We start from the raw sequence: 41,426 nt of genomic DNA, 5'->3' as shown, positions 1-41,426 counted from the left end.
GCACCCCTTGGTGGCCCGCCGTCGTCCTCGTCGCATCAACCGCGGCGGCACGACGGCATCAGAGGCCGGATACATGACTGCTCCTGAACCGACTGGCTCAAACCGATGCTCACAAACCCTTGCGAAACGGGGGCCGTCCATACATGACGCGGAGTGTCGTCGATGGCGTCGGCCTATTCGTCATTGGCCGTGATGCGCGCCCCTCACACCCTCATCGGCATCAGCACGTAGAGCGCCGGCGCGCCCTCGCGGTCCTGGATCACCGTCGGCGAGCCCGGATCGGCGAGGCGGAACAGCGCGGTGTCGCCGTCGAGCTGGGCCGTGATGTCGAGGAGGTAGCGGGCGTTGAAGCCGATATCGAGCGGACCGGATTCGTAATCGACGTCGAGCTCCTCGGTCGCCGAGCCCGAATCCGGGTTGTTGACCGAGAGCGACAGGCGCCCGTCGGTCATGGCGAGCTTCACCGCCCGGCCGCGCTCGGAGGAGATGGTCGAGACGCGGTCGACAGCCTTGGCGAACTGGTCGCGCTCGACCGTCAGGCGCTTGTCGTTGCCGGTCGGGATGACGCGCTGGTAGTCCGGGAAGGTGCCGTCGATGAGCTTCGAGATCAGGGTGACGCCCGACGAGAAGCTGAAGCGGACCTTGGCCGAGGAAATCTCGACGCCGACGGTCTCGCCACCGTCCTCGACGAGCTTCTGGATCTCGGCCACGGCCTTGCGCGGCACGATGATGCCCGGCATGCCGCCGCTGCCCTCCGGCGCCTCCATCTGGACGCGGGCGAGGCGGTGGCCGTCGGTGGCGACCGCCCGCAGCTTGAGCGAGCCTTCCGCCTCGATGGTGTGGAAGAAGATGCCGTTGAGGTAGTAGCGCGTCTCCTCGGTGGAGATCGCGAACTGGGTCTTGTCGATCAGGCGCTTGAGGTCGACGGCCGGCAATTCGAAGCGGTGCGGCAGCTCGCCGGCGGCGAGATCGGGGAAATCGGCCTCGGGCAGGGCGCCGAGGGTGAAGCGCGAGCGGCCGGAGCGGATCAGCATCTGGCCGGTCTCGCCGCTGGTCTCGAGCGAGACCTGGGCGCCGTCGGGCAGCTTGCGCACGATGTCGTAGATGACGTGGGCCGGCACCGTGATGGCGCCGCCATCGACCACGTCGGCGGGGATCGTCTCGGTCACCTCGATGTCGAGGTCGGTGGCCTTGAGCTGGAGGCCGTCCGGCCCGGAGCGCAGCAGGACGTTCGACAGGATCGGGATCGTGTTGCGCCGCTCCACGACGCGGTGCACGTGGCCGAGCGACCGAAGAAGGGCCGCGCGCTCGACGGTGACTTTCATCAGGGTGATCCGTGTCTCGTACGGCCGGCCTCCCGCGAAGGCCGGCAAAGGCAAACGTTGCCCCGTGCACGCACGGGACCGGAACTTTGGCGAAGGCGCATCCCGAAGGCAAGCCGGGGCCCGTTGCCGGGCTCCGGCCTGCCTTCGGTCTCCCGTCCTCAATCCTGGAGCATGCGCTTCAGGAGCTCGACCTCGTCGCAGAGCGCCGTGTCCTCGCCGATCGCCTTCTCGATCTTGCGCACCGCGTGCAGCACCGTGGTGTGGTCGCGCCCGCCGAAGCGCCGGCCGATCTCCGGCAGGGAGCGGAGCGTCAGCACCTTCGAGAGGTACATGGCGATCTGGCGCGGCTTGACCACCGCGGCGGTGCGGCGCTCGGAGAGGATGTCGGAGCGCGAGACGTTGTAGCGGCTCGCCACCAGCTTCTGGATGTCCTCGATCTTGACCCGCTTCGGCTCGCGGTTCTTCACGAGGTCGCGGATCGCCGTCTCGGCGGTGTCGAGGGTGACGGGCGCCCCGGTCAGCGTTGCGTGGGCGAGCAGCCGGTTGACCGCGCCTTCGAGGTCGCGGCCGTTGGCGGTGATGGCCTTCGCGACGTACTCGGCCACCGCCGGGCCGACCTCGAAGGCCGGGTGCGAGGCCCGCACCGCCTCCAGGCGCGATTGCAGGATCGAGGCACGCAGGGCCTCGTCGAGGGTGCCGATCTCGACCACGAGGCCGCCGGCGAGGCGCGAGCGCACCCGCTCGTCGAGGGCCTCCAGCTCGGTCGGCGGCCGGTCGGCCGCCACCACCACCTGGCGCCCGGCATCGATGAGGGCGTTGAGGGTGTGGCCGAACTCGGCCTGGATCGAGCGGCCCTGGATGAACTGCACGTCGTCGAGGATCAGGACGTCGATCGCCCGCAGCTTCTCCTTGAAGGCCAGCGCGCTCTGGGTCTTCAGCGCGTTGACGAAGCCGTACATGAAGCGGTCGGCGGTGAGGTAGATCACCCGCCGTCCGGAATTCTTCACCGCGTGGCCGATGCCGTGGAGAAGGTGCGTCTTGCCCAAGCCGACGCCGGCATGGAAGTAGAGCGGGTTGTAGAGCGCCGGTCCGCCGTCGTGCCGGGCGACCCGCTCGGCGGCGGCATGCGCCAGCGCGTTCGAGCGGCCGACCACGAAGCTCTCGAAGGTCAGGCGTGCATCGAGGGGTGCGCCGCCGAGATCGCCCTCGGGGGCGCCCCCGCGGGTGGCGCGCTCGGGCTCCGGCGCCTCGGCGGCCGCGCTCGGACTTGCCACCGGGCGCGGGCTCGCGGCGGGCTTCGTCAGCGCCGCGGCGCCGGGACGGGCCGGCGCCATCGCGCCGCGCACCCCGACCTCCAGGCTCTCGATGCCGTCGGCCTCGCTGCGGAAGGTGGCGAGCACACGGTCGAGGTAGTGCGACTCGATCCAGCTCTTCAGGAACCGGGTCGGCACCGTCAGGCGGGCGACGCCGCCGGAGACCTCCTGCAATTCGAGCCGGGCGAACCAGCTCGCGAACACGTCCTCGCCGAGTTCCGCCCGCAGGCGGCGCTTCACCCGTTGCCAGGCTCCCGTGATTTCGCCCCGGCCGTCATCGCCGTTGCCGCCACGGCCGGAGCCGACTCCTTCCGCCAAGCTGCCGTCCACACGCATGACTGGTCCCTTCTCGGCCCGGTGGCGGCTGCCCGCTCCCGGCCCGTACGCAGATACGCTTGCCGCCATGACCCCGGACGAGGGGTTGGGCGGCCGGGTCGAAGGTCCGGGAAATCAACTCCTTCCCGGCCGTTTTCCCCGTGGTTCGTCCCGGTCTATCAACAACTGGTCTCGTTTCTCTTAAGGACCCCGGCTGTTTGAAATCCGCGAGGCGCCGCCGCAGGTTGGCGGCAGGCCGCGGCGTCTCCGCGGCGGATGCGCCGCGAAACCGAACCGGTTCGTCGATCGAGAGCGGGACGAGACCCGCGCGAGCGGCGGGGTGAGGAAAAGTATGGCCTCCGGGGGAAGCTTCGCAACAGGAACGATCGGCGGCAGGGTGAACCGATCGTTACGCCGTTCCCCCGCCCACGCCCGGTCCACAGCTTGTCCGGCGGCAAGGTCCTGGAATCGTGATCGTTTCGTTGGAGTGCGCGTTCAGCTGGTCAAAGACTGCTGTGGGTTCAACGGCTTGTCGAGAACGGGGAGGGCGCCGGGGACAGGCCGGTGGAAACCGCCGCCGTGTCGTCCGCGCACTTGACAGGGGCGCCGCCCGCTCCATGCCAGGGCAGCACCGTCAGCTCGGGCCAGAGGGCCCGCATCCGCGCGGCCTTGGCGTCGTAGGCCGGCGCGTTGGCCAGCACGGGATTGGGGCGCAGCACCAGGCCGAACAGGTCGGCGAGGCCGAAGGGCGCGGCGATCGAGAGGCCGTCATCCGCCTCCAGCCGCACCCCGACCGCGTGGACGATCGCCGCGTAGCGGGAGAGCGCCGCGTCGGCCGACGGCAGGGGAGGGTAGGGGGAACCGAAGCGGCCCTCGAACCAGAGATGGACCCGGGCCTGGTTGCGGATCTCGACCGGGCCGACGCAAGGCGTGAGGACGGGCGCGGCGCGGCGCAGGACCGCGTCCTCGGCCTCCCAGGACAGGTCGGCGTCGAAGTAGATCAGGTCGTAGTCGCGGATGCCGTGCCCGCGCGGCCGGCCGGTCAGGACGTTCCACACCGTCTGGTAGAGGCAGCCGGCGACGAGGCGCCATTGCGGCAGGGCGAGGCCGCGGGCGGCCTCGAGCAGCCGCATCAGGTCCGGATCGGCCCGGACGATCGCCGCGAGCCGCCGGTAATGCTCCGTTTCCGTGGCGCTCACGGGCAGGCGTCCTCGACCCGTCGGGCGTTCACGCGCCGGTATATTCTGCCCATCCGGCGCTCATGCGCCGGTGTACTCGGCCCAGGACATCGGCGTCTCGAACACCTTGACCGAGGACAGGAGCGGCAGGGCCGGCCGGGTCTTCTCCCAGATCCAGACCGCGATGTGCTCGGCGGTGGGGTTCTCGAGGCCCGGCACCTCGTTGAGGCAGTAATGGTCGAGGCGCTCGAGCACCGGGCCGAAGGCGCCCTCGACGTCGAAGAAATCCACCACCCAGCCGGTCTCCGGGTCGACCGGCCCGTCGAGGGTCAGTTCCACCCGGTAGGAATGACCGTGCATGCGGTGGCAGCGATGGGTCGGGGGCACGTTCGGCAGCCGGTGCGCCGCCTCGAACGTGAAGGCCTGGGTGATCTTCATCTGTGCATGGTTCTGGGAATTGCGGTCGGGCCGCCCCTTAGCACCGATGGCCCGGCGGGCGAACCCTCGTGCAACAGAACCGATCGATCGTCCGCGTCGATCGATCAGACCGCAAGGCGACAATTCTCCTCGTCATCCCGGGGCCGCGCGGCGGAACCCGGGATCCATAACCGCTGACGCTTCAGAAGAGGTCGGGACGCACACCTCTCCATCCGGCACCGTCAGCGGTTATGGATCCCGGGTTCTCGCCTCCGGCGAGCCCCGGGATGACTCGGAGGGTTTGAATTCGGTGCGCCGACCAGACGGTCTTTTCAGACTGGGTTGCGGATGTGAGGAGCCGAACAGAATGCCGGCCCTCACGGGATCCCGATCAGCTTGTGGGTCTGCAGGCTCAGGCGCCAGCGCGCGTCGCGCAGGCAATGCTCCACCGCGGCCTGCGTGTTGGCGACCCGGTCCGGCCCGTCCATCGGCTGCAGCCAGAGGTGCCGGAAGTCGAGTTCGGCGAGGGCGTCCGGGTCGAGGCCGGCCTGGGGGAAGACGAGCTTCAGCTCGTCGCCGCGGGTGAGGTGCAGGGGCGCGCCAGCCTTGGGGCTGACGCAGACCCAGTCGATCCCCGACGGCGCAGCTTGCGTGCCGTTGGTCTCCACCGCCGCCTCGAAGCCCCGGGCATGGACGGCGGCGAGCAGCGCCTCGTCGAGCTGCAACAGCGGCTCGCCGCCGGTGAACACCACGTAGCGCCGGCCGCGGGCCCCGTTCCAGGTCCGCTCGATCGCCCCGGCCAGCGCCTCCGCGTCGGAGAAGCGGCCGCCCCCGATGCCGTCGGTGCCGACGAAATCGGTGTCGCAGAAGCGGCAGACGGCCTCCGGCCGGTCGGCCTCGCGGCCGCTCCACAGGTTGCAGCCGGCGAAGCGGCAGAACACCGAGGCGCGCCCGGCCTGGGCGCCCTCGCCCTGGAGGGTGTGGAAGATCTCCTTGACGGCGTAGCTCATGATGTCGATCGTCGGGCGGTGCCGGTCATCGGCATCGCCCGCGTTGCTCCATGTCGTTTCGTGCGGTCGTCCTGCCGTGTCAGATGAGGGCTGCGCCTGCAAGGGCACAGGGCGCAACGCTGCCCGCTTCCCGATGCCGTCTCCAAAGCTGTGGGCGGTTCTGTGGACGGAGACGGGATGGCAGCGCCGCCATGCTCCCGCCACGGATGGTGCGTTGATGGGGGCGTCGCGCGGCGCTGTCAAAAGCTGTGCCGTTGCCCTACAATCACGGTCGGTCCGCCATGCGGTGCCCGGGGCGGCGTGACCGGACGGCCTCACAGCCGAGGCCGGACGGTCGCGAGAGGCGCTGCAGGGTGGCACCGGCACGACGGGAACCCATCGGAATGTTCACAGCTGCGCTGCTGCCGCGCCTCGCCGGACGCCTCCTCGGCCTCGGCGCTCTTCTGGCCGCCGGGACGGCGGGGGCGGTCACCGCGCCGATGCTGGTCGTCGACGTCGATTCCGGCAAGGTGATCTTCAGCCAGGGCGCCACCGATCCGTGGTACCCGGCCTCGATCACCAAGCTGATGACGACCTACGTCGCCCTCGACATGGTGCGCCAGGGCCGCGCCTCGATGGACCAGCTGCTCACCATCTCGGAGGCCGCCGCGGCCGAGCCGCCCTCGAAGATGGGCTTCAAGCCCGGCACCCAGCTCACCCTCGACAACGCCCTCAAGATCATCATGGTGAAGTCGGCCAACGACGTCGCCTGGGCGATCGGCGAGAATCTCGGCGGCTCGATCGAGGGCTTCGCCGATCGGATGAACGAGACCGCGCAGCGCCTCGGCATGCGCGACAGCCACTGGTACAACCCCAACGGCCTGCCCGACCCGCGGCAATGGACCTCGGCCCGCGACATGGCCGTCCTCGGCCGGGCGCTCCTGCGCGACTTCCCCGAGAACCGCGACCTGTTCTCGATCTCGGCGATCCAGTTCGGCCGCGCGGTGATGCCGAACCACAACGGCCTGCTCGGCCGCTACGCCGGCGTCGACGGGATGAAGACCGGCTTCATCTGCTCGGGCGGCTTCAACGTGGTGGCGAGCGCCAACCGCAACGGCCGGCGCATCCTCACGGTGGTGATGGGCCAGGCGAGCGCCCGCGAGCGCGACCTGAAGGCCGCCGACCTGTTCGATTACGGCTTCGGCCAGTCGACCTTCGGCTGGGGCGGCCAGACGCTCAACGAGATGCCGGTATCGAGCATCGCGAGCCCGCCGGACATGCGGCCCTACATCTGCGACAAGCGCCGGCCGATGCCGACCGATGCGGATTCCTCCGCCGTGACCGCCGGCGCCGCCGCCGGGGGCAACGCCGACAACGCCAACGCCCAGCTGATGGCGGTCGGCGCGCAGCCCTCCTCGGCCCTGGCCTTCGCCACCATGAACAGCGCGGCCCTGCGCAACCGCGCCCTGCCGCCCCGCGCCCCGTTGCAGCCGGTGCTGGTCTGGACCGGCCGCGACCCGGCCGAGAGCGCCATCGCGGCGACCGACGAGGCGGCGCCGGCCAAGCCGGTTACCCCGCGGGTGAAGGTCGCCAAGCCTGCGATCCAAAAGACCGCGCCGCACAAGCCAGCCCCGAGCCGCAGCATCGCGGCGACCGGCGCCACCGTGCCGCAGCCGAAGCTCCTCGCCCGCCAGAGGGGCGCGGCGCCGGCCTCGGCCTCGGCCTTCGCCTCCACCGGCCCGGCCACCTCGGTGATCGCCGAGCCGAAGCCCGCCCACAAGGCCGCTGCGAAACCCGCGGCGAAGCCGGCCGCCAAGGACGTCAAGCCTGCGGCGAAGCCCGAGGCCAAGGCGAAGGCCAAGCCGATCGTGAAGTCGGCCCGCAAGAAGGACGACTGAGCCGGTGGCCGCGCGCGCGGCACCGGTCTTCTGCTCCGACGGCGCCCTGGCCTATCGCCGCAGCCGGACCCGGTTCGTGCCCGGCGAGGGCCTCGTCCTCGACGAGGCCTACCGCCTGGCGCACCTGCCCCTGGTCGCGCCCGATCACCCGGCCGTAATCCCGGAGAGAGACGGCCGATACTACGCGCGCGGGCGCCATCCCCGGGTCGTCTCGCTGGTGCTGCCGGTGCCGCACGCGTCCCTCGCCGTCGCCCCGGCCCATGCCGCGCTGGAGCGCGAGCTGCGCGCCGCGCCCTTCGCCCACAAGATCGCCTGGGACGTGGCCGCGCGCCGTACGGAGCGCCTGCACGCGACCCTGTGCGGCTCGCTCGCCGTCGGTCCCACGGCGGAGCCGGTGCTCACGCCGGCGCAGCGGACGGCGCTCGCCGGCTTCGGTCCGGTCACGGTCGAGCTGCGCGGCCTGTTCTCCGGCAACGTCAATCTCGGCCGGCTGTACCTGCGAGCCTACCCTGAGTGCCGTAACGGGGTGGACCGGCTGGCGGAGATCCAGCGGATCATGGGCCGCCCGCCGAACGGTCTCTACGTCGTCGGCCTGCACGCCCTGACCGACGACCTCGACCCGCGAGAGGCCGCGAGCCTCGCCATGCTGATCGACCGCTGGTGGGACCGGCCGATCCTGCGCCTGACGCTCGACGCGCTGTGGCTGCTGTGGGCCACCGACGACCAGGTCCTCGACGGCGGGGTGCTGGAGCGGGTGCCGCTCACCGGTACCGCGGACCGGGATTGACGTTCCGCGGCCGGATGCGCAGTTCGCGGAGTCACAGTCCGACGAGACCACCCATGACCGACACCCCCGGCCGCCCGGCCCCGATCCCGCTCACGATCCTCACCGGCTTCCTCGGCGCCGGAAAGACCACCCTGCTCAACCGGCTGCTGCGCGCCCCGGAGCTCGCCGACACTGTGGTGATCGTCAACGAGTTCGGCGAGGTCGGGCTCGACCACCTGCTGATCGAGACCGTGGACGAGGGGATGATCCTGCTCGGGGCCGGCTGCCTGTGCTGCACCGTGCGGGGCGACCTGATCGCGACGCTGGAGGACCTGCTGCGCAAGCGCGACAACGGCCGCATCCAGCTTTTTCGCCGGGTGGTGATCGAGACCACCGGCCTCGCCGATCCGGCGCCGATCCTGCACGCGCTGCTCTACCACCCCTACGTGGCGATGCGGTACGCGCTCCAGGGCGTGGTCACGGTGGTGGATGCGGTCAACGGCGACGGTACCCTCGACGCCCATCCTGAGGCCCTGCGCCAGGCCGCGGTGGCGGACCGGCTGGTCGTGACCAAGTCCGACCTCGCGGGCGAAGAGGCCGACGCCCTGCGCGCGCGCTTGCGCCGGATCAATCCGGGCGCCACGATCCTGGCTCCGGACGCGCCGGCGGACGCGCTGCTCGGCGGATTGTTCGACCTCGACGGCAAGGTGGCCGACGTGCGGGCCTGGCTCGGGGCGGAGGACAGGCACCACGACCATCACCACCACCATGGTCACGATCATCACGGTCACGACCATCATCACGGCCACCACCACCACGACGTCAACCGGCACGACGCGGCGATCCGGGCCTTCCACCTGGTGAGCGACGAGCCGGTGCCGCGGGCGGCCTTCGAGATGTTCCTCGACCTGCTGCGCTCGGCCCACGGCCCCAAGCTCCTGCGCCTGAAGGGGCTGGTGGCGCTCGCCGACGATCCCGGCCGCCCGGTGGTGGTGCACGGGGTGCAGCACGTCGTCCACACGCCCGCCACCCTGCCGGCCTGGCCCGACGGCGACACCCGCTCGCGGCTGGTCCTGATCGTGCGCGACCTCGATCCCGCCTTCGTGCGCCGGCTCTGGGACGCCTTCCTGGGCCGGCCAAGCGTCGACGCGCCGGACGCCGCGGCGCTGACCGGCAACCCCCTGGCGATTCCGGGCGGCTGATCGCGGGGCCCGATCCCGCTCCGGGCCGGCACGGCACTTGAACCGTCCCGTCCGGCGCGGCCGTTGGGGCCGCGCCGCCGTCCCATTCCGGGACGGATGACCCGGAACGAGGCTGCGATGGGCACTTCCTTGACGCTGATCGAGGGCGGGCTGGCCGGTGCGGTGGGCCTGCGGGCGGAGCTGCGCCACCCCGCCTCGCTGCGCGAGCCGGAGGTCGAGGCGTGGCGCAGCCTGATGGCCCGGGCCGTAGAGCCGAGCGTCTACGCCGATCCGGACTTCACCCTGACGGTGGCGCAGCACCTCGCCGACGGCCAGACCCTGGCCCTGCTGATGGTGTGGCAGGACGGCCTGCGCGCCCCGGTCCTGCGCGGCGTGCTGCCGCTGCGGCTGCCGGCGCGCCAGGGCCTCGCCGGAAGCGCCCGGCTCTGGCGCCTGCCACTCGCCGGCACCGCCGAGGCGGCGGTCGATGCCGGCCACGCCGCCACGGTGCTCCGCGCCGCCCTCGACCACCTGCGGGGATCGCGACTGCGCCTCGTCGACCTGCACTGGCCGGACCTGCGGCCGGATTCGGGGCTGGCGGTTGCCCTCGGCGAGGCCGCGGGCGCCACCGGGCGGCGCCTCGCGATCGCCGACCAGGCCGAGGCGCCCGCGCCCGAGCCGGCTCCCCTGACCCTGCCGGCCGGCCGGACCTCGCTGGAGCGGGTGCGCGACCCGGCGCGCCTGCGCGACGCGGTCGAGCATTTCCTGGTGCTCGATGCGCGGCGCGGCGCCGGCAGCCTCCTCGCCGAGCCCGCGGCGGCGACGGCGTTCCGGGTGGTGACCCGGCGCTTCGCCCACCGCCGGCAGGCCTGCGTCGATCTGGTGCGGCGGGACGGGGAGGTGGTGGCGGCGGCCGTGCACCTCGCGACCGGGCGGCACGACACGATCTGGCGCCAGGCGGGCCTGTGCCTGGCGCAGGGCCCGGCGCCGGTGGCGTCGCCCGCCCGCGTCGAGGCCGTGGTGACGGTGGAGGCGCTGGCCGCCGCCCGGCCGAAGCCGACGGGCCTGCGCCGCCTGATGCGCCTGCGGGCCTGAGCCGGGGTTAAGGGCTACTCGTCCTCGCCGAAGCGGTTGGCGAGGAGGGCGGCGATCGCCTCCATGCAGGAATCCTGGTCCGGCCCGAGCGCCGTGACCCGGATGCTGGTGCCCTGCGCCGCCCCGAGGGTGAGCAGGCCCATGATCGAGCGCCCGCCCACCGTCTCGCCGCCCCGGCTCACCGTGACCTCCGAGCCGAATTTCTCGACCGTCTGCACGAACTTGGCGGAGGCCCGGGCGTGCAGGCCGCGGCGGTTGATGATCGGCAGGTCGCGGGCGCTGGCGCCCTCGGGGATCGGCGGCAGCTCGCCGTCCTCGTCGTCTGTGTCGGCAAAGGGCGTCATCGTGGGGGGCACCTGCTCGGACCCGGTTCGGACCTGCCTAGCGGTCGTCCGGCTCTCGCGCGCATCATCGGGAAACGGCCGGTTACGGTAACCGGACGTTTGCAGAAAGCTAGAGCATTTTCCGACGAAGTGGACACCGGTTCGTCGAAGAAAATGCGGCAGAATGAAAGACCTAGAGCGCCAATCGATCGCAACGCGATCGGACGGCGCTCTGGAACGGATGACGCGGGAATCGAGCGCTTCGTCGAGCGCTCGGACGCTCGCCCGGCCTACTTGCCGGCGAGCACCCGCGAGGCGACGTTGATGTACTTGCGCCCCGCCTCCTGGGCGTGAAGCACCGCCTCGCCCAGGGATTCTTCGTCGCGCACGCTGGCGAGCTTGATCAGCATCGGCAGGTTGATGCCGGCGACCACCTCGACCGAGCCGCCGTTCATGCAGGAGAGGGCGAGGTTCGAGGGCGTGCCCCCGAACATGTCGGTCAGCACGACGACGCCCTCCCCGGTATTCACCCGGCACACCGCCGACATGATGTCCTTGCGACGGACCTCCATGTCGTCCTCGGGGCCGATGGTGATGGTCTCGAGCTGATCCTGCGGCCCCACGACGTGCTCCAGCGCGGCCTTGAATTCCGTCGCGAGCAGGCCGTGGGTGACGAGCACCATTCCAATCATCGACACGAGTTCCGACGCCCCGTTGGAGCCGAGCCGCCATTTTGTGCAGCGCAAAGGCGAGCGCAAGAGCAATGCGGCGAAATCCGCATCAATCGGTCATCATCATGACACGGAGGCGGCGCCAACGCCACATCACCGTTGCGGCCCGGCTCGGGTCCGGCGACAGGACCATTCTCGGCAGGGCCGCCCCCTGGAGACGAATCGTCTCCGCCCCCTCCTCGGGCATCCGCGGGGCGGCCTCCTGGAGGTCGACGACGAGGCGCAGGACCGCGGAAGGCACCGTGGCCTCAACAGGTTGCAGGCCGAGGCCGCGGATCTCGATGAGGCCCGCGAGCGCCGGGTGCGGGGCGGCGACGAGGCGCCCGTGCCGCGGCGTCAGGGTCACGCGGTCGTCGCCGACCAGCGCCGTGAAGACGCCGGAGATAGCGCCGAGCCCCAGGAGGTCACGCACCAGGGTCGATTTGCCGCTCCCCGCCGCCCCCCGGATCAGGATCCCGTCCTCGCCCAGCACCACGCAGCTGGCGTGGACGGCACCCACTCAGCGGCTCTGGGCCGGGATGCGGACGATGAAGCGGGCGCCGAGCAGGGCCGGCTCGCCGTCCTCGCCGAGCGGCCCGAGGCGGTTCTCGGCCCGGATCGTGCCGCGATGGGCCTGGACGATCTGGCGCGAGATCGAGAGGCCGAGGCCCGAATTCTGGCCGAAACCCTGCTCCGGCCGGTCGGTGTAGAAGCGCTCGAAGATCCGCTCCAGGGCGTGGGGCGGGATGCCCGGACCGTCATCCTCCACGGTCAGCTCGACGGCGTTGCGCCGGCGCCGCAGCGCCACCCGGACGCTGGCGCCCTTCGGCGAGAACGAGCGGGCATTGTCGAGCAGGTTGTTGACCACCTGGCCGAGCCGGCTGTCGTGGCCGAGGATCGCGAACGGGTCGTCGAGGCCGGAAGGGGCCGGCTCGACCGTGAGGTCGATGGCGGCGTCGCCCCGGCGCCGGCGCTCGTTGGCGACCGACACCACCGTGGTGATCAGCTTCCTCAGGTCGACGCGGCCGGCCTCGGCCCGGGCGAGTTCCGCGTCGAGGCGCGAGGCGTCGGCGATGTCGCTGATCAGCCGGTCGAGGCGCTTCACGTCGTGCTGGATCACCTGCATCAGCCGACCGCGCGATTCGTCGGTCTTGGCGAGCGGCAGGGTCTCGACGGCGCTGCGCAGCGAGGTGAGCGGGTTCTTCAGCTCGTGCGAGACGTCCGCCGCGAAGTTCTCGATCGCGTCGAGGCGGCGGTAGAGCGCCTGGGTCATGTCGCGCAAAGCCCCCGAGAGGTGGCCGATCTCGTCGGTGCGCCGGGTGAAGTCGGGGATCTCCTGGCGCGACTTGATGCCGGTGCGCACCCGCTCGGCGGCCTCGGCGAGGCGCCCGACCGGGCCGACGATCTGGCCGGCGACCAGCATCGACAGCACCACCATCACGAGGGCCGCGATGATGAAGACCTGCAGGAGCGAGAAGCGCTCGGCGGCGATGATCTTGTCGATGTCGCCTTCCTGGGTCGAGAGCAGCAGGGCGCCCCGGACGGTGCGGCCGCGCTGGATCGGCACCGCCACCGACACGATGGTCTCGCCCGGGCCGTTGCGGCGCACCAGCGTGCCGCGGGCGCCGGCCAGCGCCCGCTGCACCTCCGGCAGGGTGCGCCCGTCGGCGGGGCCCGGCTCGTCGGCGGAGGAGGGGCGGCCGAGGCCCGGCACGTGGCTGCGCACGGCGTTCCAGGCCTGTTCGATCAGGTTCGGGCTGTCCTTGCGGGCCGGCGGCGGGTCGCGGCTGAGGTCGCCGCGGATGTAGAGGCCCCGGGAGTCGATCAGCATCGTGCCGTCGCGGTCGTAGACCCGGGCGCGGGTGCCGGTCGGGGTGATCAGGCGGCGCAGGAGCGGGGCGACCCGCTCCGGGTTGAGGGAGAATTCGAGGCCCGACGGCGCCTCGTCGCCGTAGGCCCCCGCCTCGCCGGCCTGGAGCTGGAGCAGGCGGTCGGGATCGATGGTGATCGCGTCGGTGTCGACGGTGGCCGAGGCCGCGATGGCGCCGGCGATGATGTCGCCCTGCGTGAGCAGGCTCTGCACCCGCGCCTCGATCAGGCCTTGCCGGAACTGGTTGAGGTAGAGGAAGCCGATCAGCAGCGCGATCAGCCCGGCGAGGTTCAGGACCACGATGCGCCGGGTCAGGCTCGAGGCGAAGCGCTGCGCGATCCACCGCCGGACCGTCCGCAGGCCGAACGGCTCGCGCGCGGCCTCGGCATCGGGGTCGATCTCGCTCGACGGCCTCGGACCCGAACCGCCGAGGAGGCGGCCCCGGGTCAATCCCTTGCTGGCGAGCAGGCGGCGCACGGCGCCGAGAGCCGATCCGTCGCTCACGCGGTCACATCTCTGCTGGTCAAGCGACTCACATTTCCTTGAAACGGTAGCCGACGCCGTACAGCGTCTCGATCATGTCGAAGCTGTTGTCGGTCACCTTGAACTTCTTGCGCAGGCGCTTGATGTGGCTGTCGATGGTGCGGTCGTCGACGTAGACCTGGTCGTCGTAGGCCGCGTCCATCAGGGCGTTGCGGCTCTTCACGACGCCGGGGCGCTGGGCGAGCGCCTGCAGGATCAGGAACTCGGTCACGGTCAGCGTCACCGGCTCGCCCTTCCAGGTGCAGGTGTGGCGCTCCGGATCCATCATCAGCTGGCCGCGCTCCAGCGAGCGGGCGGCGGCGGCCTCCGCCTCGCGGGCCGAGGCGCCGGGCCCGGCCTCCTTGGCGGCGAAGCGGCGCAGGACCGCCTTGACGCGCTCGACCAGCAGGCGCTGCGAGAACGGCTTCCGGATGAAGTCGTCGGCGCCCATCTTGAGGCCGAACAGCTCGTCGATCTCCTCGTCCTTCGAGGTCAGGAAGATCACCGGCAGGTCGGATTTCTGGCGCAGGCGGCGCAGCAGCTCCATCCCGTCCATGCGCGGCATCTTGATGTCGAAGATCGCGAGGTCGGGCGGCGAGTGCTTCAGCCCGTCGAGGGCGGAGGCTCCGTCGGTGTAGGTCTGGATCCGGTAGCCCTCGGTCTCCAGGGCGATCGACACGGAGGTCAGGATGTTGCGGTCGTCATCGACGAGGGCGATGGTCGGCATGGGCGTTCCCTGGGGCGCGGGCGTCGCCCGCAGGACATACCGGCCCTGCTGAACGCCACCCGACTGAAACCGGTTCCGGGGCAGATCTCGCGTGCCGCCGCCCCCGTCCGGAAAAAGGCTGGACAGTGGCGACGACGCCACGATTCGGACTCCCTTAAGGCCATCCCGCCGAAAAAGCGAGCACCCGTGGCGAGGCGGCCACAGGCGGGGCAGGCGGCCGGCCCCGCTCGCCGCGGCGTCGCGCGGCTCTGGCCCGGCTTGCCGCGGCGTCGCGCGGCCTGGACGGGCCCGTCCGCCGGCGCCAAGGTAGGGCACGAGGCAAGCGGGGCGAGAGGGACGGTATGGCGGAGGGAGAGAGGAAGCAGGCCGCGCCGCTGCCGGCCGCCGAGGCGCCGTTCGACGCGATCGGCCTCGCCAAGTCCCTGCTGCGGACAGTGCGCTCGGGCGCCCTCGCGACGCTGGAGCGGGACGGTGGCGCGCCCTTCGCGTCGCTCGTCACGGTGGCGACGGATGCCGACGGGACGCCGCTCCTGCTGCTCTCGCGCCTCTCGGCCCACACCCTCAACCTCGAGGCCGATCCGCGCTGCTCGCTGCTGCTGAGCCCGGGCGGCAAGGGCGATCCGCTCGCCCATCCGCGCCTGACCGTGACGGGTGCGGCGGAGCGGACGACCGAGACGCGGGTGCGGACGCGCTTCCTCGCCCGCCATCCGAAGGCCGCGCTCTACGCCGATTTCCCGGATTTCGCGTTCTTCCGCCTCGCGGTCCGGGCCGGCCACCTCAACGGCGGCTTCGCGCGTGCCGCGACGCTGACGGCAGGGGAACTCCTCACCGACCTCTCGGGGCTCGACGGGCTCGCCGAATCCGAGCCGGGCGCCGTCGCCCACATGAACGAGGACCATGCCGACGCCGTCGCGCTCTACGCCACGCGGCTCGCCGGAGAGGAGCCCGGACCGTGGCGCCTGACCGGCTTCGACCCGGAGGGGCTCGACCTGATGGCCGGCGACCGCACCGCCCGGGTCGTGTTTCCGGAGCGCCTGGCCGGCCCCGCCGCCCTGCGCCCCACCCTGGTGGCGATGGCGGCGCAGGCGCGCGCCGTCCCAGGTTCCTGACACAAAGTCGAGCCTGTCAGGGGCGCTCACGGCGAATTCGATTGAACCGTGAAGGTTCGCCACCTACTAAAGCAGCCCATCGAGGCCCCTTGATCGGCCTCGGCGCGGGGGCGCGCGACCTGCTAGGACAGGCACGGTCGCCGCACCGGACGCGAGCGTGAAGTCATTCGGCCCGATCCGGACCGGCGACGCCGGATTCTCCAAGGTCGGCGCCAGGAGGAACAGGCGTGAACGACATCGGCGTATTCAACGAGGCGTTCGGCGCCGACAAGATCGGCCTCCGCAACCTCAAACGCGTCAACTGGAACCTGGAGGCCCCGAGCCTCTACGAGCACGCGCTGCAGCGCGGCGAGGCCCAGCTCGCCGCCGGCGGTGCCCTGGTCGCCGAGACCGGCATCCATACCGGCCGCTCGCCCAAGGACAAGTTCGTGGTCCGCGACGCGGATACCGAGAACGAGGTGTGGTGGGAGAACAACGGCGCCATCACCCGGCCCCAGTTCGAGACCCTGTTCGAGGACTTCCTGGCCCATGCCGAGGGGCGTGAGCTCTTCGCCCAGGATCTCGTCGGCGGCGCCGAGGTCGGCCACCGGGTCCGCGCCCGGGTGTTCACCGAATACGCCTGGCACTCGCTGTTCATCCGCAACCTGCTGATCCGCCCGGAGCGCGAGACCCTCGCGACCTTCGAGCCGGAGCTGACCATCATCGACCTGCCGAGCTTCCGCGCCGACCCGGCCCGGCACGGCTGCCGCACCGAGACCGTCATCGCGGTCGACTTCTCGCGCAAGATCGTGCTGATCGGCGGCACCTCCTACGCCGGCGAGATGAAGAAGTCGGTCTTCACCTACCTGAACTACGTGCTGCCCAAGGCTCACGTGATGCCGATGCATTGCTCGGCCAACGTCGGCCACGAGGGCGACTCGGCGCTGTTCTTCGGCCTGTCGGGCACCGGCAAGACCACGCTGTCCTCCGACCCGAACCGGGTGCTGCTCGGCGACGACGAGCACGGCTGGAGCCCGAAGGGCATCTTCAACTTCGAGGGCGGCTGCTACGCCAAGACCATCCGCCTGTCGAAGGAGGCCGAGCCCGAGATCTACTCCACCACCGAGCGCTTCGGCACCGTGATGGAGAACGTCGTCATCGACCCGGTCACCCGCCTGCCGGACTTCGACGACGCCTCGCGCACCGAGAACACCCGCTGCGCCTACCCGCTGCCCTTCATCAGCAACTCGAGCGCCACCGGCCAGGCCGGGCACCCGAAGAACATCGTCATGCTGACCTGCGACGCCTTCGGGGTGCTGCCCCCGATCGCCAAGCTGACCGGCGCCGAGGCGATGTACCACTTCCTCTCGGGCTACACCGCCAAGGTGGCCGGCACCGAGAAGGGGCTGAAGGGCCCGGAGGCGACCTTCTCGACCTGCTTCGGCGCACCGTTCATGCCGCGCCACCCCTCGGTCTACGGCAACCTGCTGCGCGACCTGATCGCCCGCCACCACGTCGATTGCTGGCTGGTCAACACCGGCTGGACCGGCGGCGGCGTCGGCACCGGGCGGCGCATGCCGATCCGGGTCACCCGCCGGCTGCTGACCGCGGCCCTCGACGGCTCGCTCGCCAAGGCGGATTTCCGCCGCGACCCGTATTTCGGCTTCGCGGTGCCGACCTCGGTGCCGGGCGTCGAGCCGCACATCCTGTACCCGGTGAAAACCTGGCAGGATAAGGCCGCCTTCGCCGAGACGGCCAAGAGCCTGGTCGAGATGTTCCAGAACAACTTCAAGCGCTTCGAGGCCCACGTCGACGCCGACGTGCGCGCCGCCGAGCCGACCATGTCGATCGCGGCTTAAACAGCCGGCGTTCGGTGAACCTTAAGGGCCCCTCTCCCCTGGAGAGGGGCCCTTTTGCATCGTAGAAGCAGAACGAAGAAACGAAGGAGGAGCGGCCGATGATGGTGCTCGTCGTCGGTGCCGGCGTGGTCGGCCTCGCGATCGGTCGGGAACTGGCCCTGCGCGGCCACGAGGTGATCGTCGCGGAGGCGGAGGGCGGCATCGGGACCGGCGTGTCCTCGCGCAACTCCGAGGTGATCCATGCCGGGATGTACTATCCGACCGGGTCGTCCCGGGCGCGCCACTGCGTCGAGGGCCGGCGCCGGCTCTACGCCTTCTGCCAGAGCCACGGGGTGCCGCACGCGAAGATCGGCAAGCTGATCGTCGCGGCGACCGAGCCCGAGGGCGCCAAGATCGCGGCGATCCACGCGCAAGGCGTCGAGAACGGCGTCGAGGGCCTGTCGCTCCTCGACGGCGCGGAGGCGCGGCGCCTCGAACCGAACCTCACCTGCAACGCCGCGCTCCTCTCGACCGAGACCGGCATCGTCGACAGCCACGCCCTGATGCTGGCTTTGCAGGGCGACATCGAGGATGCGGGCGGGGCGCTCGCCTTCCATACCCCCGTCGACCGCCTGACCCGCTCGGGCGAGGGCTGGACCGCCCATTTCGGCGACGACGAACTCGCGGTCGACGCCGTCGTCAACACCGCGAGCTTCGGCGCGCAGACCCTCGCCCGGGCGACCGAAGGCTACCCGGAGGCGCGGGTGCCGCGCCTCGTCCTCGCCAAGGGCAATTACTTCGGCTGCACCGGACGCCCGGCCTTCTCGCGGCTGATCTACCCCGCCCCGGTCGAGGGGGGACTGGGCATCCACCTCACCCTGGACCTCGCCGGCCGGATGCGCTTCGGCCCCGACGTCGAGTGGATCGGCGCGCCGGACTACGAGGTCGATCCCGGCCGCGGCGCGCTGTTCTACGCCGCGATCCGGCGCTACTGGCCCGCGCTCCCCGACGGCGCCCTGGTGCCCGACTATGCGGGCATCCGCCCGAAACTGTCCGGCCCGGGGGAGGGGGCCGCCGACTTCCTCGTCGACGGCCCGGCCGAGCACGGGCTGCCGGGGCTGGTGCATCTCTTCGGCATCGAGAGCCCGGGGCTGACCTCGAGCCTGTCGCTGGCGCAGGACGTGGCGGACCGGCTGGGGGTGTGAAGCGGCCTGTCGTGGTGACGGCCCGCCGCCCCGGCGTGGCAGGCCGTCACCACGCGGCGTGCGGCTTCAACCCCCGCACCCGCGCCACCGCCGCCTCCAGTCCCGGCCATTCCGGCGCGTCCGGCGCGTAGCGGGCGCGGGTATAGGCGACGACCTCCGCCACCTGCCGGTCGGTGAAGGTGTCGCGGAAGGCCGGCATCGCGGCAGGCGGCGCCGAGGGGTCGGGGGTGGGGAAGCGCTCGGCGGCGGCCGCGACGCCGTTGAGCACCGCCTGGATCAGGTTGTCCGGATGCGCGCTGTGGACCGCCGTGACGAGGCCGAGCGGCACCAGCTCCCCGCCGACCCCGCCCTCGTGGCAGGAGGCGCAGGCGCCCTGGAACAGGGACGAGGCGCCGGGTGCAGGTGCGGCCGCCCCCGCCGCGACGGGGCCGGGCGCCGCGCGGGCGAGGCTCGCGAGGTAGGTCGCCATGGCGCGGATGTCGGAATCCGGCAGGGGGCCCAAGGAGGCGACCACGTCGGCCATCGGGCCGGCGGCACTGCCGTGGCGGGACGAGCGGCCCGTCCGCAGGTACGCGAAGAGGTCGTCCTCGGTCCAGGGCAGGGGCGCGCGGGACAGGCCCGCCAACGCCGGCGCCTCCCAGCCGTCGGCGAAGCCGCCGGTGAGGCGCGCCCCGCCCCGGCTCTCCGCCCCGAGCGCGTTGCGCGGGGTGTGGCAGGCGCCGCAATGGCCGAGCGCCTCGACGAGGTAGGCGCCGCGGTTCCAGTCTGGGCCGCGGGCCGGATCGACGAAGGTCGGGGGACGGTGAAACAGGGCGTTCCAGCCCGCCATCAGCGGCCGGAGGTTGAACGGGGCCCGCAAGGCGGTCTCGGGAACCGCCGCCGCCACCGGCCCCTGCGCCATCAGGTAGGCGTAGAGCGCCTGCAGGTCGCGCTCCGAGACGCCCGAGAAGCTCGTATAGGGATGGGCCGGATAGAGGTGGTGGCCGTCCCGCGACACGCCCTCGCGCATCGCCCGGGCGAAGGCGGGGTAGGACCAGGCGCCGATGCCGAGGCCCGCATCCGGCGTGATGTTCGAGGCGTAGACGAGGCCGAACGGCGTCTCGAGCCCGCGCCCGCCGGCGAAGGACCGGCCGTCGGGCCCGACATGACAGACGAGGCAGGCGCCCGCCGCCGCGACGAGGCGCCCCTGCGCGATGGTGGCGGCGGAATAGGCCGCAGCGTCCGGCCGCTCGATCGACGGATAGGCCGGGCGCCAGGGCAGGAGGGTGGTGGCGAGGGCCAGCGCCCCGGCGCCGGCCCCGAACAGGCCGGCGAGGAAGCCGCGGCGGCGGCGCGGTGCCGCAGAAGCTTCGCGCGAATCGTCGGGTCCGGCGATCCGCGGCGGGTTGAGGGCGGTGCGGACGGCCTCGGCCGTGAGCGGGAGTTCGCGGAAGCGGATCCCGGTGGCGTCGAACAGCGCGTTGGTGATCGCCGCCGCACTCGGCACCGAGGCGGATTCGCCGGCCCCGAGCGGCGGCTGGTCCTGGCGCGGCAGCATCAGGACGTCGATCTCAGGCACCTGCGGGAAGGCGAGGATCGGGTAGCTGCCCCATTCGCGGCTCGTCACCCCGGTGGCGTCGAAGCCGACCGACTCCTTGAGGACCCGGCTCGTCGACTGGATGACGTTGCCGTGGATCTGGTGGCGCACCCCGTCCGGGTTGATCATCAGGCCGGAATCCTGGCCCACCACCACCCGGGTCACCGCGACCTCGCCGGTGACCCGGTTGACCGCGACATCCGCCACCCAGGCGGCCCAGGCCGCGGCCTTTCCGGGGAACGGCCCGTGGACGTAGACCGCGTAGGCGAAGCCCCGCCCGTAGAGGATGTCGCCGGACCCGCCATGGCTGCCGGGCTTCGTGTGCGGAACCCATGCCGCCCGCTCGGCCACGGCCCGGACGAGGTCGGCGGCCCGGGGATCGGGCAGATAGCGCAGGCGGTACGCGATCGGGTCGACGCCGGCGGCGGTGGCGAGCTCGTCGATGTAGGATTCGTGCGCGAAGGTGTTGGGCAGGGCCGAGACGCCGCGCATCCAGGAGGCGCGGGCGATCGGCGGCATGTCGTGCACCGTCACCCGGGCGTGGCCGAAGGCGTAAGGCGGCACCGCCGTGCGGTCACCCATCGGGTAGGTCGCCGGCGTCGCCGACACCCTGCCGGTGAGGATCAGCGCGAGGGTCGGCGCGCCGTTCGAGGGATAGCGGGTCTCGAAATCGTAGGCCGCCGGTCCGCCCTCGGCGTCGAGGCCGCCGCGCACGTCCATCACCTGCGCCGCGCCCTTCGGCTCCCAGGCATGCTCCTGCTCGCGGGTGAGCTGCACCCGCACCGGCCGGCCGACCGCCCGGGCGAGGAGGGCGGCATCGGCCGCGACGTCGTCGGCGCAGTTGCGGCCGTAGCAGCCCGCCGCCTCGTGGCGCTCGATCGCGATCCGCTCTTCCGGCATGTCGAGGAGGAGCGCGAGGTCGCTGCGCAGGACGTGCGGGTTCTGGGTGCCGGACCACACGACGAGATCGCCGTCACGAAACTCCGCGACCGCGCAGGACGGGCCGATCGAGCCGTGCATCTGGTAGGGCCAGATATAGGTCCGGTCGAGCCGCGCCTCGGCGTGGGTCAGCGCCCGCTCGACGTCGCCGCGGTCGAGGAGCCTGCGCGCCGTGGCGGGGTTGGCGCGCAAGGGCGCCTCGGGCCGGTTGAGGTCGGGGAGGTCTTCTCCCGGCCGCCAGGTCACGGACAGGCAGCGCGCGGCTTCCGCCGCGTTCTCCTCGCGCGCGGCGACCACGCCGACGAAGTCCCCGACGACGACCACCGCGACGAGGCCCGGGATATGGGCGACCGAGACCTCGTCCACCGAGACCAGCATCCCGCCCAGACCCGTCTCGACGCCGGCACAGGGCGGCCGGACCACGCGGCCATGGACCATGCCGGGCACCCGCACGTCGTGGACGTAGGTCCAGGCGCCGACGGCCTTGTCCGGGATGTCGACCCGCGGCACCGGCTGGCCGACGATGGCGTAGTCGGCCACCGGCTTCACCGCCGCGTCGGGATCGAGGGTCAGTTCGGTGCGGCGCCCCCGCACCAGCGCGCCGTAGGCGACGCTCAGGTCCGGCTCCGCCGCGACCCGGACGGTGCCGGCCTCGACGACGAGTTCGGCGACGCCGCGGTTGAGCCGGCGCGAGGCCGCCTCGACGAGGTGGCGGCGGGCGGTGGCGGCGGCCAGGCGCAAGGGGATTGCGGCGATCTGGATCGTCTCGCTCGCGATGGTGCCGCCCTGGTCGGGGGCGGTGGCGGTGCTGCCGAGCTCCATCGCGACGGAGGACAGCGGCACGTCCAGCTCCTCGGCGACGATCTGGGCCAGGGCCGTGCGGATGCCGGTGCCGAGATCGACGTGGCCGTTGAAGGCGGTGACCCGGCCCTCGGCATCCACCGCGAGGTAGAGCGCGCGCTGCGGTCCCACGGCCAGCGCGGCACCCGGCGCATCGCCGAGGCGGGGCGGGCGGCCCATCGTCTCGCGGTAGACCAGCAGCAGGTCGCCCGCCTCCTGCCAGTGCCGGCTCGTCCCGCCGGGATCCCGGGTCATGCCTCGTCTCCCTGGGATCCGGACTGCGAGCGGTTTCGCATCCGCAACGCTGCGGCCCGCACGGCGCGCAGGATCTCGATATGGGTGCCGCAGCGGCACAGGTTGTTCTGGAGGCTGGCTCGGATCTCGGCCTCGCCCGGATCGGGATTGGCCGACAGCAGCGCCACCGTGGTCATGATCATGCCGTTCAGGCAGTAGCCGCATTGCGCGGCATTCTCGGCGATGAACGCCTCCTGCACCGGATGCAACTGACCGCCCTGCGCCAGCCCCTCCAGGGTGGTGATCCGGCGCCCGGTCGCGGCGCGCAAGGGGATCGCGCAGGAGCGCAGGGCCCGGCCGTCGACCAGCACCGTGCAGCTGCCGCACTGGCCGAGGCCGCAGCCGTATTTCGGGCCGTTCAGCGCGAGGTCGTTGCGCAGGACGTAGAGGAGGCGGGTGCCGGGGGCGGCCTCCACCGCCACGTTCCGGCCGTTGACGGTGAGCACGTGGCGGCTCGCCGCCAGCCGCGCGTCGTTGGCGATCGGCCGCCGATCGTCCTGCATGAGGTGCCTGCCCCGCCCCGGCCCCGGCTGTCCCGCCGGCTGCCGCTTGTTCTCACAGATTTCGGCGGGGACCGGAACCCCGCCGCGCCTGTCGCGGCTTGCAAGAGCTTGGCCAGACGGGCCGAGCGAGGGGACGACGGGTGCGGGATGGCGGATCGTCGCGGCGGCCTATCGGTACGAAAGGCAATCGTTCGCAAGCTGCGAGTCCGCGTGGTTCAGCCGACAGTATTGATCACCTCCGGGCCATTCCGGGGCCGCGCAGCGAAGCCCGGAATCCAGACACGCAGGAGAAACAGTACGACGCGGAACGTCCTCCGCATGATGCTGAACCATCCGCGGTTCCGGATCCCGGGCTCCGCTGCGCCGCCCCGGAATGACCCCGAGATTGTTCATCCTGTCGCAGCCGATCAAATTAGCATCTAACATCCATGAAATATAAGATCGATTTTACAATAGTCTTGTGTTTAATTTGCGACTTAAATTTGTTAATGATTTACAGTTAAATCACTGTAAAATTTCATAAAAAACAATCAGTCATCATGATATTGGAGGATAAAGAGTGTCCAGCGAACTCACCCAAAGCGGTACGCCGGAAGGCGAGTCCGACGTCGCTGCACCCGATGCCGGCGACGCCGGGACCGGCAGCGTCGCCGTCGGCGAGGATGGCGTCTCGGTCGCGGTCTCGGTCGCGGAGGCCGAGAGCGTCCCCGACCCGGCGCCACCGAGCATGTTCCGCCCGACCATGCGCGACGTCGGCGCCTCGGCCTCGGAGGTCGGCCCGAGCGTCGCGCCGCGGCCTCTGATGCCGGTGGCCCCCGTCGACGGCGAGGATACGGCCTGTCCCGAGCCGGATGCGGCGGACGACCAGGCGCTGATCCTCGGTCCGTCGGACCCGCAGGAGGCCGGCACCACGGATCCCGTCGCGGAGGCGGAGGGCGGCACGCCGGCTCTCGTGCCGACGGACAATCTGGCCGACGGCACCAACCTGTTCGGCGACCGGGCGGCGATGTGGTCGGGCGACCCGTCCGAGGTCGGGACGGGGTACGGCCTCTATCCGGCGCACGAGGAGGTCTGCCTGTGCGACGAGGTCACCCTGGCGGCCGACGAGACCGTCTGATGCCCTCTCTCCGGCGCTGATCCCGCCGGGGTGGGGAGCGGGGAGACCGCCGCGACCGGCGGTCTCCCCGCGCAGGACGACGCCGCGGGCCGCGGGCGAAAGACGCCGCAGGCCGCGGGCGCTTGCGGAGCGCCCCGCCTCCGCTACCTCCCCGAGACTTGAGGGGGGTATGTCGATGCAGCAGCGCTGGCCGGACCGGATCTGGATCGTGCGGCACGGCGAGAGTGCCGGCAACGTCGCCCGGGACGCCGCGGATGCGGCGGGACACACCCATATCGACATCGCCGAGCGCGACGTCGACGTGCCGCTGAGCCCGCTCGGCGAGCGCCAGGCCGCGGCGGTCGGGCGGTGGTTCTCCGAGAAGCCGCTGTCGGAGCGGCCCGACGTGGTGCTGACCTCGCCCTACCGCCGGGCCGAATCCACCGCCCGGCTGATCCGCGATGCCGGCGGCGTCGCCGATCCCCTGCTCGACTACGTCGCCGACGAGCGCCTGCGCGAGAAGGAATTCGGTATCCTCGACCGGCTCACCCGGGAGGGCATCACCCAGCTCCATCCCGAGCAGGCCGAGCTGCGCCGCCTCCTCGGCAAGTTCTACCACCGGCCGCCGGGCGGCGAGAGCTGGTGCGACGTGATCCTGCGGCTGCGCAGCGCCCTCGACACCGTCTCGCTGCACTACGGCGGCCGGCGCGTGCTGGTGGTGGGCCACCAGGTCGTGGTGCTGTGCCTGCGCTACCTGCTCGAGGGGATGACCGAGGACGAGATTCTGGGAATCGACCGCGAGGGCGACGTCGCCAACTGCTCGGTCACCGAATACGCCTTCGACCCAACCCGGGGCAGCAGCGGCAAGCTCGTGCTGCAGCGCTACAACTTCGTCGCGCCGCTGACCCGGGCCGGCGCCCCGGTGACGGCCGAGCCCGACGCGACGGGAGCCGCCCGATGACACCAGAGATCACCGCCGAGGCCCTGCGCGGCCTGCCCCTGCCGGACCCGTCGGGCGGCAGCAAGGAGGCGCGCGGCAGCGCCCTCGTCGTCGCCGGCTCGGTCGAGGTGCCGGGAGCGGCGATCCTCGCCGGCACCGCGGCGCTCCGGGCCGGCGCCGGCAAGCTGCAGATGTCGATCGCCGCGAGCACGGCGCCGCACGCCGCACTCGCGGTGCCGGAGGCCCTGGTGGTGCGCCTGCCGGAGGGGGAGGGCGGCCATGTCGACCACGCGCAGGCCGCCGAGGTGCTGCTGCCGCGCACCGAGCGGGCCGCCGCGATCCTGATCGGCGCCGGCATGGCCGCGGGCGAGCCGACCCGGGCGCTGACTACCGCCCTCCTGACCGGCCCGGCGGACGGACCCTTCGTCCTCGACGCGGCGAGCATCGACGGATTGTGCGAGCAGGCCGACGCGGTGCGCGCCCGCGGGGGCCGGGTGGTGATCACGCCGCATGCCGGCGAGATGGCCCGCTGCCTCGGCTGGGAGCGCGACGCCGTCGAGGCCGATCCGCTCGCCGCAGCGCGCCGGGCCGTCGACCTCCTCGGCGCCGTCGTGGTGATGAAGGGGGCCGAGACCTGGATCGTCGATCCGGCGGGCGACGTCCGGCACTATCGCGGCGGCGGCGCCGGGCTCGCCACCTCGGGTTCGGGCGACGTGCTCGCCGGGATCATCGTCGGGCTGCTCGCCCGCGGCGCCAAGCCGGCCGAGGCCGCGGCCTGGGGCGTGTTCCTGCACGGCGAGGCGGGGCGACGCCTGGCGCAGAGAGTCGGGCCGATCGGCTTCCTGGCCCGCGAGCTGTCCGGGGAGGTGCCGGGGCTGATGCGGGACGTGGCGGAGGGGGCGATCTGACGCTGGCGTAGGTCGCCGCTCAGGCCGCCCGCACCGTGGCGAGGAAGCGGTGCACCTCCGCCGAGAGGTGCTCGGATTGCCGCGACAATTCTCCGGACGAGGCGAGGACCTGGCTCGCGGCCGCACCCGTCTCCTCGGAGGCCTGCGCCACCCCCGCGATGGTGTGCGTCACGGCGCCCGCGCCGGTCGCGGCCTCGGCGACGTTGCGCACGATCTCCTGCGTCGCCGCCCCCTGCTGCTCGACCGCGCTGGCGATCCCCGCCGTCACCACGTCGATCTCGCGGATGCGCCCGGCGATCGTGCCGATCGCCGCGACGGCCTGTTCGGTCACCCCCTGGATCTCGCCGATCTGACCCGCGATCGCCTCGGTGGCCCGTGCGGTCTGGTCGGCCAGCCCCTTCACCTCCGCGGCGACTACCGCGAAGCCGCGGCCGGCCTCGCCGGCGCGGGCGGCCTCGATCGTGGCGTTGAGCGCGAGCAGGTTGGTCTGCCGCGCGATCGTGGCGATCAGGCCGACCATCTCGCCGATCCGTCCCGACGCGGTCTGCATCACCCCAACGAGTTGCGCGGTCTCGTCGGCCTCGGCGACGGCGTGGCGGGCGAGGCCGGCCGAACCCTGGATCTGCCGGCCGATCTCGGCCACCGACGCGCCGAGTTGCTCGGTCGCCGCCGCCACGGTGGTGACGTTCGCGGCAGCCTCCTCCGCCGCGGCGGCGACCGTGCCGGATCGGGCGGCGGTGTCGGCCGCGGTCGCGCTCATCTGCCCGGCGGTGGCCTGCAGCTCCGTGGCCGCCGACGAGACCAGGGTGACGATGCCGCCGACCGCCGCCTCGAACCCCTCGGCCATCTGGCGCATGCCGGCCTTGCGCTGCTCCTCGGCGGAGGCCCGCGCCAGGACCGTCTCCTCCTCCAACTGCCGCGTCCGGACCATGTTCGTGCGGGACGCCTCGATCCCGCCCGCGATGGCGCCGATCTCGTCGCCGCGGCCGAGATGGGGCACCGGTGCGGCGAGGTCGCCGGCGGCCAGGCCGTGCATCCGCCGGACCAGGCGCTCGATCGGCCGCGCCACGGCGGCGACGACGTAGGCGATTCCGGCGAGGCCGATGACGAGCGCCACGGCGCAGAGCAGGCCGGTCAGCCGGAGGGCGTCGGAATAGATGCTCGCGGCCTCGTGCCGCGCCCGGTCGCTGCCGGCCACGTTCAGCGCCGCATCGCGGTCGAGGTGGGTCAAAGCCGCATCGAACGGTTGGCGCGAGGCCTGGAAGAGGTCGTTGAGCGCGGCCGTGTTCCGCTCCCGGGCGGCGGCGGCGATCCGGTCGCGGACGGCCAGGTACTCCGCCCAATGTTGCCGGAACGCCGTCCAGAGGGTCCGCTCCTCGTCGCTGGAGATCAGCGGCTCGTAGCGGCGCGCCACGGCCTCCACCTCGGCGAGGCGGCGGCTCGAGACGGCATCGAGCTCCGCCACGGGTTCGATCGCCGTGACGTAGCGGGCATCGACCATGCGCAGGCGCGTGACCTTGTACTTGAGTTCGCCGATTTCGCGTACGCTCGGCAGCCAATTCTCGGAAATCTCCAGGGCCTGGGCATTGACGCGACGCAGCTGCGAGACGCTCAGGATCCCCTGCGTCAGCAGGCCGAAGGCGAGCAGGGCGATCAATCCGCCCAGCGCGTGAGAGAGTCTGATGTTCATCGCCGTGCCTTGGTGACCGGGCGTGATCTGCTCAAGGCGTGATAAAAATTCTGTAAATCGGGCGATAATGACGTCATTTTAGTTCGGAATATAGGAAAATTTGCCCGCGCGGACTCGTCATTGCTGCATATCGGCGGCGATGCGCCGGCTGGTTCCGGCTCATCCCGCGCGAGGCGAGCCCGTGGTCGGCCTCGTCGCTCGCGGACAGGACGATCCCGGGACGGCCGCGCCGAGACGGCCCGGGCCTCGCCGAACCCGGACGCCGCCCGGGTGTTGACGGCCGACCGCTTCCACACGGACAGGACGATGATCAGACCGACTCTCGCGCTCGCCCTCACGCTGGGTGCCTTCGGTGCCTTGGGCACCGCCGAGGCCCAGACCGCCCGGGTGCCGCCCGCGAGCGACGCCGTCGGTGCGCCGGGCCCCGGAACCGGGACGAAGCCGCCCGCCTCGCGCCCGACCACCACCCTGCCGGGGAACCCGAGCGGCAATTCCGTGCCCGGCACCAATCCGGGCGTGTGGATCGGCGGCAGCCCGACCGCGGGCCCGCCGGGATCGGGCGGCACCGCGGGCGGGCCGGCGGCGGGGAACCGCTGAGGCCGACCCGAAAAAGACGGTCGGCAGAGCCGGACCACGCGCCTCAGGCCTCCAGCCACTCCCGCAGGAGCGCGCTCGTCTCGTCCGGCCGCTCCAGCGGCGGCAGATGCCCGCATTCGGGCAGGACGTGCAGGCGCGCGCCGGCGATGCCCTGGTGGATCTCGCGGGCGAGGGCCGGGGGCGTCAGCACGTCGTCGGCGCCCACCGCCACCAGGGTCGGCACCCGGATCGTCGCCAGGACCGGGCGGCTGTCGGGCCGGTCGAGGATCGCGCGCTGCTGGCGCAGGAAGGCGGCGCCGCCGACCCGCTCGGCCATCGCCTTCACGGCCTCGCCCACCGGCCCGTGCACGTGCGAGGCGTGGACGAGCCGCGGCAGCAGGCGCGTCGTGACCCCGGCGAAGCGGCCGACCTTGAGCTGGTCCATGCCCTGGCGCCGCGTGGCCGCGCGCTCCTCGTTCTCCGGGGCGGCGGCGGTGTCGAACAGGGCGAGGCGGGTGACGCGCTCGGGCGCCTGGCGCAGGATCTCGAAGGCGACGTAGCCGCCCATCGACAGGGCGACGAGGCCGAAGCGCGGCGGCGCGGCGGCGAGCGCCCGCCGTGCCATCGCCGCGACGCTGTCGTCGAGGGTCAGGTCGGCCACCGCGGCCGCAGCCTTGTCGGCGAGCGCGTCGATCGGCGCCCGCCACAGGACCGCGTCGTTGAGGAGGCCGGGCAGGAACAGCAGCGGGGCGAGATCCGGATTCATGGTCGCCCCCTATGGCCGGATCTCCGGTCCGGCGCCACCGGGCTGTTCGCGGAGAACGAGCCCGGCGGCACCGCGTCGATCAGTACGACCGCGGCATGCCGAGCACGTGCTCGGCGATGTAGGACAGGATCAGGTTGGTGGAGATCGGCGCCACCTGGTAGAGCCGGGTCTCGCGGAACTTGCGCTCGACGTCGTATTCCTCGGCGAAGCCGAAGCCGCCGAAGGTCTGGATGCAGGCATTGGCCGCCTCGAACGAGGCGTCGGCGGCGAGCATCTTGGCCATGTTGGCTTCCGCCCCGGGATTCGCCCCGGCCTCGTAGAGGCGAAGCCCCTCCTGCACCATCAGCTCGGCGGCGCGCATGTTGGCGTAGGCCTTGGCGATCGGGAACTGGATGCCCTGGTTCTGGCCGATCGGCCGGCCGAACACCTGGCGCTCGCGGGCATAGGCCGACGCCTTGGCGATGAACCACTTGGCGTCGCCGACGCACTCGGCGGCGATGAGCAGCCGCTCGGCGTTCATGCCCGACAGGATGTAGCGGAAGCCCTTGCCCTCCTCGCCGACCAGGTTCTCGGCCGGCACCTCCATGTTGTCGAAGAAGACCTCGCAGGAATTGTGGTTCATCATCGTGCGGATCGGCCGGATGGTCAGGCCGCGGCCGAGCACCTGCCGCATGTCGACGATGAAGGTGGAGAGCCCGTCGGTCTTCTTCGCCACCTGGTCGCGGGGCGTGGTGCGGGCAAGGAGCAGCATCAGGTCGGAATGCTCGGCCCGGCTGGTCCAGATCTTCTGGCCGTTGACGATGAACTTGTCGCCCTCGCGCCGCGCGGTGGTGCGGAGCGCCGTGGTGTCGGTGCCGCTCGTCGGCTCGGTGACGCCGAAGGCCTGGAGCCGCAGGCGCCCGGCGGCGATCTCGGGCAGGTAGCGCTCCTTCTGCGCCAGGGTGCCGTGCCGCAGCACCGTGCCCATCGTGTACATCTGCGCGTGGCAGGCGGCGCCGTTGCAGCCGGAGCGCTGCACCTCCTCCAGGATCGCGGCGGCGGCCGAGAGCGGCAGGCCGGAGCCGCCATACTCCTCCGGGATCAGCACCGAGAGGTAGCCGGATTCGGTCAGGGCGTTGACGAAGTCGGTCGGATAGGCGCGATCGGCATCGAGCCGGCGCCAGTACTCGTCGGGGAAGCGGGCGCAGAGCTTGGCGACCTCCTCGCGGATTTCGGGGTGCCGGAGGGCGTCGGTCTCGGTCATCGGGCGTCTCCATCCTGATCGTCGCGCGGCGCTCGCGCGGGCGCCGTCTCGTCGGTTCGTCGCCGTCAGGCTTACACAATCCGCGGCCGCGGGTGTCATGCCGTGAGGGCCTGTCTGCTATCACAGGCCGCATCCGCCGCCACGAACCCTGCCGCCGCAGGCGAGGTCTCGATGCCAGGGCACGTTCGCCATCGACCAAGTCTGGCGGCCGAGTCCGGCGGCCGAGTCTGCGACGACGGTCCAAGCCGGGCGGCCTTGCCCCGCGGGGCGGCATGGCCTGTATTTATTCCTGCAGGCCACGGCGCGGCGAAGCGGCGAGCCATCGGACGAGGACCCACGCGGCGAGGATCCATGCGGCAGGACCCGATGCGGCAACAGGCGATGCGGCAACAAGCGATGCGGAGTGCCGATCCGTTCTTCGCGCCCGCCGATTTCCTCCGGCTGACCGAGACGGCCGGGCTGACCGGAAGCTGGGCCTGGCTCTTCGCCTCCGACCGGCAGACCTGGTCGCCCGGCCTCTTCCGCCTGCTCGGGCTCGACCCCGCGCGGACGCGGCCGAGCTACGACCTGCTCACCGCGCTCGCCCATCCCGACGACCGCCCCAACCTGGCGAGTGCCGCCGACCTGGTGCAGGGCCATGCCCTGCCCGAGCACCAGGTCCGGATCGTGCGGCCGGACGGGACCCTGCGCACGCTCACGATGCGCACCGAGATGCACCTGACCGCGGAGGGCCGGCCGCGGGCGGCCGCCGGCCTCGTCCTCGACGTGACCGACTCGGCGGCCCTCATGCGGCTGCGCCGGATCGATCAGCGCCAGCGCAGCGCCTGGTTCGCCGCGGCCCGGGTGCTGTTCGTTCCCGTCGACCTCGACGGGCGCTTCCGCTTCCCGCCCGAGGCGGCGCAGTTCGCAGGACGCCCGATCGAGGAGCTCGACGCCGATCCCTTCGCCGACGTGGTGCCGGAGGAGCGCGCGGCCTTCCGCGAGAGCGTCGCGCGGCGCGCCGCCGGGGGCGTGTTCCAGGCTGCGCCGCTGCTCCACCACCGCAACCGTCAGCCCGAGCGGTACCGGGTGCTGTCCGTCCCGGTCCACGACGAGGGCGGCCGCCTGGTCGAGCGCCACGGGCTCGTCTATCCCGCCGCCCTCGCCGCCGCCCCCCTGACGGCGCCCGAGCCCCTGCGCGAGGGCCTGGAGCAGGCGGTGGCGGGCCACCACCTGCGCGCCGCCCGGGCGCTGCTCGACTGGTCGATGACCGCCCTGGCGGAGGCGAGCGGCCTGTCGCTCTCGACGGTGCGGCGCCTCGAGGAGGATGCCGAGGGCAACGGCGCCCGCTCCCGCCACAAGGCGATCACGGCCCTGCGCGGCGCGGGCATCCGCTTCGTTCTCCTGGACGACGGCGAGGTCGCCGTCGCTCGTTCGTAACCTCGCTTCAGGGGGCGGCCGCGGCGGAGCGGGCCGGGGCGAGCAGCCCGGCCGCGAGGAGGCGCTCGACTGCGAGCATTGCGCCGGCCGAGGAGAAGTGGCCGGTATCGGCGTAGAGGAACGTGTCGCCCTGGGCATAGGGGCAGGTGTCGCCGGCGCAGAGCGCCGCGCGCGGATCGACGAAGGTCGCGCCCGCCGGCAAAGCTGCCCGCAGGGCCTCGTTCAGGGAGCCGGTCTCGACCGGGCGCCAGCGGCCGGCGGCGTGGGGCGGGTCGCGGCGCTGGTGATAGGCCATGAAGGCCGGGTCGAGGGGGAATTCCGGCGATTGCCCGACGACGTGGACGCGGGCCCCGAGGGCGGCGACCTGCGCCGCCGTCTCGCGCAGGCGCTCGGGCACGGAGCGGTCGCGCTGCGCGCCCCAGCGGGCCGCCAGCACCACGTGGCGGATCCCGAGCCGGCGGATCAGCGCCAGGGCGTTGTCGTTGAAGGCGCGGCAATGCGGCACGACGTGCGAGGCGGCGCCCAAGGTCGGCTGGCACCCCGCCGCCGTGTACTGGACGAGGCGGCCGGGCAGCCGGTCGGCGTGGCGGATCAGGCCGGGCACGTAATGCGCCGCGAAGCTGTCGCCCCACAGCAGCACGCGGTCGGTCCGCGCCATGCCGTCCCCATCCGCGGTGCGGGTGCAGCCCTCCGGGTCCCAGGCCTGCCAGGTCTGGTCCGCGAACAGGAAGCAGGTGCGGTGGTTCCAGGTCTCGGTGCCGGGAATCGACCGGAGGCGGAAATCCGGGAAGCGCCCTGGCAGGCCGCCGCTCGTTACCCCGGCCCAGCCGAGGCCCGCCATCGCCAGGGTGGCGAGGAGGCTAGATGCGAAGACCGGGCCGAGTCGCCGCGGCCGGGAGCGGACCGGCTCGTGCGGCCGCCGGAAGGGCTGCTCGACGAAGCGGTACGACAGGGCGGCGAGGACGAGCGTCGCGGCGATCACCGCGACCGTCTCGAGGGTGGTGAAGTCGCGCATCAGGGCGATCCGGCCGAGCACGATCAGCGGCCAGTGCACCAGGTAGGCCGAGTAGGAGATCAGCCCGACGGCGACGAGGGGTGGGAGCGCCAGCAGGCGGGTCGCCGCGGCGCGGGGCCCTTGCGTCTCGCCGAGGCGGATCAGCAGGGCGGCGCCGAGGCAGGGCGGCAGGGCGCCGGCGCCGGGGAAGGGCGTGGACTCGGTGTAGAGGAGCGACGGCGCCAGGATGCCCGCGAGCCCGGCGAGGCCGGCGAGCTGACGCAGGACCGGGTGGCGCAGGAATGACGGCAGCGGCCGCGCCGTGCCGAACGGCGCCATCGCCAGCAGCGTGCCGACGAGGAGCTCCCAGGCCCGGGTCGGCAGCAGGTAGAAATTCGCCGTCGGCGCGTGGCGGCCGGCATAGAGGCTCAGGCCGAACGACAGGAGGGCGATGACCGCGAAGGGCAGCCAGAGCGGCCGTACCCGCAGGCGCACCAGCAGCAGCAGCGACACCGGCAGGACGAAGTAGAACTGCTCCTCGACCGAGAGCGACCAGGTGTGCAGCAGCGGCCGGTACAGCGCCGCGGCGTCGAAATAACCCGAGGCGCGCCAGAAATACAGGTTCGCCACCGACAAGGCCGAGGCCGCCGCGCTGCCGGCGTAATCCTCGAGCTGCGGCGGCAGCAGCAGCCAGTACGCCGCCAGCGAGGTCAGGGCGAGGGTCGCGACCAGGGCCGGCAGGATGCGCCGGATGCGCCGGGCGTAGAAGTCGGCGAGGCGGATGCCGCCGCCGGCCGCCTCCCGCATCAGCCCGCGGGCGATGACGTAGCCGGAGATCACGAAGAACACGTCGACCCCGACGAAGCCGCCCGGCATCCAGGACACGCCGACATGGTAGAGGATCACCGCCAGCACGGCGACGGCGCGCAGGCCGTCGATGTCGGGCCGATAGCCCGCGGCCGTCGTCTGCCCGGACACAGCAGGTTGCATGGTTCGCACCCCCGAATGACGGCCCCTTGTCGTCATCCTGCCGCAGGTGCGGATCTTCGCTCTCGTCGAGCAAAGTCGTTCTGGCAGGTTTCCGACGTGTGTGGACGTTTTGCTCGCCCACCGACAGTCACAATTTAGAAAGATTGCGAGCGGGATGCAGTGCATCCTTTGTGGGTAGGGTTGCGGCGACTGTCGGAGGCCGATGAGATGGGACCGAAAGCGCCGGTCGGCAGCCTCTTCCGCACGTGATGAGGCGGAGTATCCGGCCCCCCGGCGGCGCCGGCCGCGCGACGATCCACGCCCGCTGCCGCCCGCGCGGCGGCATTCGGCAGCGGGCGCCGGGCGCTCGTGCAGTAAAGCTCGGGTTGGTGCGCCAGACCTGCGCCGGTCGAGGTCTGGTCCGGGCCGTCGCGATCCCCGCGCGGACTCTTCGCGCCGGATTTTCCCCCTCCGGCCAAGGCGAGGAAATCCTGCGGCACGTCGCGATCGACGAGCTTGAGCGGTCCGGCCCACTCCGACGGCTCGGGAGAGAACGGGTCGCCCGGCCGGCCAAGCGGAAGCGGCCGGCCGCGCGATCATCCCCCGAAAGGGGCAGGTCTTCAGAAGTCGGCGTGCAGGCGGGTGCCGAAGAAGTTGGCCGGGCCGCGGTCGCGGTTATAGGCGGGGTTCACCACCAGCTGGTAGTTGAACGACACCGTCACCGCCTTGGTGAGGCTGAGCGCGTAGTAGGTCTCGAGCGCGCGCTCGGGAGCGTAGTTCAGGCGCCCGTCGCCGATCAGCAGGCCCAAGCCCCCATTGGCGAAGAACGCCCGGTGCGACGGCGACAGGCCGTTGATCGCCGCGCCGATGCCGAGCGTGTCGCTCGGCCGCTCCCAGGCGGTGCCCTTGAGCGAGAGCCCGCCCGACAGGCTGCGGTCGACATCGGTGAAGGACAGGCTCTCGTTGCGCCCGTCGGAGACGCTCGCCCGGGCGAACAGGCCGAGATCCGGCGTCAGCGCCTGTTCCAGGTTGATGTAGGCGCCGGTCTTGCGCCGGGGCCGGCGCGTCGCGGCCGCCGCGTCGTTGATGTCGTCGTAGATCCCGCTCTGGGTCAGGCCGACCACCTGGCGGTAATTGGCGGTGTTGCCGACGTTGCTGAACAGGCCGATGCGCAGCTTGCCCGGCTGCTCCAGCCCGGGGAGGACGTGCCGCTCCTCGAACTCGATGTTGGTGCCGGCGCGCTCGAACACCCGCGGGTCGAGCACGTCGTTCGAGGGCTGCTTGGGCACCTGGGTGTAGGCGGCCCGGATGGCGAATTCGGGCCGGTTGTACTCGACCATCACGCCTTGGGTGAATCCGGGCAAGTTGGCCGGGAAGTCCCAGGCCGAGGAGCCCCAGATCGACCAGTTCATGAAGTCGACCCGGGGATCGTGGGCGTAGACGTTGCCGTCGAAGAAGTCGCCGAGCGCGAACTTGCCGGCCACCACCGAGATCCGCTCGACGTCGCGGGTCATCGCCACCTGGTTGACGCCGTCCGGCACGTCCTCGGTGGCGCCGCCGAGGCCGAAGGTCTGGCGGATGAAGTAGCGGTTCGAGCGCAGCTTGGGGAACGGCGCGCCGGCCTTCTGGGCCTCGCCGTTGACGAAGCCGGCGACGCCGAGGGTGCGCGACAGGCCGAATCCCTGGGAGAATTCCGGGTTGTAGTACAGCTCGGTGCTGTCGGTCAGCTTCACGCCGAGGAACAGGGTCGCGGTGGTGGTGGATTGGACCTGGTTTCCCACCAGGCTGTTCTCCCCGCGATAGGGCGCGCGGAAGCCCGGCACCCCTTGCGCCACGAAGGTGGTCTGCCCGTGGAACGAGTACCGGCCCGTGTCGCGGCTCGCCGGCGCGTCCTCGGCCACCTCCGCCGGCAGCCTCAACCCGTAGGGATACCAGGACAGCCGCGCCATCATCTGGTGCGAGGAGAAGGTGGCCTGCGTCGCCACCGGGCCGAGGCCCGGCACGGTCCCCAAGTCGAAGCGGCCGGACCGGCCGAGATCGACGTAGCGGTAATCGAGGCCCAGCGCCAGGTTCGGGGTGATGGCGTATTGCACGCCGGCGCCGAGGGTGAAGCCGAGGAACGACAGGTCTCGCCGCGCGCTCGCCACCGCACCGGTGGCGAGGTCCGGATAGGTCGCGAGCACCCGCGCATTGGCCCCGGCGAGCCCGAAGGTGGCGTAGACGAGATAGCTCTCGAACGAGTAGCCGAGGCGGGCGCGCAGCGCGCCGTAGAGGTCGGTCTTGCCGCGGATCACGCTGAAGGGCGGATCGACGGCCTCGTAGCCGAAGCCGACCGCATTCGAGGGCACCGGGCGCTTGAGGTTGGCGCCGTAGAGGTCCGCCTCCAGGCCGTAGAGATACGGTCCCGTCTGCCAGTTGTAGCCGCCGAACAGCCCGCCGACCGCCGTGGTGGCGGTGCGGCCGGTATCCGAGCGCCGCGTCGAGTCCCCGCTCTGGAAGGCCGGGATCGGTTGGCCGCCGATCGTGCTCGGCCCGAAGCGGTAATTGCCGAACGAGGCGCCTGCACTGCCCTCGATCCCGAGATACGGGCCGGACCAGTCGACGAAGGTGGGCGTGGCGGGGGCGGGAGGACGCAGGTCGGCCGCCTGCGCGAGGCCGGCGCAGAGCCCCAAGGTCACCCCGAACACGGCCACCCCGATCCCCGCTCCGCCCGTCCGCCGCATCGCCCAAATCCCCTGCCGCACCGGTGCCAGGTATAGCCAATGCTATACTCCTGGCAACCGGCCACGCTTGTCCGGGAATGGGGTCTACGGTTTCCGTGACGGGAATGTCACGGCCGCGCCGTCAGGACCGGTTTCTCAACCGTTCAGCAGCCCGCGGGCGGCGAGGTTGCGCATCAGCGCCGCCGCCCCGAAGGTCCAGGGCTCGCAATCCTGGCAGTGGCGCATGCGGTTGACCAGCGCCCCGAGGCCAGGAGAGCGGATCACCACCCGGTCGCCGACCTTGTGGGTGAAGCCCTGGCCCGGGGCGCCGCGGTCCTCGACCGGCGCGAACATCGTGCCGAGGAAGAGCACCGCGCCGTCCGGGTACTGGTGGGTCCCGCCCATCATCGCCGCGACGAGGTCGGCCGGGTCGCGGCTGATCTCGGAGAGGGGCGAGGTCCCCGCGAGGGTGAACCCGTCCTCGCCCGTCACCTCCAGGCTCACCACCGTGCGGCGGACATGGTCGAGGCTGAAGGTCTCGTCGAACAGGCGCACGAACGGCCCGAGCGCGCAGGAGGCGGCGTTGTCCTTGGCCTTGCCGAGCAGCAGGGCCGAGCGGCCCTCGAAGTCGCGCAGGTTGACGTCGTTGCCGAGCGTCGCCCCGACGATGCGCTCGTCGGAGGCGACCACCAGCGCCACTTCCGGCTCCGGGTTGTTCCATTGCGAGCCCGGATGCAGGCCCGCCTCCTGGCCACAGCCGACGGAGGAGAGCGGCTGCGCCTTGGTGAAGATCTCGGCGTCGGGGCCGATGCCGACCTCGAGGTACTGGCTCCAGGCGCCTTGCGCCACCAGCACGCTCTTCAGCGCCATCGCCTCGGGCGAGCCGGGCTTCAGCCGGCGCAGGTCGTTGCCGACGAGGCGCCCGACCTCGACCCGGATCGCCGCCGCGGCGTCCGGGTTGCCGCGGGCCCGCTCCTCGATCACCCGCTCCAGCATCGAGACCGCGAAGGTCACGCCGGCGGCCTTGACCGACTGGAGGTCGATCGGCGCCAGGAGCCAGGGCTTGGCGGCGTCGCGGGTGTCCGGCGGGGTGTTGGCGAGCACCGCGTCGAGGGGAGCGATCGTCTCGCCCGCCGCGCCGCGCAGGGCGCTCGCCGGGTCGGGCGTCTCGCACAGGTCGCGGATGGTCGGGAAGGCGCGGGTGACGTCGACGAGTTCCGGCTGCCCGTCGGCGCCCGGCCGCACCGCGACGGTGCTCGGGCCGTTCAGCTCCGGCCGCCAGACGCGGCCGGCCAGCGCGCCGGCGAGGCCGTCCTCCGGCAGGATGGCGCGGGCGTCGTAAGCGTCGAGAATCGGCTGCATGGTCCTGTCTCCTCCCGGGGCCGGCGCCCGTTCGGCGGGCGCGCGGCGTCGGGTTGAGACCTAAGCCGATCGGGTGCGGCGGGAAAGCGGATCCTGCCGGCTTCGCCCCACGGAATCGACGCTTCGCGGTCAGGCCGCGTCCGGGCGGCAGGCCAGGGCCTGCCGGAGCGCCTGCTCGGCGGGGACCGGGCGGCCGAGATGGTAGCCCTGCACGAACGGGCAGCCCAGGGTTCGCAGGGTGGCGAGGTCCTCGGCGGTCTCGACGCCCTCGGCCACCACTTCGAGGCCGAGGGCCCGGCCGAGGCCGAGCACCGCCTGGACCAGCCCGCGCTTGTCGTCGGAATCCGACAGGCCGGTGACGAGGCTGCGGTCGATCTTGACCCGGCCGGCCCGCAGCTGGCGCAGGGACGCCAGCGACGAGTAACCGATGCCGAAATCGTCCAGCGCCACCCGGATCCCCGCGCGGGAGAGGGCCAGGAGCTTGCCCTGCACCGCCTCGATGTCGAGGGCGGTCTCCTCGGTGATCTCGATCTCGAGGAGGGCGGGTCCTAAGCCGAGCGCCCGCAGGCGGTCGAGCACGATCTCGTCGACCGGGATCTGCGCCATCTCCCGCGGCGAGACGTTCATCGCCACCCGGATGTCGGGCACGCCGCCGGCCCGCAGGGCCTGCATCGCGCCGCAGACCTGCTCCAGGATGAAGCGCAAGAGCGACTCCGTCAGCCCGGCCCGGGCGGCGGCGGCGACGATCTCGCCGGGCGGAATCCAGCCGTGGACCGGGTGGTTCCAGCGCACCAGGGCCTCAAGCCCGGCGACGCGGCGGCCGCCCTCGCCGAAGATCGGCTGGAACCAGACCGCCAGGCCGTTCTCGGCCAGCGCGTGGGAGAGGTCGCGCTCGCTGTCGCGCCGCATCTCCAGGCGCCCGCGCAGGCCCTCGTCGAAGATCCGGAAGCGGTTCCGCCCGGCGGCCTTGGCGGCGTAGAGCGCCTCGTCGGCGCAGGTCAGCATCTCGGTCAGGCTCGGTCCGTGGGCGTGGCACAGGCCGATGCTGATGCCGAGGCGGCCGGTATCGAAGCTCTCGAACGGCTCGACCACCGCTCCGATCAGCGCCGCCGCGAGATCGGCCGGCGACGGGCCGGCGGCCGGATCGTACAGGATTGCGAACTCGTCGCCGCCGAAGCGGGCCGCCAACGCCTCCGCCGGCAGGGTCCGGCGCAGGCGCCGCGCCACCTCGATCAGGACGCGGTCGCCGGTCGAGTGGCCGTAGACGTCGTTGACCGACTTGAAGCCGTCGAGGTCGAGCAGCATCAGGCAGGGCGCCGGCCCGGGACGGAGGATCCGCGCTTCGGCTCCCTGCGCGAAGCCGGCCCGGTTCATCAGCCCGGTGAGGGCGTCGTGGGTGGCGCGCCGGCGCATCTCGTCGGCGAGCGCGCTCGCCGCCGCATGTGCCTCCTGGCGGGCGCGGGCGAGCGCCGTGGCCTCGTTCTTCAGCCGCGAGGTGCGACGGAAGCCCCGCTCGGTCTCGACGGCGCTGCGCAGGAGCGCCGCGAGGTAGAGCAGCACCGTGAAGGCGAGGCCGATCCGGTCGATCCCGCCGGCATGGGCGAGGCAGAAGGCCACCGTCAGGAGCGGCGGCGTGATGAAGCTCGCGGGAATCGCCGCAAAGGCCATGCCGTGGGTGACGGCGCCGGCGGTGATGCCGCAGACGACCACGAGATAGAACAGGGTCTGGGGCGCCGTGTAGCCGTCGCACAGGAGCGCCACCAGGGACCAGACCAAGCCCGACAGGAAGGCCGTCAGGGTGGCGAGGCGCAGGTGCCGGTCGATCGCGCGCGCGCCGGCCCGGGCCTGCTCGGGCGGCGCACCCTCGGGGACGGCGAGGCCGGCGCACGGGGCCCGGCACAGGCCGAAGCGGGTGAGGTTGACGACCGACGACACCGCGAACCAGGCGAGGCCGGCGGCGGCGTGCCCGGCCTGCGCGGCGACGAAGGCGCTCGTGGCGCCGAGGATCGCGTTGACCGGCATCGCGTGCTGCACGCTGCGGCGCACCGCGTCGAGCTGGTCGCGCCGGATCGAGGCGCGCAGATCCGGGCCGTCGCCCGGCCTATCGGGGCCTGGTCCCTGGCTGCCTGGTCCTGACATGTCACCTCGGCGGGTCGGCCCTGCTGCCGTAACAGCCGGTGGTAAAGAATCGTTGACCACGGTCCGGGTCAAGCCGGCCGGGATCAATAAGGCCAAGGTCGCGGCGCCCGTGTCGCGGTACCCGGGCGCGGCTCGCCCCTGCCGCGCACCGTCCCGCGCCGCCGGAGCGGAACGGTGGCCGAGCCTGGCGGTTAATTGCATCACGAGAGCGCGAGGAGGCATCATGCGGAACGTGGCGAAGGCGGCTGTGGTGGCGGTCGTGACGCTGATGGGCGTCGGCGCGGCCGAGGCGAAGGGCTGCATCAAGGGCGCGATCATCGGCGGAATCGCCGGGCATTACCTCGCCGAGCGTGGCGTCGTCGGCGCGGTGGCGGGCTGCCTCGCCGGCCGGGCACTCGCCAAGCGCCGCGCCCAGCGCGACGTCGATTACGGCGCCCGCGTGCGCCCGCGCGACGGCTACGGTCAGGCCCGGAGCTACAATTACTGAGGCCCGGCATCCGGCGATCCCCGGACCGCCGGGACCATCCGCCCTGCGATGACGGGCGGCGAATCCGCCGGCGCGGCGATCCGTCCCGTGCCGGCGCGTCCGCTCGCCCCATCTGATCCCGCATCCGTCACGCGGGCGAATCTGAACACGCATGGCCGTCTTCTTCACCGCCGACACCCATTTCGGCGATGCCCACATCCTGCGCCAGCGCGGCCGCCTGTTCGCCTCGCTCGAGGCGCATGACGAGACCCTGGTGGCGAACTGGAACGCCGTGGTCGGACCCGGGGACGAGGTCTGGCATGTCGGCGACTTCGCGGCCCATGCCGAGCGCGAGCATTGCGCCGCGGTCTTTTCCCGGCTGAACGGCGTCAAGCGCCTGGTGCGCGGCAACCACGACAGCAACCGCGTCCTCGACCTGCCCTGGGCAGACCCGCCGGTCGAGAGCGCGCGGATCACCCTGCGGGAGGACGGCCGCGAATGGCGGCTCTTCCTCGCGCACTACGCCCACCGGGCCTGGCCCGGCCTGTGGCGCGGCACCCGCCACCTCTACGGCCACACCCACGGCACGCTGCCCGACACCATCCGTTCCTGCGACGTCGGGGTCGATGCCTGGGAGTACCGCCCGGTGCGCCTCGCGGCGCTCGCCGCGCGTCAGGACGCCGCGACGCTGGTGCCGGAGGAACTGGCCCGGGACCGGGCGCGGGAGGACGCCGCCCGCGCGGCGGGCGGCGATTGAGAGTGTCGAAGGAACGGAGCGACGATCGCCCGTTTCATTCGACCCACGACCTCGTTGAGACCCTCGGTGTCATCCCGGGGCCGCGAAAGCGGAACCCGGGATCCATAACCGCCGACGATTCAGGATCGGGCGGAACGCGTCTCGCCTTATTCTCCGACGTCGGCGGTTATGGATCCCGGGTTCCGCTGTCGCGGCCCCGGGATGTTGGGGTGGACGGCCCCCGCCGGCATCATAAGTGCCAGGTTGAGGTCGTCTGACACCCAACCGAGGAGACCGTCCGTGACGCAGATTAGCATCATCGGCCTGGACATCGCCAAGTCCGTCTTCCAGTTCGAGGCCCAGGACGCGCAGGGCGCCGTGGTGAGCACCGAACGCGTCTCGCGCGACAAGCTGCTGCCGGCGCTCAAGAAGATCCCCGCCACCATCGTGGCGATGGAGGCCTGCGCCACCGCCCATCACTGGGCGCGCCAGATCCGGGCTCTGGGCC

Annotated in this window: 33 protein-coding genes and 1 pseudogene; 15 read left to right on the top strand and 19 right to left on the bottom strand. The window is 72.1% G+C overall.

Features of this window, described 5'->3' with window-relative positions:
* Positions 1-203: 203 nt before the first annotated feature.
* From dnaN to queE, 5 genes are all read right to left on the bottom strand, one after another.
* Positions 204-1,325 (bottom strand): DNA polymerase III subunit beta, encoded by a 1,122-nt coding sequence (gene dnaN, locus BM430_RS30370; RefSeq protein WP_093570941.1) that lies wholly within the window; start codon positions 1,323-1,325, stop codon positions 204-206.
* Positions 1,326-1,483: 158 nt separating this feature from the next.
* On the bottom strand, positions 1,484-2,974 hold the full coding sequence (dnaA, locus tag BM430_RS30365) for a chromosomal replication initiator protein DnaA (RefSeq protein ID WP_093570940.1): 1,491 nt from the start codon (positions 2,972-2,974) through the stop codon (positions 1,484-1,486).
* Positions 2,975-3,474: 500 nt separating this feature from the next.
* The gene (locus tag BM430_RS30360) at positions 3,475-4,152 is read right to left on the bottom strand and encodes a nucleotidyltransferase family protein (RefSeq protein ID WP_244539732.1); all 678 of its coding nucleotides are present in this window, start codon (positions 4,150-4,152) and stop codon (positions 3,475-3,477) included.
* A gap of 60 nt (positions 4,153-4,212) precedes the next feature.
* Entirely contained in the window at positions 4,213-4,569 is a 357-nt protein-coding gene (gene queD / locus BM430_RS30355; RefSeq protein ID WP_093570939.1) for a 6-carboxytetrahydropterin synthase QueD, read from the bottom strand.
* A 356-nt stretch (positions 4,570-4,925) separates the two neighbouring features.
* Positions 4,926-5,558, bottom strand: a complete 633-nt coding sequence (gene queE / locus BM430_RS30350) for a 7-carboxy-7-deazaguanine synthase (RefSeq protein WP_093570938.1) — start codon at positions 5,556-5,558, stop codon at positions 4,926-4,928.
* A 383-nt stretch (positions 5,559-5,941) separates the two neighbouring features.
* Between queE and BM430_RS30345 the strand changes: the two genes are divergently transcribed.
* The 4 genes from BM430_RS30345 (at position 5,942) to BM430_RS30330 (ending at position 10,477) form a co-directional block, all read left to right on the top strand.
* Positions 5,942-7,435: a D-alanyl-D-alanine carboxypeptidase family protein gene (locus tag BM430_RS30345; RefSeq protein ID WP_177303215.1), complete on the top strand. Its 1,494-nt coding sequence runs from the start codon at positions 5,942-5,944 to the stop codon at positions 7,433-7,435.
* Positions 7,436-7,439: 4 nt separating this feature from the next.
* Positions 7,440-8,222, top strand: a complete 783-nt coding sequence (locus tag BM430_RS30340) for a hypothetical protein (RefSeq protein ID WP_093570937.1) — start codon at positions 7,440-7,442, stop codon at positions 8,220-8,222.
* A gap of 53 nt (positions 8,223-8,275) precedes the next feature.
* Entirely contained in the window at positions 8,276-9,403 is a 1,128-nt protein-coding gene (locus BM430_RS30335; protein WP_093570936.1) for a CobW family GTP-binding protein, read from the top strand.
* Positions 9,404-9,520: 117 nt separating this feature from the next.
* Complete coding sequence (locus BM430_RS30330) at positions 9,521-10,477, top strand: GNAT family N-acetyltransferase (protein ID WP_093570935.1); 957 nt, start codon at positions 9,521-9,523, stop codon at positions 10,475-10,477.
* A gap of 14 nt (positions 10,478-10,491) precedes the next feature.
* Here BM430_RS30330 and BM430_RS30325 read toward each other — a convergent pair whose 3' ends face one another.
* The 5 genes from BM430_RS30325 to BM430_RS30305 form a co-directional block, all read right to left on the bottom strand.
* Positions 10,492-10,821, bottom strand: a complete 330-nt coding sequence (locus BM430_RS30325) for an HPr family phosphocarrier protein (RefSeq protein WP_093570934.1) — start codon at positions 10,819-10,821, stop codon at positions 10,492-10,494.
* A 269-nt stretch (positions 10,822-11,090) separates the two neighbouring features.
* Complete coding sequence (locus BM430_RS30320; RefSeq protein ID WP_093570933.1) at positions 11,091-11,492, bottom strand: PTS sugar transporter subunit IIA; 402 nt, start codon at positions 11,490-11,492, stop codon at positions 11,091-11,093.
* Between the two features lie 88 nt (positions 11,493-11,580).
* Positions 11,581-12,030: an HPr kinase/phosphorylase gene (locus tag BM430_RS30315; protein ID WP_093570932.1), complete on the bottom strand. Its 450-nt coding sequence runs from the start codon at positions 12,028-12,030 to the stop codon at positions 11,581-11,583.
* A complete protein-coding gene (locus BM430_RS30310) occupies positions 12,031-13,740 on the bottom strand; it encodes a sensor histidine kinase (protein ID WP_244539734.1) in 1,710 nt (569 codons plus the stop codon).
* Positions 13,741-13,912: 172 nt separating this feature from the next.
* On the bottom strand, positions 13,913-14,629 hold the full coding sequence (locus BM430_RS30305; RefSeq protein WP_048430384.1) for a response regulator transcription factor: 717 nt from the start codon (positions 14,627-14,629) through the stop codon (positions 13,913-13,915).
* A 341-nt stretch (positions 14,630-14,970) separates the two neighbouring features.
* Here BM430_RS30305 and BM430_RS30300 point away from each other — a divergent pair, with 341 nt between their 5' ends.
* From BM430_RS30300 to BM430_RS30290, 3 genes are all read left to right on the top strand, one after another.
* Positions 14,971-15,738, top strand: a complete 768-nt coding sequence (locus BM430_RS30300; RefSeq protein WP_093570931.1) for a HugZ family pyridoxamine 5'-phosphate oxidase — start codon at positions 14,971-14,973, stop codon at positions 15,736-15,738.
* A gap of 227 nt (positions 15,739-15,965) precedes the next feature.
* On the top strand, positions 15,966-17,576 hold the full coding sequence (locus tag BM430_RS30295; protein ID WP_093570930.1) for a phosphoenolpyruvate carboxykinase: 1,611 nt from the start codon (positions 15,966-15,968) through the stop codon (positions 17,574-17,576).
* A gap of 98 nt (positions 17,577-17,674) precedes the next feature.
* A complete protein-coding gene (locus BM430_RS30290; protein ID WP_093570929.1) occupies positions 17,675-18,760 on the top strand; it encodes an NAD(P)/FAD-dependent oxidoreductase in 1,086 nt (361 codons plus the stop codon).
* Positions 18,761-18,806: 46 nt separating this feature from the next.
* On the opposite strand, the gene BM430_RS30285 is transcribed toward BM430_RS30290, so the two are convergent.
* Both BM430_RS30285 and BM430_RS30280 read right to left on the bottom strand, forming a co-directional pair.
* Positions 18,807-22,370, bottom strand: a complete 3,564-nt coding sequence (locus BM430_RS30285) for a molybdopterin cofactor-binding domain-containing protein (RefSeq protein WP_244539731.1) — start codon at positions 22,368-22,370, stop codon at positions 18,807-18,809.
* The gene (locus tag BM430_RS30280; protein WP_093570928.1) at positions 22,367-22,912 is read right to left on the bottom strand and encodes a (2Fe-2S)-binding protein; all 546 of its coding nucleotides are present in this window, start codon (positions 22,910-22,912) and stop codon (positions 22,367-22,369) included. Before BM430_RS30280 ends, BM430_RS30285 begins: the two co-directional genes overlap by 4 nt.
* 559 nt (positions 22,913-23,471) lie before the next feature.
* On the opposite strand from BM430_RS30280, the gene BM430_RS30275 reads away from it, so the two are divergent.
* The 3 genes from BM430_RS30275 to BM430_RS30265 all read left to right on the top strand — a co-directional run bounded on the left by BM430_RS30275 (position 23,472) and on the right by BM430_RS30265 (position 25,856).
* A complete protein-coding gene (locus BM430_RS30275; RefSeq protein ID WP_093570927.1) occupies positions 23,472-24,029 on the top strand; it encodes a hypothetical protein in 558 nt (185 codons plus the stop codon).
* Between the two features lie 169 nt (positions 24,030-24,198).
* On the top strand, positions 24,199-24,969 hold the full coding sequence (locus BM430_RS30270) for a histidine phosphatase family protein (protein ID WP_244539730.1): 771 nt from the start codon (positions 24,199-24,201) through the stop codon (positions 24,967-24,969).
* Entirely contained in the window at positions 24,966-25,856 is an 891-nt protein-coding gene (locus tag BM430_RS30265; RefSeq protein WP_093570926.1) for an NAD(P)H-hydrate dehydratase, read from the top strand. Before BM430_RS30270 ends, BM430_RS30265 begins: the two co-directional genes overlap by 4 nt.
* Positions 25,857-25,875: 19 nt before the next feature.
* Here the strand turns inward: BM430_RS30265 and BM430_RS30260 are convergent, their stop codons facing one another.
* Complete coding sequence (locus tag BM430_RS30260) at positions 25,876-27,546, bottom strand: methyl-accepting chemotaxis protein (protein ID WP_093570925.1); 1,671 nt, start codon at positions 27,544-27,546, stop codon at positions 25,876-25,878.
* A gap of 306 nt (positions 27,547-27,852) precedes the next feature.
* On the opposite strand from BM430_RS30260, the gene BM430_RS30255 reads away from it, so the two are divergent.
* Entirely contained in the window at positions 27,853-28,143 is a 291-nt protein-coding gene (locus BM430_RS30255) for a hypothetical protein (RefSeq protein ID WP_093570924.1), read from the top strand.
* 43 nt (positions 28,144-28,186) lie between these two features.
* On the opposite strand, the gene BM430_RS30250 is transcribed toward BM430_RS30255, so the two are convergent.
* Together BM430_RS30250 and BM430_RS30245 are read right to left on the bottom strand one after the other, a co-directional pair.
* Complete coding sequence (locus BM430_RS30250) at positions 28,187-28,888, bottom strand: alpha/beta fold hydrolase (RefSeq protein ID WP_093570923.1); 702 nt, start codon at positions 28,886-28,888, stop codon at positions 28,187-28,189.
* A gap of 79 nt (positions 28,889-28,967) precedes the next feature.
* On the bottom strand, positions 28,968-30,131 hold the full coding sequence (locus tag BM430_RS30245) for an acyl-CoA dehydrogenase family protein (protein ID WP_093570922.1): 1,164 nt from the start codon (positions 30,129-30,131) through the stop codon (positions 28,968-28,970).
* A 351-nt stretch (positions 30,132-30,482) separates the two neighbouring features.
* Between BM430_RS30245 and BM430_RS30240 the strand changes: the two genes are divergently transcribed.
* The gene (locus BM430_RS30240; protein ID WP_244539729.1) at positions 30,483-31,550 is read left to right on the top strand and encodes a PAS domain-containing protein; all 1,068 of its coding nucleotides are present in this window, start codon (positions 30,483-30,485) and stop codon (positions 31,548-31,550) included.
* A gap of 7 nt (positions 31,551-31,557) precedes the next feature.
* Here BM430_RS30240 and BM430_RS30235 read toward each other — a convergent pair whose 3' ends face one another.
* From BM430_RS30235 to BM430_RS30220, 4 genes are all read right to left on the bottom strand, one after another.
* Positions 31,558-33,534, bottom strand: coding sequence for an acyltransferase family protein (locus tag BM430_RS30235; protein WP_177303214.1), 1,977 nt, complete (start codon positions 33,532-33,534; stop codon positions 31,558-31,560).
* Positions 33,535-34,133: 599 nt separating this feature from the next.
* Positions 34,134-36,236, bottom strand: coding sequence for a carbohydrate porin (locus tag BM430_RS30230; protein WP_093570920.1), 2,103 nt, complete (start codon positions 36,234-36,236; stop codon positions 34,134-34,136).
* Positions 36,237-36,371: 135 nt separating this feature from the next.
* On the bottom strand, positions 36,372-37,577 hold the full coding sequence (locus tag BM430_RS30225; protein ID WP_093570919.1) for a fumarylacetoacetate hydrolase family protein: 1,206 nt from the start codon (positions 37,575-37,577) through the stop codon (positions 36,372-36,374).
* A 129-nt stretch (positions 37,578-37,706) separates the two neighbouring features.
* Positions 37,707-39,599 (bottom strand): putative bifunctional diguanylate cyclase/phosphodiesterase, encoded by a 1,893-nt coding sequence (locus BM430_RS30220; protein ID WP_244539733.1) that lies wholly within the window; start codon positions 39,597-39,599, stop codon positions 37,707-37,709.
* Between the two features lie 340 nt (positions 39,600-39,939).
* Between BM430_RS30220 and BM430_RS30215 the strand changes: the two genes are divergently transcribed.
* The 3 genes and pseudogenes from BM430_RS30215 to BM430_RS30205 form a co-directional block, all read left to right on the top strand.
* The gene (locus BM430_RS30215) at positions 39,940-40,203 is read left to right on the top strand and encodes a hypothetical protein (protein ID WP_093570917.1); all 264 of its coding nucleotides are present in this window, start codon (positions 39,940-39,942) and stop codon (positions 40,201-40,203) included.
* Positions 40,204-40,354: 151 nt separating this feature from the next.
* The gene (locus tag BM430_RS30210) at positions 40,355-40,939 is read left to right on the top strand and encodes a metallophosphoesterase (RefSeq protein ID WP_093570916.1); all 585 of its coding nucleotides are present in this window, start codon (positions 40,355-40,357) and stop codon (positions 40,937-40,939) included.
* 279 nt (positions 40,940-41,218) lie between these two features.
* Positions 41,219-41,426: pseudogene (locus BM430_RS30205) on the top strand (IS110 family transposase); the annotation flags it as partial.

The sequence above is a fragment of the Methylobacterium sp. 174MFSha1.1 genome (genome assembly GCF_900116815.1).
Classification (GTDB): domain Bacteria; phylum Pseudomonadota; class Alphaproteobacteria; order Rhizobiales; family Beijerinckiaceae; genus Methylobacterium.
This window is presented reverse-complemented; position numbering and strand designations above follow the sequence as displayed.

Excerpts from the sequence above, each read along its gene's own strand:
- BM430_RS30325 (WP_093570934.1), bottom strand. The coding sequence starts at position 10,821 with ATGACGCCCTTTGCCGACACAGACGACGAGGACGGCGAGCTGCCGCCG.
- BM430_RS30220 (WP_244539733.1), bottom strand. The coding sequence starts at position 39,599 with ATGCCGGTCAACGCGATCCTCGGCGCCACGAGCGCCTTCGTCGCCGCG.
- BM430_RS30210 (WP_093570916.1), top strand. The coding sequence starts at position 40,355 with ATGGCCGTCTTCTTCACCGCCGACACCCATTTCGGCGATGCCCACATC.
- BM430_RS30240 (WP_244539729.1), top strand. The coding sequence starts at position 30,483 with ATGCGGCAGGACCCGATGCGGCAACAGGCGATGCGGCAACAAGCGATG.
- BM430_RS30260 (WP_093570925.1), bottom strand. The coding sequence starts at position 27,546 with ATGAACATCAGACTCTCTCACGCGCTGGGCGGATTGATCGCCCTGCTC.
- BM430_RS30215 (WP_093570917.1), top strand. The coding sequence starts at position 39,940 with ATGCGGAACGTGGCGAAGGCGGCTGTGGTGGCGGTCGTGACGCTGATG.
- BM430_RS30320 (WP_093570933.1), bottom strand. The coding sequence starts at position 11,492 with ATGATTGGAATGGTGCTCGTCACCCACGGCCTGCTCGCGACGGAATTC.
- queD (WP_093570939.1), bottom strand. The coding sequence starts at position 4,569 with ATGAAGATCACCCAGGCCTTCACGTTCGAGGCGGCGCACCGGCTGCCG.
- BM430_RS30225 (WP_093570919.1), bottom strand. The coding sequence starts at position 37,577 with ATGCAGCCGATTCTCGACGCTTACGACGCCCGCGCCATCCTGCCGGAG.
- BM430_RS30235 (WP_177303214.1), bottom strand. The coding sequence starts at position 33,534 with ATGCAACCTGCTGTGTCCGGGCAGACGACGGCCGCGGGCTATCGGCCC.
- BM430_RS30255 (WP_093570924.1), top strand. The coding sequence starts at position 27,853 with ATGATCAGACCGACTCTCGCGCTCGCCCTCACGCTGGGTGCCTTCGGT.
- queE (WP_093570938.1), bottom strand. The coding sequence starts at position 5,558 with ATGAGCTACGCCGTCAAGGAGATCTTCCACACCCTCCAGGGCGAGGGC.
- BM430_RS30345 (WP_177303215.1), top strand. The coding sequence starts at position 5,942 with ATGTTCACAGCTGCGCTGCTGCCGCGCCTCGCCGGACGCCTCCTCGGC.
- BM430_RS30245 (WP_093570922.1), bottom strand. The coding sequence starts at position 30,131 with ATGACCGAGACCGACGCCCTCCGGCACCCCGAAATCCGCGAGGAGGTC.
- BM430_RS30285 (WP_244539731.1), bottom strand. The coding sequence starts at position 22,370 with ATGACCCGGGATCCCGGCGGGACGAGCCGGCACTGGCAGGAGGCGGGC.
- BM430_RS30335 (WP_093570936.1), top strand. The coding sequence starts at position 8,276 with ATGACCGACACCCCCGGCCGCCCGGCCCCGATCCCGCTCACGATCCTC.
- BM430_RS30250 (WP_093570923.1), bottom strand. The coding sequence starts at position 28,888 with ATGAATCCGGATCTCGCCCCGCTGCTGTTCCTGCCCGGCCTCCTCAAC.
- BM430_RS30305 (WP_048430384.1), bottom strand. The coding sequence starts at position 14,629 with ATGCCGACCATCGCCCTCGTCGATGACGACCGCAACATCCTGACCTCC.
- dnaN (WP_093570941.1), bottom strand. The coding sequence starts at position 1,325 with ATGAAAGTCACCGTCGAGCGCGCGGCCCTTCTTCGGTCGCTCGGCCAC.
- dnaA (WP_093570940.1), bottom strand. The coding sequence starts at position 2,974 with ATGCGTGTGGACGGCAGCTTGGCGGAAGGAGTCGGCTCCGGCCGTGGC.
- BM430_RS30230 (WP_093570920.1), bottom strand. The coding sequence starts at position 36,236 with ATGCGGCGGACGGGCGGAGCGGGGATCGGGGTGGCCGTGTTCGGGGTG.
- BM430_RS30280 (WP_093570928.1), bottom strand. The coding sequence starts at position 22,912 with ATGCAGGACGATCGGCGGCCGATCGCCAACGACGCGCGGCTGGCGGCG.
- BM430_RS30270 (WP_244539730.1), top strand. The coding sequence starts at position 24,199 with ATGTCGATGCAGCAGCGCTGGCCGGACCGGATCTGGATCGTGCGGCAC.
- BM430_RS30330 (WP_093570935.1), top strand. The coding sequence starts at position 9,521 with ATGGGCACTTCCTTGACGCTGATCGAGGGCGGGCTGGCCGGTGCGGTG.
- BM430_RS30300 (WP_093570931.1), top strand. The coding sequence starts at position 14,971 with ATGGCGGAGGGAGAGAGGAAGCAGGCCGCGCCGCTGCCGGCCGCCGAG.
- BM430_RS30265 (WP_093570926.1), top strand. The coding sequence starts at position 24,966 with ATGACACCAGAGATCACCGCCGAGGCCCTGCGCGGCCTGCCCCTGCCG.
- BM430_RS30290 (WP_093570929.1), top strand. The coding sequence starts at position 17,675 with ATGATGGTGCTCGTCGTCGGTGCCGGCGTGGTCGGCCTCGCGATCGGT.